General features: G+C 43.2%; 41 protein-coding genes, 1 tRNA gene and 2 pseudogenes (1 of these 44 running past the window's edge). 14 read left to right on the top strand and 30 right to left on the bottom strand.

The annotated features are described in order from the left end of the window. The 7 genes and pseudogenes from DW917_RS06310 to DW917_RS06280 all read right to left on the bottom strand — a co-directional run. On the bottom strand, positions 1–670 hold the 5' portion of the coding sequence (locus DW917_RS06310) for an outer membrane beta-barrel protein (RefSeq protein WP_118117184.1). The gene continues 404 nt to the left of window position 1, outside the view; 670 of the gene's 1,074 nt are visible here — the first part of the coding sequence; it begins with the start codon at positions 668–670; its stop codon lies off the left edge, out of view. A gap of 17 nt (positions 671–687) precedes the next feature. Continuing rightward, positions 688–1,413 carry an outer membrane beta-barrel protein gene (locus DW917_RS06305; protein ID WP_181993661.1) on the bottom strand — a complete coding sequence of 242 codons (726 nt, stop codon included), beginning with the start codon at positions 1,411–1,413 and terminating at the stop codon, positions 688–690. A 15-nt stretch (positions 1,414–1,428) separates the two neighbouring features. Continuing rightward, positions 1,429–1,623, bottom strand: coding sequence for a hypothetical protein (locus tag DW917_RS17060; RefSeq protein WP_147344125.1), 195 nt, complete (start codon positions 1,621–1,623; stop codon positions 1,429–1,431). Between the two features lie 226 nt (positions 1,624–1,849). Continuing rightward, positions 1,850–2,131: pseudogene (locus DW917_RS06300) on the bottom strand (hypothetical protein); the annotation flags it as partial. Between the two features lie 536 nt (positions 2,132–2,667). Continuing rightward, positions 2,668–3,378, bottom strand: a complete 711-nt coding sequence (pyrH, locus tag DW917_RS06290; RefSeq protein WP_118117182.1) for a UMP kinase — start codon at positions 3,376–3,378, stop codon at positions 2,668–2,670. 58 nt (positions 3,379–3,436) lie between these two features. Further along, positions 3,437–4,171, bottom strand: a complete 735-nt coding sequence (locus tag DW917_RS06285) for a biotin--[acetyl-CoA-carboxylase] ligase (RefSeq protein WP_022110065.1) — start codon at positions 4,169–4,171, stop codon at positions 3,437–3,439. Between the two features lie 67 nt (positions 4,172–4,238). Beyond that, positions 4,239–4,613: a YraN family protein gene (locus tag DW917_RS06280; RefSeq protein WP_022110064.1), complete on the bottom strand. Its 375-nt coding sequence runs from the start codon at positions 4,611–4,613 to the stop codon at positions 4,239–4,241. A gap of 276 nt (positions 4,614–4,889) precedes the next feature. Here DW917_RS06280 and DW917_RS06275 point away from each other — a divergent pair, with 276 nt between their 5' ends. Continuing rightward, positions 4,890–5,336 (top strand): nucleoside deaminase, encoded by a 447-nt coding sequence (locus tag DW917_RS06275; RefSeq protein WP_022110063.1) that lies wholly within the window; start codon positions 4,890–4,892, stop codon positions 5,334–5,336. Positions 5,337–5,547: 211 nt separating this feature from the next. Here DW917_RS06275 and DW917_RS06270 read toward each other — a convergent pair whose 3' ends face one another. Both DW917_RS06270 and rsmI read right to left on the bottom strand, forming a co-directional pair. Continuing rightward, on the bottom strand, positions 5,548–6,399 hold the full coding sequence (locus tag DW917_RS06270) for a hypothetical protein (protein ID WP_118117181.1): 852 nt from the start codon (positions 6,397–6,399) through the stop codon (positions 5,548–5,550). Between the two features lie 13 nt (positions 6,400–6,412). Beyond that, the gene (gene rsmI / locus DW917_RS06265) at positions 6,413–7,153 is read right to left on the bottom strand and encodes a 16S rRNA (cytidine(1402)-2'-O)-methyltransferase (protein ID WP_022110061.1); all 741 of its coding nucleotides are present in this window, start codon (positions 7,151–7,153) and stop codon (positions 6,413–6,415) included. 94 nt (positions 7,154–7,247) lie between these two features. On the opposite strand from rsmI, the gene DW917_RS06260 reads away from it, so the two are divergent. The 3 genes from DW917_RS06260 to DW917_RS06250 all read left to right on the top strand — a co-directional run bounded on the left by DW917_RS06260 (position 7,248) and on the right by DW917_RS06250 (position 9,209). After that, positions 7,248–7,829 (top strand): thymidine kinase, encoded by a 582-nt coding sequence (locus tag DW917_RS06260; RefSeq protein WP_118117180.1) that lies wholly within the window; start codon positions 7,248–7,250, stop codon positions 7,827–7,829. 47 nt (positions 7,830–7,876) lie between these two features. Then, a complete protein-coding gene (locus tag DW917_RS06255; RefSeq protein ID WP_118117179.1) occupies positions 7,877–9,019 on the top strand; it encodes an AI-2E family transporter in 1,143 nt (380 codons plus the stop codon). Between the two features lie 117 nt (positions 9,020–9,136). Beyond that, positions 9,137–9,209, top strand: a tRNA-Lys gene (locus tag DW917_RS06250). Positions 9,210–9,282: 73 nt separating this feature from the next. On the opposite strand, the gene DW917_RS06245 is transcribed toward DW917_RS06250, so the two are convergent. Continuing rightward, entirely contained in the window at positions 9,283–10,224 is a 942-nt protein-coding gene (locus DW917_RS06245; RefSeq protein WP_118117178.1) for a DNA/RNA non-specific endonuclease, read from the bottom strand. Between the two features lie 70 nt (positions 10,225–10,294). Continuing rightward, a complete protein-coding gene (locus tag DW917_RS06240) occupies positions 10,295–10,843 on the bottom strand; it encodes a UpxY family transcription antiterminator (RefSeq protein WP_118117177.1) in 549 nt (182 codons plus the stop codon). 259 nt (positions 10,844–11,102) lie between these two features. On the opposite strand from DW917_RS06240, the gene DW917_RS06235 reads away from it, so the two are divergent. Beyond that, positions 11,103–11,756, top strand: a complete 654-nt coding sequence (locus tag DW917_RS06235; protein ID WP_118117176.1) for a DUF4840 domain-containing protein — start codon at positions 11,103–11,105, stop codon at positions 11,754–11,756. Between the two features lie 210 nt (positions 11,757–11,966). Here the strand turns inward: DW917_RS06235 and DW917_RS18130 are convergent. Together DW917_RS18130 and DW917_RS18125 are read right to left on the bottom strand one after the other, a co-directional pair. Beyond that, a pseudogene (locus tag DW917_RS18130) lies at positions 11,967–12,215 on the bottom strand (MFS transporter); the annotation flags it as partial. Further along, positions 12,124–12,417, bottom strand: coding sequence for an MFS transporter (locus tag DW917_RS18125; RefSeq protein ID WP_370453519.1), 294 nt, complete (start codon positions 12,415–12,417; stop codon positions 12,124–12,126). The gene DW917_RS18125 and the pseudogene DW917_RS18130, both read right to left, overlap by 92 nt. 352 nt (positions 12,418–12,769) lie before the next feature. Here DW917_RS18125 and DW917_RS06225 point away from each other — a divergent pair, with 352 nt between their 5' ends. The 4 genes from DW917_RS06225 to DW917_RS06210 all read left to right on the top strand — a co-directional run bounded on the left by DW917_RS06225 (position 12,770) and on the right by DW917_RS06210 (position 17,215). After that, positions 12,770–13,726, top strand: a complete 957-nt coding sequence (locus tag DW917_RS06225; RefSeq protein ID WP_118117175.1) for a methylenetetrahydrofolate reductase — start codon at positions 12,770–12,772, stop codon at positions 13,724–13,726. 165 nt (positions 13,727–13,891) lie between these two features. Continuing rightward, a complete protein-coding gene (locus DW917_RS06220; RefSeq protein WP_118117174.1) occupies positions 13,892–15,049 on the top strand; it encodes a DNA polymerase III subunit delta in 1,158 nt (385 codons plus the stop codon). 143 nt (positions 15,050–15,192) lie between these two features. Beyond that, positions 15,193–16,671, top strand: coding sequence for a regulatory iron-sulfur-containing complex subunit RicT (gene ricT / locus DW917_RS06215; protein ID WP_199545495.1), 1,479 nt, complete (start codon positions 15,193–15,195; stop codon positions 16,669–16,671). 52 nt (positions 16,672–16,723) lie between these two features. Beyond that, positions 16,724–17,215: a gliding motility lipoprotein GldH gene (locus DW917_RS06210; RefSeq protein WP_022110052.1), complete on the top strand. Its 492-nt coding sequence runs from the start codon at positions 16,724–16,726 to the stop codon at positions 17,213–17,215. A 190-nt stretch (positions 17,216–17,405) separates the two neighbouring features. Here DW917_RS06210 and rodA read toward each other — a convergent pair whose 3' ends face one another. The 6 genes from rodA to DW917_RS06180 all read right to left on the bottom strand — a co-directional run bounded on the left by rodA (position 17,406) and on the right by DW917_RS06180 (position 24,175). Further along, positions 17,406–18,878 carry a rod shape-determining protein RodA gene (rodA, locus tag DW917_RS06205; protein ID WP_022110051.1) on the bottom strand — a complete coding sequence of 491 codons (1,473 nt, stop codon included), beginning with the start codon at positions 18,876–18,878 and terminating at the stop codon, positions 17,406–17,408. After that, positions 18,859–20,709: a penicillin-binding protein 2 gene (gene mrdA / locus DW917_RS06200; RefSeq protein WP_022110050.1), complete on the bottom strand. Its 1,851-nt coding sequence runs from the start codon at positions 20,707–20,709 to the stop codon at positions 18,859–18,861. The genes rodA and mrdA overlap by 20 nt, the downstream gene beginning before the upstream one ends. 72 nt (positions 20,710–20,781) lie before the next feature. Beyond that, positions 20,782–21,279 (bottom strand): rod shape-determining protein MreD, encoded by a 498-nt coding sequence (gene mreD / locus DW917_RS06195; protein WP_118117172.1) that lies wholly within the window; start codon positions 21,277–21,279, stop codon positions 20,782–20,784. Between the two features lie 79 nt (positions 21,280–21,358). After that, positions 21,359–22,216, bottom strand: coding sequence for a rod shape-determining protein MreC (gene mreC, locus DW917_RS06190; protein WP_118117171.1), 858 nt, complete (start codon positions 22,214–22,216; stop codon positions 21,359–21,361). A 249-nt stretch (positions 22,217–22,465) separates the two neighbouring features. Then, positions 22,466–23,488 (bottom strand): rod shape-determining protein, encoded by a 1,023-nt coding sequence (locus DW917_RS06185; RefSeq protein WP_006847875.1) that lies wholly within the window; start codon positions 23,486–23,488, stop codon positions 22,466–22,468. A 93-nt stretch (positions 23,489–23,581) separates the two neighbouring features. Continuing rightward, entirely contained in the window at positions 23,582–24,175 is a 594-nt protein-coding gene (locus DW917_RS06180; RefSeq protein WP_118117170.1) for an IMP cyclohydrolase, read from the bottom strand. Positions 24,176–24,945: 770 nt separating this feature from the next. Between DW917_RS06180 and clpB the strand changes: the two genes are divergently transcribed. Continuing rightward, positions 24,946–27,462, top strand: a complete 2,517-nt coding sequence (gene clpB, locus DW917_RS06175; RefSeq protein WP_118117169.1) for an ATP-dependent chaperone ClpB — start codon at positions 24,946–24,948, stop codon at positions 27,460–27,462. Between the two features lie 140 nt (positions 27,463–27,602). Here the strand turns inward: clpB and DW917_RS06170 are convergent, their stop codons facing one another. Further along, entirely contained in the window at positions 27,603–29,597 is a 1,995-nt protein-coding gene (locus tag DW917_RS06170) for a glycoside hydrolase family 97 protein (protein WP_118117168.1), read from the bottom strand. A 908-nt stretch (positions 29,598–30,505) separates the two neighbouring features. On the opposite strand from DW917_RS06170, the gene hflX reads away from it, so the two are divergent. The 3 genes from hflX to DW917_RS06155 all read left to right on the top strand — a co-directional run bounded on the left by hflX (position 30,506) and on the right by DW917_RS06155 (position 35,437). Beyond that, the gene (gene hflX / locus DW917_RS06165; protein ID WP_022110044.1) at positions 30,506–31,753 is read left to right on the top strand and encodes a GTPase HflX; all 1,248 of its coding nucleotides are present in this window, start codon (positions 30,506–30,508) and stop codon (positions 31,751–31,753) included. 51 nt (positions 31,754–31,804) lie between these two features. Continuing rightward, positions 31,805–33,661 (top strand): DUF4954 family protein, encoded by a 1,857-nt coding sequence (locus DW917_RS06160; protein ID WP_118117167.1) that lies wholly within the window; start codon positions 31,805–31,807, stop codon positions 33,659–33,661. Positions 33,662–33,778: 117 nt separating this feature from the next. Beyond that, positions 33,779–35,437 (top strand): fumarate hydratase, encoded by a 1,659-nt coding sequence (locus DW917_RS06155; RefSeq protein ID WP_118117166.1) that lies wholly within the window; start codon positions 33,779–33,781, stop codon positions 35,435–35,437. A gap of 126 nt (positions 35,438–35,563) precedes the next feature. Here the strand turns inward: DW917_RS06155 and DW917_RS06150 are convergent, their stop codons facing one another. From DW917_RS06150 to DW917_RS06110, 9 genes are all read right to left on the bottom strand, one after another. Next, positions 35,564–37,678 carry an HD-GYP domain-containing protein gene (locus tag DW917_RS06150; RefSeq protein WP_147344124.1) on the bottom strand — a complete coding sequence of 705 codons (2,115 nt, stop codon included), beginning with the start codon at positions 37,676–37,678 and terminating at the stop codon, positions 35,564–35,566. A gap of 169 nt (positions 37,679–37,847) precedes the next feature. Continuing rightward, the gene (locus DW917_RS06145; RefSeq protein ID WP_118117164.1) at positions 37,848–38,738 is read right to left on the bottom strand and encodes a carbohydrate kinase; all 891 of its coding nucleotides are present in this window, start codon (positions 38,736–38,738) and stop codon (positions 37,848–37,850) included. 259 nt (positions 38,739–38,997) lie between these two features. Continuing rightward, on the bottom strand, positions 38,998–40,152 hold the full coding sequence (locus DW917_RS06140) for an MFS transporter (protein WP_118117163.1): 1,155 nt from the start codon (positions 40,150–40,152) through the stop codon (positions 38,998–39,000). A gap of 162 nt (positions 40,153–40,314) precedes the next feature. After that, complete coding sequence (locus DW917_RS06135; RefSeq protein ID WP_118117162.1) at positions 40,315–42,033, bottom strand: DUF4980 domain-containing protein; 1,719 nt, start codon at positions 42,031–42,033, stop codon at positions 40,315–40,317. A 173-nt stretch (positions 42,034–42,206) separates the two neighbouring features. Beyond that, positions 42,207–43,943, bottom strand: a complete 1,737-nt coding sequence (locus DW917_RS06130) for a RagB/SusD family nutrient uptake outer membrane protein (RefSeq protein ID WP_118117161.1) — start codon at positions 43,941–43,943, stop codon at positions 42,207–42,209. A gap of 30 nt (positions 43,944–43,973) precedes the next feature. Then, complete coding sequence (locus DW917_RS06125) at positions 43,974–47,087, bottom strand: TonB-dependent receptor (protein WP_118117160.1); 3,114 nt, start codon at positions 47,085–47,087, stop codon at positions 43,974–43,976. A gap of 178 nt (positions 47,088–47,265) precedes the next feature. Then, entirely contained in the window at positions 47,266–48,768 is a 1,503-nt protein-coding gene (locus tag DW917_RS06120; RefSeq protein ID WP_118117159.1) for a substrate-binding domain-containing protein, read from the bottom strand. Positions 48,769–48,922: 154 nt separating this feature from the next. Beyond that, positions 48,923–50,824 carry a GH32 C-terminal domain-containing protein gene (locus tag DW917_RS06115; RefSeq protein ID WP_118117158.1) on the bottom strand — a complete coding sequence of 634 codons (1,902 nt, stop codon included), beginning with the start codon at positions 50,822–50,824 and terminating at the stop codon, positions 48,923–48,925. 168 nt (positions 50,825–50,992) lie between these two features. Continuing rightward, on the bottom strand, positions 50,993–53,260 hold the full coding sequence (locus DW917_RS06110) for a TonB-dependent receptor (protein WP_370453518.1): 2,268 nt from the start codon (positions 53,258–53,260) through the stop codon (positions 50,993–50,995). Positions 53,261–53,558: 298 nt separating this feature from the next. On the opposite strand from DW917_RS06110, the gene dinB reads away from it, so the two are divergent. Continuing rightward, the gene (gene dinB, locus DW917_RS06105; RefSeq protein ID WP_118117156.1) at positions 53,559–54,677 is read left to right on the top strand and encodes a DNA polymerase IV; all 1,119 of its coding nucleotides are present in this window, start codon (positions 53,559–53,561) and stop codon (positions 54,675–54,677) included. Positions 54,678–54,682: 5 nt separating this feature from the next. Here the strand turns inward: dinB and DW917_RS06100 are convergent, their stop codons facing one another. Further along, entirely contained in the window at positions 54,683–57,487 is a 2,805-nt protein-coding gene (locus tag DW917_RS06100) for a substrate-binding domain-containing protein (protein ID WP_233524647.1), read from the bottom strand. Positions 57,488–57,671: the final 184 nt, after the last annotated feature.

Genomic DNA, 57,671 nt, shown 5'->3' with positions numbered 1-57,671 from the left:
TCTCGGTTATATTTTCAGGTTTCTTGTACTCCGTCAGCTTGCTGGAGAGACGAGTATAATCAATGCTCAACTCTGCACCTAACCTGCGATATTGCCATGTGCCAAAGACTCCAATACGAGGATTTACACCACCACGTTCATTCATTGTGAAAGTAGGACGTATATCATAGTTCTCAATAATACTGCTTAATCCTGAAATGCTGGAATAACCAACTCCTGCCCTAAGTCCAATCCGAAAAAGATGATGGTGAGGAAAAGAGTAAGTCCTCATAGATGGAGTTTCTTTCGGATTCTCCTGTACGATAGAGGGCTGACTATTCATAGAGCTGTCAAGAACAGATTCACCTGTTTTCTGATTAGTAGGTTCATTGTCAGGTTCTTTCTTCTCGTGTTTCATACTGGCTGTTTTATCGTTTACAGATGAATTCCCCAGCTTATTATATACACAATCTGAACGTCCCGAATCCTTCTGCACATTTGTCTTGTCTAAAGAAAAAGAGACTGGTGGTGTAGCAGACTGTGATGGAGCCTTGTCTGCTGTCTTTTGTTCTATACTCTGCTCAGACTCTGGCTCGTCATTAACACAGCGTTCTATACCCAAAAGAGCAGCTATGCCAAGAAAGATTCCTGCCAGAATATAACGTTTTTTTCTGTTGCTCTTGTCCTTCATAGATAAACTCATAAGGGTTAAAGTTTAAAAAGATAGCTGATACTAAGCTCTATGTTCTGTCCATGGGTTGAATGTTCTGCCCAGTTATAGTCATTACGCTCTGTCTTGATGGTAGAGTTCAATCCGTGAAAGTAACGTAAATCTAAAGCCCAGTGGTTGCCAATTTCATAGCCGAAGCCACCACCAACGGCAATATCTGGCTGCCCCGTCAGTTTCTCCTTCATCAAACGTTCCGTCTCAGCTACAGTAGCAAAATGATAGTTTGCAAACTTATTGTCTTCTTGATTACTCTCGTAAGATATGCCCTTGCCATTAAGATTGGCTCCCGCACGCCCTCCAATTGAGATATTGAAGCCTTTGCGCCAAGGATAAATCTTCAGCAGAGCAGATACACCAATGTAATTATAACGAGGTGTAACCTTATAGTTTAACTCCTTATCATCATTATAGACAAGCTGTGATGCCTTCTGCCAATAGCTAAATCCACCTTCAACACCAATGATGGAACCATCAACATGATACTGGGCAAATACACTAACTGTTGGAGTAAACTGCCACTTGTCTTTGAAATTGTAATTGGAATAATAGTCTTCAGGAACAAGGATTTTATCCATTCCTGTGTTGACAGACATTCCACAACCTAAACGGACACCTAACCGGATAGGTGAAACCTGCGCTGACAAGTTTCCTCCAGAAAGGAATAATACTGAAAATATAGCTGTATTCAAGACTGTCTTCATCATATTCATACACTGTGATTACATATTGTTAAAATGAGGTAAAAATACAAAAAAAGAAAGAAAACTATTCCGTAAATCATCATATGCATGGGCATTTTTGGCAAAAGCAAATGTACTGATGAAAAGTATCAAGATTACCTTCCAGCGTAAAGTCGTCGTTGCAACACGCTCCCAGTGTCCAATAGGATTTCTGTGCATAATACTTTTTTTCATATTTTTATTACTGTTATTAAATGTCAACTACACACTCGAAGAGTGTTGTTATGTTTGTTTACTTGGAAAAATATCAAATAGTAATTTTACCAGTGGCAATCCATTACTCACTTTAAATGCGTAGAATGATTATACCACTATATCTGTATGGTATATCCAACACTGTATTTATGCAATGCGAATAGTCCAGCGTATTTCCATTTATATCACATAGGAATAATTGAACTTCAACTCCCACGTCACTGGAAATCACAGGATTCATATACCTCGCCCCATCGTAATACAATCCCGTCTCCTCATCGAATTCCTTACCATTGAACTTCGGATACTGTATCCAGCCTTCAGGAACGCTGTGTTCACCCAGATCTGTAATGATGCTGTTGTAACCAATACCTGTATTATCTGGATCTGCAGTTGCACCCTTCATCGTCGGCACTCCCGGCGGTGTGCCGAGCTGCTTGTAAAACTCCTCACGCTGCTTTTCTATCTGCATCATGCGGGCGGCATGCAGTATCCTATTGACAGCAGAAACATCGGGGCACTTTTAGGGTTAATCGAAACTTGTATTTGGCTTTACATGTCTCGATCAAACTCATTAATACTTTTACTGCCAGAAGATTACTTAGAGCCTTGCCGAAGTATGCTTTGCCCTGTGTAGTCCTGTCTGCTATACGAAGTAGGATCATTCTTCCTTGTTTCATATTTGGGAGCAAAGATAATGATTTTTAAGTAAACTGCAAAAAAACAGATCATTTTTATATAAATCTTTGTGCAAAATGTACAAAAAGCAAATATATTCTGCATTTTCTTACATAAAGCGGTTAATTTAGTACTTTATTGTGGGGTTGGCTATATAACCTTTTGCTAATGCCAATTGCCGGTTGGATAGATATACAGCCAAGCATTAAAAATGAATGAAGAAACGCTTCGTTAGAGAGCATATATATGTGCTCACTTTGAGGAATTGCTTTCACATCGGAGGGTGCGTCATGGAATTATGACACACCCTCATTTTCATACAAGGAAAAGAATGGAATAAAGGAATTAATTGTGTACTAAGGTACCAATCTCCTCACCATCCATTACCTTTTTCAAGTTACCTACGACATCCATATTGAATACATAGATAGGGAGATTATTCTCCTTGCACATCGTTGTTGCAGTAAGGTCCATTACCTTCAATCCCTTCGTATAAATCTCATCGTAAGTAATATCAGAGAACTTAGTAGCAGTAGGATCCTTCTCTGGATCTGCAGTATATATACCATCTACACGTGTACCTTTCAGCATCACGTCTGCCTCTATTTCAATACCACGCAGAGAAGAACCGGTATCAGTAGTAAAGTAAGGGCTACCAGTACCAGCAGAGAAGATACAAATATAACCCTCCTCCATAGCCTCAATAGCCTTCCACTTGGTATAGAACTCACCGATTGGTTCCATACGGATAGCCGTAAGCACTTTGTTCTTTACGCCCAAAGCTCCAAGCGCACTACTCAAGGCAAGAGAGTTGATGACCGTAGCACACATACCCATCTGGTCACCTTTGACACGGTCGAAACCCTTTTGGCTTCCACTCAATCCACGGAAGATATTACCACCACCAATGACGATACCTATCTGAACTCCCATTTCATGTACTTCCTTGATTTGTTTTGCATAATCACTAAGACGCTCCGGATCAATACCGAAACTCTGTTTACCCATCAAGCTTTCACCGCTCAATTTCAAAAGGATTCTTTTAAACTTAGCCATGTTTTATATGAATTAAAATTAATAATTTACGTTTTTTCCTACTATTCTTAGAGTTGCTTTATTCCCTGACAATACTGATTTCGCCAAAAGCATACGAACGGATTCTTCCCTGTCTATCATGCAAAATCAAATGGCCATCATCCTCAACCTCAACCAAGGCGCCTTCAAATTCACCATCTGCATCCCGATAAGGATGGAAGCCCTTTCTGCGATACAGAGACAAATGATAGATTCCCGACACGTCCATATAGTCTGCACGGCGCAGCAATTCATAATACTTTTCGAATCCATCAAGGATTTTCTTCAAGACTTCATCACGATCCACCTCATGTCCAAGAATCTGAGCTAAGGAAACCGGATTAGGAGCATCACTATGAAAGACAAGCTGATTGACATTTAATCCTATGCCAAAAACACAACTCTTGATGCCCTTGGAGTCGATTGTATTTTCTATCAGCGTACCACTGATTTTCTGATCGTTCCAATAGACATCATTAGGCCATTTCAATGTGATGTTCTCCACATAAGAATCCAATGCATCCTTGACAGCAAGAGCACCAGCCATAGACAAGACAAACTGGCGACGCACAGGAATCCAATGAGGATACACCTTGATACTGAAAAGCAGGTTTTTCCCTTTTTCACTTTCCCAGGTATGCGTACCCTGTCCTTTACCAGCCGCCTGATAGTCAGCAACAGCGACAATCATTTCTTCATCACCCTCCTCACGATAATTTTTAAGATACCGATTGGTAGAGTCAATCTCTTCTAATCTTATAATTTTTGTTTTCATTTCACCTTATATTAATAATAGTGGCATTTAGCTTTCAAGAGAGACAAAATAGTATAACCCATATTACTTATAGGAGTAAGGGGTTGAAAGCATCCTCTATCCAGTCAATACTCTCAACATGAGGACGCATACCGATAACAGAAATAATATCAAAGCGAATCTCGCAATCAATCATATTCTGTTTTACGTATGCATTAGCAGCAATAGCAATATTACGCATTTTGGTAGTATTGACGGCTTCCTCTGGTTGCAGATATACATCATTCCGGCGGGTTTTTACTTCTACAAAGACGAGTAATTTGCCATCTTCTTTCAAGGCGATGATATCCAAGTCTCGCTTCCCTACTCTCCAATCCCGCTCAAGAATAGTAAATCCCTTCCGTTGCAGGAAACGGGCAGCTTCATCTTCACCCCACTTACCCAATTCATTATGTTCTGCCATATCTATACCAATTCGTCATTTCATTCTTTTATATGCTGCATGAGCCATGAAGCATAATTTATTTGCAAAAATAACACTTTTCCTTTTAACGTCAAACTTTTTATTGCTTTTTTTTAAGAACAAAACGGTTTCTTTCAAAAAAGGTTTTATATTATTTTGTTTTATCTCGCTTTTCCATTAATTTTGCACCCAAAACAGCAGGGAAATCTTTGTTTAAAAAAAGAAAGCCTGTAAGAAATCAGATAAAAACAGACAGGAAATCACAAAAAAGACAATATGGAAGAACAAAAGAAAAAAGACGAGGAATACATGAAGAAAGCAATACTCGAAGCACAAAAAGCCTTCGAGGAGGATGAGATTCCGGTAGGAGCCATCATCGTATGCAGAGACAGAATCATATCCCGTGCCCATAATCTGACAGAAATGCTTTGCGATGTAACAGCACATGCAGAAATGCAAGCTATTACATCAGGAGCCAATATGCTTGGCGGTAAATATCTGAAAGACTGTACGCTCTACGTTACGGTAGAACCTTGCGTAATGTGCGCAGGAGCTATCGGATGGGCTCAAATATCCAGAGTCGTCTATGGCGCAGCTGATGAGAAAAGAGGTTACTCCAAATTTGCTCCCAACGCTCTGCATCCCAAAACGACAGTCACTTCAGGTGTATTGGAAGAAGAATGCAGATTGCTCATGCAGGATTTTTTCGGAAGAAAAAGATAAAGAGTCGGTACAAGAAGCTGGACAAGAAGAATTCAACTGAAGAGATTCGTCTGAAAGATTTTCGATAAAAAGAACTCGAAAGAATAAAAAGAACTCGAAAGAATAAAAGAATTCGGCATAAATATGGAAAACAATAACGCTTCCCACATTTATGCCGAGATTTTATGAATAACACGAAGGAATCAAAACTCCTTCATTTTCTGTATAATCCTTATTTAACAAGCACAACCAGATACTTGCTGGTGCTCCAGAAAATATGTGGATTAGTAATGCGCAATGTGTACTGCTTATTGGCATCACGTACCAGTGTATAACTGCTTGATGGATGAGCTGTCATCAATTTAGCAGACTTAGAGTAGAGCCTGATTTCTGTAGTATTACGGATATCAATCTTGGTGAAGTAATTCTTATTGAAATTACCATTCATCACCTTGCCGTTCTCTAAGATACGCTGACCCTTCAATTCCTTCTTTGTACCAAATACATACCAAGCTGTATTCAGCTGCTTGTCCTGTGCATTGATAGTCTCAGTCTTCTTCTGACTTTCATTCTTCAAGTTGCTGACATTGGTATTCAAATTATTGACAGACTCATCGAGTTCCATGATATGAATATCCTTCTTGTCCAATTCCTCACGGAGAGCCTGAAGCTGCTTCTCCTTCTCTACCAACTGAGCCTGAAGACCCTCGATAGTCTTCTTCAACTGAGTAGCGTTCAAAGAACTGCCTTCCAATTTCTTCTGAAGTTTTGCAATCAGCTCTTTGTTCTTTTTCATTTGAGCAGCGATGAACTGTATATCTTCTTTCATCTTCTGCTTACTGCTTGTACCCTCTCCGTTCTTAGCCAAAGCAACACGTCCCTCAGCCTCGCTAATCTGGCGAAGACCTTCCTGAACCTCATTGAAGGTACCCATCATGTCATTAATCTCACTATCTCTTTGAGCAATTACCTCATTGAGCGAATCTGCAAGATGCACATTAGCCGATTCCGGACTGTTTTTTCCATCCTTACAACCAGTTACTAACAAGGCCGCGCAGCAGACGATAAAAAATAATTTTTTCATAATCTTTCTCCTTTTAATTTTGATACTTATTCATTTTACGTTCTTCACGTCGCTTTTCTTTCATTTCTTCCTTAAGTTGCTTAGGATCCTTACCGGCAAGCACAATTACGAACTCGCCTCTTGGCTCCACTTCCTCAAAATGAGCAATCACTTCTGCCAAAGTACCTCTGACACTTTCTTCGTGTATCTTTGAGATTTCACGGCAGCAACTTACTTGTCTGTCTTCACCAAATACCTCAGCAAACTGCTGCAAGGTCTTCACCACACGATAAGGCGATTCATAGAAAATCATCGTGCGAGTTTCATTTTGTAAAGACTCCAGATAAGTCTGTCTCCCCTTCTTTTGGGGAATAAAGCCCTCGAAACAGAATCTGTCACAAGGTAAACCAGATGAGACAATGGCAGGAATGCAGGCCGTAGGACCAGGCAAAGTCTGAACGGTTATCCCCGCTTTAGCAGCCTCACGTGCCAAATAAAAGCCGGGATCGCTGATTCCAGGAGTACCAGCATCCGAGATGAGAGCTATGGTCTCCCCCGCCTTCAAGCGTTCTACAACAGAAGCCGAAGTGCCATGTTCATTAAACTTATGATGCGCCATCAATCTGTTTTTGATGTCGAAATGCTTCAGTAGGACGCTCGATGTTCGAGTGTCCTCGGCGAGAATCAAATCAGCTTCTTTCAAGACTCTGATAGCTCGCATTGTCATGTCCTCCATATTGCCAACAGGAGTCGGTACGATATATAATATGCCCATACGGGGTACAAATGTAGTTAAATAATCTTTCTAAGCAAAAAAAAAACGATTTTCTTTGCATTTTTTAAAACCTTATTGCTAATTTTGCCACGAAATGACAGAAAATCTACTTGGGGAGACACACCGTCCCGGCAGAATTGAAGTGGTGTGCGGATCTATGTTCTCTGGCAAAACAGAAGAATTAATCCGAAGAATGAAGCGAGCAAAGTTCGCCAAGCAGAAGGTGGAAATCTTCAAACCTTCCATCGATACGCGCTACTCAGATGAAGAAGTTGTGAGCCATGACCAGAACTCTATCCGGTCAACTCCAATTGAATCCTCTGGGTCTTTGCTCTTATTGGCTTCAGACATCGATGTGGTCGGTATTGATGAAGCCCAGTTTTTTGACAAAGGGCTCGTTGAAGTTTGCAACGAACTGGCTAACCGTGGCATCAGAGTCATCGTTGCCGGATTGGATATGGACTTCAAGGGAGTTCCTTTCGGCCCGATTCCTGCCTTGTGTGCCATCGCAGACGAGGTTACCAAAGTGCATGCCATCTGCGTGAAGTGTGGCGCCTTGGCTTACGTAAGCCATCGTCTGGTGAACAATGAGCGAAGAGTTCTGCTCGGCGAAAAAGACGAATATGAGCCTTTGTGTCGAGAATGTTACCAGAAAGCACTGAAAGGAGAAGATTAAAATTCTCCAAGGAATCATGCCTAACTCTACATTATTATATAATACTTATGGCAAAGGAAATCACATTTGACAAATTTATCCGTTGGACAGGCATTGTGCTCATAATAGGAGCTGTGCTCTTTGTTACCAACTATTTAAGTAGCGTACTCTTACCATTCTTCATCGCTTGGTTTTTCGCTTACTTACTTTATCCTGTAGTCAAGTTCATAGAAAACAAGTTGCACGTTAAGGTGAGAGCTTTGTCTATCATCATAGCCATGCTGCTTGCCATTGGTGTCATCGGTGGAGTTATCTGGATGATTATCCCTCCTATGATTGACCAGTTTGACAAACTGGGCGATGTGCTGACTAAGTGGCTGCACCAGACCACCCATACCAACAACCTCACTGCGCTCATCAAGGACTGGATACAGGAGAATCAGGGGCAAATAGAGAAATTCATGAAGAGCAAGGATTTTTCCGATGCCATCAAGAGTGCCATGCCTAAGGTTTTCTCCGTAGTAGGACAAACAGCAAATATCATTCTGAGCATCATCGCTTCGATGATTACATTATTATATATGTTCTTTATCCTGCTCGATTATGAAACCCTTACCGCCAATTGGATACGAATCTTCCCTAAAAAGAGCCGTCCTTTCTGGCAAGAACTGATGAAGGATGTAGAACGCGAAATGAATAACTATATTCGTGGTCAGGGAATGGTGGCATTATGCATGGGCATCATGTTCTGTATCGGATTTACGATTATCGGTTTTCCAATGGCTATAGGTTTGGGCATCCTGATTGGAATCATGGACTTAGTACCATACCTCCATACCTTTGCACTCATCCCTACTGCTTTCCTTGCCATGCTCAAGGCGGCAGATACGGGCCAGAACTTCTGGTTGGTCTTCGGATTAGCCTTCCTGGTATTCTGTGTAGTACAGATTATAACCGACATGGTGGTGACACCTAAGATTATGGGTAAGGCAATGGGACTGAATCCTGCCATTTTGCTCTTGAGTCTTTCTGTATGGGGTGCTTTATTAGGATTCATTGGCTTGATCGTAGCCCTTCCTCTTACCACACTTCTCATCGCCTATTGGCAGAGATATGTGACCAGAGAGAAGCCTCATTATGAAAACTACCAGGCTCCGGAAGAAGCCGCCAATGAACTGAAAACGCCTTCCAAAGTGCCTTCTGAGGAATAAAAAGTAAAGAAAAACGAGAAAAATGCGAGTTTTTTACAAAAAATCTGCTTTTTATTTGGTGGATTCAAAAAAAAGCTATACCTTTGCACTCGCTTTTGAAACATAAAGTTGGAGATTGACTCGCTAGCTCAGCTGGTAGAGCACAACACTTTTAATGTTGGGGTCATGGGTTCGAGCCCCATGCGAGTCACAATCCTAAAAAAGACTTCCAATATTTTGGAAGTCTTTTTTTATCATCATTCTATTTTTCTGATACAGACTTATTACCATTCATTTATATCCGCTTTGGCTTCCACCTTATTCTCTATATTATCAGGCAATTTAGAGAAGAAATCGTAGCCAGTAATTCGCTCTACTTCATCGATAGAATTGACAAAGTCTGTCTTTTTCCTTCCTTTTTGAGACTGGTTTCTACAGATAAAGCCAATAGCTTGAGGATAATCCCCCATACGTAGGACTACCTTAAAGAAAGCCTCAGGAACAACGACTTTATTCTTTCCTATTTTGCGATGCTGCTGATTCAAATAAATAGGACCACATACCACATAGACCTTTCCGTATTTTACAGCCCACGAACGGCATTGCTGCTCAATACTATTCCACATACCACGATTCAACCCATTATCCTGTGGACACATATTGGTAATCAAGAAACAATCTTCCATAGCTTTCTCACTCCATTTATTATCAGCAGCAGGACACATGTGACCTCTATCATACCCGCTATTATAATAATCAGACAGATAGCCCTTGGGATCAGGCATATCTTCATCATCCTGAAAAGCCATACGCTGTACTTTACCAGAAGCATGCTCTGCAGAGATTGTCCAAGCTACCCAATTAGGATTTTTCATCTCATGATTGTAAGAAACGGTATAGGAATAGCGCTTTCTGATGGTTTCCGACAAGGTGCCCCTCGTATAAACAGGAATTTCCAAACCATCATAATTACCTTCTGCTACAGAAGTTCCACTTGTTTTCGAGGAAGACTGGTTTGCTTCAGAAGCCACCTGATTTATTTCAGAAACCGCCTTGTCTATCTCAGAAGCAGTCTTGTCTATTTCAGAAACCGTCTTGCCTGCTTTAGAAACAATCTTATCAAACAAGACTTTCTGGTTTGACTTGCTCTCTCCACAACTCACAGCAATAGAGAATGCAAAGAGCAATACAAGAGATTTCAACACAAACTTATTTAACTTTTTCATACTGATTATTTTAGTTTACCTAATTATTAAAAATATCATTTACCGAAAAACCACAAGTCCCCAACTACTTTTATTTTCCTTTTTCTATGATTTTCAATGCATAAGCAGGAATATACGTTGTGCAGACAGCAAGTCCTTCTACCACACATACCACACACTTGTCCTTGAAGGGTCTGGCATAATAACCACGTACCCCGGCAAATCGTCCGGAAATAATCTCTACATAATCGTTCTTTTCAAGATTATCAGAATAACGTCCATCTACAAAACGGCTGAACTGATCATTGCAAACCCTGATAAAATCTTCCATCTGCTTGTCTGGAATGATAATGGGACGAGTATGATGAACGGAATCCATGCGAAGCATGACTGGTATTCCCAAAGCTTCGAGTGCAGACTTTGCTTCCAACATATTTTCATAAGAAGTCTTGACAAAGACCATATTTCCCATGACAGGAACATCCATGAGTATCTCTTTTCCATGAATTACCCTCACAACTTTATGCATAGGCACAAAACACTCTGTCCCTCTGCTGTCGAAATAATCTCTCACCTTCAATTCTCTCCGGCAATTGGGGCGAAGATACAACCAATATTTTTGTGTTGCGCTATAATCCATGTTTACTCAATTCTTATATCTATAAGCTTAGGTTTACACTACCACATTATTACACATGCAAAGGTACATAATGTTTTCTAATTAAGCAAGAAAATAGACAGAAAAATATTATTAACATTAATTAACCGCTATCTAATGCAAGATTCTTGTTTTTGGGGGTTTATAACAATGGAAAGAATAAAAAAGAATCATATATTCCCAACCAAATTCTTTATCAAAAAAGTAGGAAAATAGTATAATAACAATTAAACATAAGAAAATGAAAAAAATTACATTGCTATCTTTAGTTGCTGTATTGTTCACAGCACTAACTTTCACTTCATGTAATACAGGTGATGATAACGGCTACAGCTATCTTACAAAGGAGCAGCAAGATGCTTACCAAACGAAAATGGCTGGTTCTTATTCTAATCTGGTACTCTTATTCGATCACAAGAATGATGCTAACGTAAAGAATCAGGCAGATTCTGTAGAGACATCATGCTATTTCAGTATGCGTAATGATAGTACATTTACCATCAGCAACTTCCCTATCAAGAAACTTGCCGAGCACATCTCTAATCCTGAATTGAAGGAAGCCATCAGCAAGGTAGAAGACAAGACCGTGGCAGGAAAGTACATGGTTTTACCAAACAGTCCGACAAACCAAGCATATTTTTATGCTTGTCCAAGTCCTATCAACCTCAATCTTACATACGGTTCAGATGCTAAAGAACATAAGGTTGTATTGATTTTCTCTGCCCACCCATACTATGCAGGCAGTTGTGGTTGGTCAACTAGAAAAATCTATTTCCCATTCATTCTCTCCTACATCTTTGTAGATGGCGCACAGACCAACTACATTAAGAATTCTATAAATTCACAGCCAATTGTAAGTTTTGCTTGTCGCAATAAAGTGACATCAAAACAATAAAAATATTATCAAGAAAAGAATTAAACTATCAAATATATGCATAGTTAATACTCTCTTATATAAAATATAAAAACGTAAAGAGGCGCAACCATCGTGAAGATGCTTGCGCCTCGTCTTTTTACTGATCATAAATGTTTTAAAGCCATCTTTACATTAAAACACTTTACTTTAATGCATTGTTTCCTCTAAAGTATTGTTTCCTTTATAGCATTATTCCTTTCTCCAGAGTTTACTCATATCCTCCAGGCTCTTTCCCTTTGTCTCTGGCACAAGTTTCCACACAAAGAGGGCTGCACAAATACAGATGGCTCCATAAAGACCATAGGTAAACCAATGACCGAAATCATCTCCTTCCACCAAATGCATATTAAACAGCGGAACGAAGGTTGAGCTGACAATAAAGTTGAAGATCCACTGGAAGGCAACTGCGATGGCAACAGCAGCGCCACGAATGGTATTGTCCTAAATTACTGGCGAAGAGACCAGAAAGAGCACTACCGATGATACAACCGATCAATGCACTTGATGATGTAAATCCGTGCATGAAATCCGTGTATTCGAAATCACTTGCGCCCTTGAAGAAAGCTTGCAATCCTTTTTCGGCACCCGAAATTACTGCGGTATCATAACCGAAGAGCAAGCCACCCAATACGGCGACCATCACAATTGAGATAAGATAGGCTTTAGAGCCATTTTGATTCTGTTCCATATTTTTTAGGTTTAAATTGTATCTGTTTTAGAATAGTTTGTAAATACTATATTTAGTACGCTATTTTTCCACAAATATTACATGATTCTTAAAAATATTACGTCCATCTTTCATTTTTCCCCATATTTTTTCATTTTTGCTCCTTATTTTTTCGTTTTGCTCCTTATTTTTTCGTCTTTCAGCCTATTTTTTTGTATTTTTGCAAACAAATAGGGCTATACGCTTTGTCATCCGCAAAAGTAAGGTCCTCAGAGTCTATTCAACATTCAAATTACACCCTACATTACAAAAAGAAATAAAGAAGATGAACATAACAGAATTTCTGAATAACGGGGCCCAAGAGAAAGGTTTTTCATTTGAGGTTCTTCCTCCATTGAAGGGAAATGGTACGGCAGCACTCTTCCGCACCATCGATGCCCTGAAGGAATTTAACCCTCGATTTATAAATATCACCACGCACCACAGCGAGTTTGTCTATAAGGAGTTGGACAACGGCTTGCTTACCCGCCAGCGTGTGCGTCGCCGCCCAGGTACAGTTGCGATTGCAGGTGCCATCCAAAACAAATACGACATTCCGGTTATTCCTCATGTCATTTGTAGTGGAGCCAGCAAGGAAGATATCGAGTATGAACTGCTCGACCTCCAGTTCTTAGGCATTTCAAATCTCCTCGTACTGCGTGGAGACAAGGCGAAGGATGACCGCCAGTTTACACCGACCGCAAATGGTCACATGCATGCTACAGACCTCTTGAAGCAAGTCAACCAATTCAATGATGGCTTCTTCATGGATGGTACTCCTATCAAACACCCGGGAGAAAAATTCTGCTGTGGCGTAGCTTGCTATCCGGAGAAGCATGAGGAAGCTCCAAATCTAGAGATGGACATGCAGCACCTCCTGGAGAAACAACAATTGGGCGCAGCCTATGCTGTAACCCAACTCTTCTACGACAATCAGAAATTCTATGATTTCGTGGAAAAGGCAAGAAAAATGGGTATCACCATACCTATCATTCCTGCCATCAAGCCTTTCGCAAAACTGTCACAACTTACCGTTGTACCTAAGACTTTCCATTGCGACATTCCAGAGGAACTGGCACAGGAAGTCTTGAAGTGTAAGACTGATGAAGACGCAAAAGAACTTGGTATTGAATGGACAACTGCTCAAGTGAAAGACCTCTTCGAGCACGGTTACAATAATGTTCATTTCTTCACCGTCTCCGCTGTGGAGAGTGTTAAACAAATCGCAAAGACTCTGTTTTAAGCGAGAGATTTCAAAAAACGCTAAAGACGTTTTAGAAACATGAACTAAATAATAAAATTCTTTATATAAAAGGAATTGGTAAAAAAAGAAGTTGGTTTAAACGTTTTAAATAGAAAAGATATAAAATAAGAAAACGGAGTTTACTCCTACAAAAAATACTATAATATGAAGTTTAGCGAAGTAATAGGTCAGAAAGAAGTATGGGCACGACTGATGCAGATGGCAGAGGAAGAACGTATTCCTCATGCCATCATGTTCTGCGGTCCTAAAGGCTGCGGCAAGATGGCTGTAGCTTTGGCTTTCGCCAGCTATCTGATGGGAGAAAAAATGGAAGAGAATGCTTCTACTCCTACAGACGCTGAACGCCGTACCAGTGCCATGCTCAAGAAATGGGAACATCCAGACCTCCATTTCACCTTCCCTACCATCAAAACATCTGATATGGGAAGTGAACACAAGCCTATCAGCGACGACTTCATTACCCAATGGCGAGAATTGCTTGCCGAAGGTCCTTACTTCCAGATCGACCAATGGATGAGGAAAATGGGGAAAAATGATGCAGACTTCAACAAGCAGGCTATCATTACTGTAGAAGAGACTGACGAAATCTCCCGCAAGCTCAATTTCAAGTCGGTACTCGGAGGCAATAAGGTAAGCCTCATCTGGCTTCCTGAGCGCATGAATATTACGAGTGCCAACAAGATATTGAAACTTCTGGAAGAACCGCCTGCCAAGACCTACTTCATCATGGTGAGTGAAGAACCGGAATTGCTCCTCGAAACCATCAGAAGCCGTACTCAAAGAATCGATTTCAAGAAGATTTCTGATGAAGAGATGGAAGAAGCACTCATCAGCAGAAGAGGATTAGAGCAAGAGAATGCCCATCGCATCGCACGCATCGCACATGGCAACTGGAATGCGGCGATCGAAGAACTCAATGCCGGCAATGAGAACAGGCAGCATCTGGACATGTTTATCATGCTCATGCGACTTGCCTACATGCGCAATATCCACGACCTCAAAAAATGGAGCGAAGTAGTAGCTACTTTCGGACGAGAAAAACAGAAACGTATGCTTGATTATTTCACGCACATGCTCAGAGAAAGTTTCATGTACAATTTCCGGCAGGAAGAACTGATTTACATGACGCAAGAGGAAGAGAATTTCGCCAAGAATTTCGCCCGTTTCATCAACGAGGCTAATATCATCGATATATTCAACCTCTTCGATGAATGCAAAAGGGATATTGGGCAAAATGCCAATGCCAAAATAGTCTTTTTCGATCTGGCTCTCAAAATCATCGTATTGCTCATCAGAAAATAATGGTTGAAGAATGCGGAATCAAGAGTCAGTAAAGACGATTATCAGATAAGAAATATTCATTGTACATAGAGAATTTGTACAATACAACATATACATCATACAATATACACTATTAAAATCAGATTATTGTGGATTACAAGGATATGAAATTCAGAATGTGGAATGGTTGCGACCGAGGTCTCTGCTGCAAGGCAGTAGGACGCCAAGACCGACAACTGAACACATACGACTGGCTTGCCGATGTGCCTGGCAATGCCGAAAGCACAGACCTTGTGGAAGTGCAGTTTAAGAACACCCGAAAGGCATATTATCACAACGTCAACAACCTCGACCTGAAAAAAGGGGATGTCGTGGCGGTGGAGGCAAGTCCTGGCCATGACATTGGTGTGGTTACTCTTACAGGAAGATTGGTGAAATTGCAAATCAAGAAAGCCAATCTCAAATCTGCAGATGACATCAAGCGCATCTATCGAATTGCCAAACCTGTAGATATCGAGAAGTGCAAGGAAGCCAAGAGCCGTGAGCACGGCACCATGATTCAGAGCCGACAGATTGCGAAAGATCTTGGACTGAAGATGAAGATTGGCGATGTGGAATATCAGGGAGACGGAAACAAAGCTATCTTCTATTATATTGCCGACGAGCGTGTCGATTTCCGACAACTCATCAAGGTTTTGGCAGATACTTTCCATGTGCGCATCGAAATGAAACAAATTGGAGCAAGACAGGAAGCAGGACGCATCGGTGGTACAGGACCTTGCGGACGCGAGCTCTGTTGTGCCACTTGGATGAAAAACTTTGTGAGTGTAAGTACAAACGCAGCCCGCTTCCAGGACATTTCTCTCAACCCTCAGAAATTGGCTGGCATGTGTGCAAAACTCAAATGCTGTCTCAACTATGAGGTAGATAACTATGTGGAAGCAGGCAAGAAAATTCCTGCCAAGGATATTATTCTGCAAACAGCTGACGGAGATTTCTACCAGTTTAAGACAGATATTCTTGCAGGTCTTATCACCTATTCTTCAGATAAGAATATGGCTTCCAACCTCGAAACGATTACAGCAGAACGAGCTCAAGAAATCATAGCAATGAACCGTCAGGGCGAAAAGCCTTTGAGTTTATTGGAAGACGGTAAGGTGAAAGAGAAACCAAAATCTGCAGACTTGCTTGCAGAAGCAGACCTAAGCCGTTTTGACAAGGCAAAGCGAAAGAAAAAGAATAATAAGAATCGCAACAAAGCCGTTAATGGCGAAAATGCTCAGCAGCAAAATGCGCCACAGCAGCAAAATGCCGATATTCCAAATACAGCATCTGCACCTGAGGAACGTGACGGAAATAGAGAGAATCGACGCAATGATAATCGAAACCGCGGTCAGAGACCTCAGAGAAATAATCGCCAGCAGGGAGAGAGACCTCAGAGAAATAATCGCCAGCAGGGAGAGAGACCTCAGAGAAATAATCGCCAGCAGGGAGAAAGACCTCAGAGAGACAATCGCCAGCAGGGAGAAAGACCTCAGAGAGACAATCGCCAGCAGGGGGAAAGACCTCAGAGAGACAATCGCCAGCAGGGGGAAAGACCTCAGGGAGACAGAAACAACAACCCAAGTGGCAATCAAGAATAACATAAAGTAAGGAATGATAATATAAAAAAGGTAAGAAAGGTAATATAAGATAATGAAGAAACTATTCTATACCTTATTAATAATAGGTACATTCACTGCTTTAAACTTTTTCTCATCCTGCAAGGATTCAATGGTTTACGATTCGTATTCTCATACTCCTATTGCCGGATGGGAAAAAAACGACACCTTGTCGTTTGATATTCCACCATTGGCAGCATCGGGGTACTATCAGGAACATTTAGGACTTCGCATCACAGGTGCTTATCCTTTTATGGGACTGACCCTCATCGTAGAACAGAGCATCTACCCCGACAGCCACAACAGGAAAGAAAAAACAGTGAAGATAGATACTATCCAATGCAAGCTCATCGACAAAAACGGAGCTACGACAGGACAAGGAATCAGTTATTATCAATATAACTTCCCCATCAACGTTTATCAATTGAACAAAAACGACTCTATCCACGTCACCATCCGCCATGACATGAAACGAGAGATTCTGCCAGGCATCAGTGATATTGGATTAAAAGTCGTGAAACATTAAAGAGAAATCCCCCTTGAAAGTTCTCAACATCACAGAGGAACTTCAAGGGGGACTTCTCTTTTACGATTTTTTCACGAAGATTTCGCAGATTACACAGATTTTATCTAATACTTCGCATTCTTACCAAGTTTAATCTCTGCTTCTTTCCAAGCTTATCTCTGCTTTCTTTCCAGTTTAATCTCTACATATTTTAGTTTCTTATCAGATTTCGTCCTGCATCAATCCTTAGGAAAATGAAAAGCAGGATGGTGAAACCCCAAAGCGAACTACCGCCATAACTGAAGAATGGCAAAGGAATACCAATGACAGGAGTGAGACCCAGCACCATGCCCACATTGATAAACAGATGAAAGAGGAACACACTCAGAACACAATAACCATAGACTCGTCCAAACTTGAAGGGTTGCCGCTCTGCCAGATGAATCAACCTCAATATCAATGCCAGGAAGAGCAGAAGCACACAGGCCGAGCCGAGGAATCCTTCCTCCTCTCCTACCGTACAGAAGATAAAGTCAGTATCCTGCTCTGGCACGAACTTCAGCTTGGTCTGCGTTCCGTTCAGGAATCCCTTACCTTGCAAGCCACCAGATCCGATAGCAATCTCACTCTGATGAACATTGTAACCTGCACCAGCCAAGTCTTCATCCAAGCCTAAAAGTACATTGATACGTACACGCTGGTGAGGTTCCATCACATTGTTGAGCACATAATCGGCTGAGTAGAAGAAAGCTATAGAACCCAAGGCGAAGGCAGCTATGAAATAATAACTGCGCAATCGGGTTGCCAATGCCTGATAAACGATATAGCCAATCATGGCTGCACACAAACCGAGTTGAACCCAAACGATGTCGAAAGGAATCACATAGGTGGAGAAGAGCAGGAAGATGAGCGTAATGCCGACAGTATATGCAAGAATCGTATAACAATGTTTCTTATTACCCGTATAGGAACTGACCATACCTGCCGTAAATATCTGCACCAGCAAAAGCACCACAAACTTACCGATGGAAGTATAGGAGTCCCACATCATCACATTCTCATACTTGATGCCTACTACGAAATAGACCACCATGGCCACAGCCGTAAAGAGGATGCTTCCGGGCATTCCCTCGCGATAGAGCATGAGGAAAAAGGCTGAATAGACCAATGCTGAACCCGTCTCTCTCTGTCCTACAATGCACACCATTGGGAGCAGGATAATACCCACTGCAGCCATGAAATGCTTGATGTTGTGGATATTAAAACCATAACTCGACATAAACTTAGCTACGGCGAGTGCCGTGGCAAACTTACCAAACTCGGCGGGCTGGAGTCGGAGCGGACCTAACACAAGCCAGGAATGCGAACCCTTGATGCTATGCGGATTGAATATCGTGGCAAAAAGCAACAATATCAAGACGGCATAAATCACATACGAGAAGGTATCGTAAAACCTGTCGTCGAGCATCAGGAGTACAAAGCCTAATGCGATCGAAGTACCTATCCAGATAATCTGCATGCCCGAACGAGTACCCAGACTGAAAATATCATTGTCACCATAAGTGTAGCTGGCACCACAGACACTGATCCATCCGAATGAAAGCAGTGCAAGATAAATACCTATCGTCCACCAGTCGATGGAACGAAGCACACTTGGTTGTCTATTATCTGCTACTTGAGCCATAAGCGATTCTTCTATTTTGCATTGCCGTCGCCTGACTTTCAGAAGCTGGCGACAATTTACCTTTCAAATATTGTTCCATCATCAATCCGCCGATAGGCACACCATAATCAGCGCCCCATCCACCATTCTCTACATATACGGCAATGGCAATCTTTGGATTGTTCATTGGTGCGAAGCCCATGAATACAGAGTGGTCATGACCACGGTTCTGCGCAGTACCCGTCTTACCACAAGGTTCAAAGTCGTATCGGGCAAGCATCTTACAGGTTCCTCTCAAAGCTGAACTTCTCATACCTGCCACTACGTAATCATAAGCCCTTCGAGTAGCCATCGTCTGATGGCGTCGGGTATAAAGTGTATCGAGCGGTTCGCCCTTTACCTTACGTACTACATGAGGCACGTAGTAATAACCACGGTTGGCTATCGTTGCACCCAGGTTGGCTATTTGCAGAGGGGTCAGGTTGACCTCACCCTGTCCGATGGAGATACTGATAATGGTCAATCCGTTCCATGAGCCTTTATAAGCCTTGTCATAATAGGCAGCATTAGGAATAAGACCTCGCTTTTCACCAGGCAAGTCAATGCCCAACTTATATCCGAATCCCATACTCTTCATATAGTCGCGCCAGGTGTCCATAGCGGTCTGTACGGAATGGTACTTACGCTTATTACCCATCATATAGTAAAGTCCCCAACAGAAATAACCGTTACAAGAAGTACTGATAGCATCCACCAGAGCGATAGGCGATGGATGGCCGTGACAACCTACGTGGAGCCCCCTGTAAGAGAAACCTCTATGGCAAGGGAAAGCCGTACCTGGCGTGATAATTCCCTCAGAAAGGAAAGTAAGCGCCTGCGTAGTCTTGAAGGTAGAACCCGGAGGATACTGACCCATGATACTACGGTTGAGGAGTGGTTTCCACGGATTGTGAGACAGCCACTTGTGCATCTTTCCACGCTGTTTGCCCACCAGACGACGAGGGTCGTAAGTAGGAGAAGAAACCATAGCCAGCACCTCTCCCGTGCGCGGATCAATAGCTACGATACTACCGATTTTACCCTGCATGAGTCGCTCACCCAACGCCTGTAATTTTACATCAATACCGAGCGTCAGATCCTTACCTGCGATAGGTTTCTGGTCGAACTTTCCGTTCTGATAACTGCCTTGTATTCTACCTCGGGCATCACGAAGCATGATTTTCACACCCTTCTGTCCGCGCAATTCTTTTTCATAATGCTTTTCCAGACCGAGTTTACCGATGTAGTCACCTGGCTGATAATAGCTATCATCCTCTATATCGCTTTCCGAAACCTCTCCCACATCACCCAGCACATGGGCTGCATAAGGATAAGTATATTCTCGGATGCTTCGTTTCTGCACATAGAAGCCAGGAAAACGGAACATCTTTTCCTGGAACACGCTAAAATCCTTATCGCTCAACTGAGTCATGAAGAGCTGTTGCGTATATCTGGAATATCCAGGATTCTTACTTCTGTCCTTGATATCTTCCATACGCTTGATGAAAAATTCCTTGGTAATACCTAAGGCATTACAGAAGTCCATTGTGTCGAGACGATTCTTCTCTTCGTTCATCACTACCATGATGTCATAGGAAGGCTGGTTGTAAACCATCAGCTTGCCATTGCGGTCGTAGATGGCACCTCTCGAAGGATATTCTATCTGCTTGAGGAAGGCATTACTATCGGCATTTTTCTTATAGTCGTCGCTCATAATCTGGAGCGTAAAGAGACGAATCAGATAGGTGACCACTATTACTATGGCCACACCACCTATCACAAATCTACGCTTTTCGAGATTATAATCTATCATATTTCCTATCCTTATTGATTGTCCTGAAATTCAGGAGATTCAAGATTTGCACAGTGAACCCCTGAAGTCCTTCTATTTTTTAATACTTTCCAATGCCATAACCAGCAAGTAAGTGAGCAGGGTACTGCCCCCAATACACTTGAGCCACTGGATCCAATTGAAGAAATTGAAGGTCTCCAATGTGAAGAATACCAAGCAATAGAGCAGAATCATGATGAAAACATACCAGAAAAAGGAAGAAACACCAATGCTGCGGATGGTTGGTTCCAGATCGTCAGCACTGTCTCTCGGTATGAAAATTTCGAAGAGATAAGGCTGAACCAGTCCCATGAGCGTCATAGAAGCAGCTGCCACACCTGGGGTATTGGCAAAGACATCAACACAGAGTCCGAGGGAAAAACTCCAGAGAAGAGCCGACCATCTGGACTGGTTTCTGCGAAAATGCAGCACCAGGATGATGTAGATCAATGGTGTGGCACAATCGAAGAGATGAATATGATTGAGCACCAGTCCTTGTACCAACAAGAGTACTACAAACAGCACAAATCGTCTTACTTGTTCTATACTCATTAGTTAAAATTAGAAATTTAAATATTTGAATAACCATTTCCATTTTGCCTCATTCCATGCATCAGGAATACAGGCTATTTTAATCCGGTTTGATGGAATCCTGAGCCGCTCTCATCAGTTCGAGACGCTCACGCATAGGCGCATCATCGATGACACAGACGTCACGCAGCTTGGCAAAATCAGTAGAGAGTTTCAACTGTACCCGATACGAAAGACCATCCGCGGAATTGAATACGTGCAGCACCTTTCCTACCAACACACCTGGAGGGAAGACAGCAGAGTAGCCACTCGTCACTACATAATCGCCCAACTTGAAATGAGCATGACGAGGAACATCCTCCATATAAGCATATTCAGAAGGACCACCTTTCCAACGAAGATAACCAAAATAACCTCTGTTTTTGATGGTGCAACTGATGTTAGACTTTATATTGAGTACAGGAATCAGCACGCTATAATGTTCTGCTACCAGATACACGATGCCAACCACACCCGTACCGCAAACCACACCCATATCCTTGCGTACACCATCAGCCCTACCCTTGTCGATAGTCATCAGGTTGCCCGGCTTATCTATGCTATTGGCAACCACCTTGGCAGGAATCAGATGATATGACTGCAACAGACTCATCTGGCTACGCTGCGCAAAGGTACTGTCCTTGGTAGCATCAGTCAATTTCTCGGAGAGCTGCTGCACCTGCTGTTCCAGGTAAGCATTGCGTTGGGTCAGTTCCTGATTTACCTTGGTGAGTGAGAAAAAGGTTTCCACATTGGAATCCCATTCGTAGAGTTTGCCCGTCACGGCATTAGCCGATGAGAACCATACGCTACCCTGGTAACTGTTGTACTGAAACAGGAGCACAAAACTCACCACCTCAAGAATCACAAAGACAAACCAATGGTTATATTTTGCCAAAAACTCTAAAAGGTTGTGCATACTTTTAGTAAATTAACATGTAAATGAAAAAAACATGTAGAATATCAACATGCAGGAGAAAAGCTATCATAAGACTCACCCATGATGAGTCAACCCATCCTGATTTAATTCATTTTACGCCTTAATCCGCTCAATGTATTAAACCATTATGACTTAAAAAGAGATGATCTCCTCCTCGAGCGAGGAGGATTCCATCTCTTTATCTATCTTTTCACCTTATATATTATTATCTCTCTTTGATGAAACTATTTATCGCATCAAGAAAGAGAAACGATCTACATTTTTCAATGCAATACCAGCACCCTTAGCTACACTGTGCAATGGGTCTTCTGCGATGTGGAATGGGATATTGATCTTATCCTGGAGTCGCTTGTCGAGACCACGGAGCAAAGCACCACCACCAGAGAGCCAGATACCATTCTTTACGATATCAGCATAAAGCTCAGGAGGAGTATTTTCGAGTGCAGAAAGCACAGCATTCTCAATCTTCGCTACAGTCTTATCCAAACAGTGAGCAATTTCCTGATAACATACAGGAACCTCCATTGGAAGGGCTGTAATACGGTTAGGACCATGAACGATGAAATCCTCAGGAGCCTCATCACCAAGATCTGTCAAGGCAGAACCTACATGAATCTTGATACGCTCAGCCATACGCTCAGAAACCTTCACATTGTGCTGGCGGCTCATATATTCCTGGATATCAGCAGTAAGATCATCACCTGCAGTACGGATAGAATTGTTGGAAACAATACCACCCAGAGAAATCACTGCAATCTCGGTAGAACCACCACCTATATCAACTATCATATTGCCTTCAGGTGCCTCTACATCGATACCGATACCGATAGCTGCAGCCATTGGCTCAAAAATCAAGTAAACATCACGGCCATCTGCATGTTCTGCAGAATCGCGCACTGCACGAAGTTCCACCTCAGTAGAACCAGAAGGAACTCCGATAACCATACGGAGTGATGGGGAGAACAGACGACTACCCGTGTGAACCATCTTGATGAGTCCACGCATCATCTGCTCGCAAGCGGTAAAGTCGGCAATAACACCATCGCGCAAAGGACGGATTGTACGGATGTTGTCATGAGTCTTCTCGTACATCATCTTAGCCTTCTCTCCCACCGCAATCATCTTGTCGGTACGACGGTCAAGTGCCACAACAGAAGGTTCGTCCACTACAATCTTATCATCACTGATAATGATGGTATTGGCGGTACCTAAGTCCATTGCGATTTCCTGAATAAATGAAAAAAATCCCATTTTCTAATGTAAAATCTATTATTTTAAGCTTAAAATCTATCTTTTGCAGCCATCTTCTCGCCTCACAATATGAGAGCAAGAAGAGAAGCTTTTTTACTTAGCAAACCAAGCGTGGATTGCAGTATCATAGTGAGAACTTACACCAAAGGCACGCTCTGCGAACATCTTGCGGTCTTCGATATCAGTCTCTGCACCCTTCTGCTTGAGAATATCAAGAAGCACACTGTACTCAGCCTTGCTTGGAACGATGACTACATCCTTGAAGTTCTTTGCACCTGCACGGATCAAAGAAATACCACCGATATCAATCTTCTCGATAATATCAGCATCGCTGGCACCACTTGCTACAGTCTGCTCGAATGGATACAAATCTACGATAACGAGGTCGATGCTTGGAATTTCAAATTCCTTCATCTGCTCCTGGTCACCCTCATTGTCGCGGCGAGCCAAGATTCCTCCAAATATTTTTGGGTGAAGAGTTTTCACACGACCACCAAGGATTGATGGATATGTGGTTACATCCTCTACTTTCTGACATTCATAACCCAAAGATTCGATAAATTTCTGAGTACCACCAGTGCTCAAGAATTTAACACCCTCTTCGTTCAACTTGGCGAGCAACTCATCCAAGCCATCTTTGTGGAAGACAGACACCAACGCTGTCTTGATTTTCTTTGTTTCAGCCATTAATTATCTATTTTGAATTCGACTTCTTTCTAATTATAAAACGCTGCAAAATTACAAAAAATAATCGAAACTACCAAATTTCAAGGCGAGTTATAGGAATATTTTAGGTATATTTGCGATAAATCAAGTCTGATTGCTAATAATATTACCAGTTTTGGTTAACATTGCGAGCACAAGCTGATGCCGTCCATAGTTTCTCATTCACACCATTTCTATCCGATAATCCTCTGCAATTCAAGAAGTTATACTTTACCTTACATATACTTTCTCTCATCAACGGATGCTAATATTACAATTCCGGTCATGGTCATTTTCGGTCAAAATGAAAGAGAAAGTATAATTAACTATTTATCACTAAAAAAGTACAAGCTTTTAATGAATCCCGAAAATAAAAATGACCGATAATGACCATGACCGGTCATTCACCCTTCCTTTCCAAAAAGCAAAAAGCCTATTTTCTATGACAGGTAGAATGAAGCGCCTATTAAGACCAAGATTAGGCGTCTATTAAAACCCAAGTTGGTCGTCTATAAAAGTCCTGAAGTTATTCTCTTTTAAAAGACTCAAAGTTCGCTCTCTAAACCGACAATTTGACATATAAAACATCCCAAAAACCATCTAAAACCGCCCTATTCATGTCAAAATGTCAGAAAATCACATATCGGCACACTATTCGCTCTTTTGGCAAGAGAAAGCTGAATAATAATTCATAAAATCAGAATTCACTAAAAGAAAATAATAATCCCTATAAATAAGAAAGGAGAATAAATATGACATTCGACAAATTTACAATCAAGGCGCAAGAAGCGGTGCAAGCCGCTGTGAACATCGCGCAGCGTAATGGTCAGCAGACCATCGAACCGGTGCATCTTCTCAGTGGTATCATCGAGAAAGCACCTGATGTAACCAACTATATCTTCCAGAAGTTAGGCATGAACGGCAATCAGATTGCCATGCTCTTACAACAGGAGATGCAGCATCTGCCTCGTGTGCAGGGTGCCGGGCAGCCATATCTCTCGGGCGACACCAATCAGATTCTTATCAATGCTGAAGACATCGCCAAGAAGATGGGCGACGAATTCGTCAGCGTGGAACCAATCCTCCTTGCCATCCTCAAAGGTAATTCTACTGCAGCACGCATCTTGAAGGATGCAGGTGCCAACGAGAAGGATTTGACAGCTGCTATCCAGGCCCTCAGACAAGGACAGAACGTTAAGAGTCAAAGTGCTGACGAGAACTATCAGAGTCTCGAAAAATACGCCAAGAATCTGGTTGAACAGGCCAGAAGCGGCAAACTCGACCCAGTAATCGGTCGTGACGAAGAGATTCGCCGGGTACTTCAGATTCTCTCTCGTAGAACCAAGAACAACCCTATCCTTATCGGTGAACCAGGTACTGGTAAAACCGCTATCGTAGAGGGACTTGCAGAGCGTATCGTACGTGGCGATGTGCCTGAGAACCTGAAGAACAAGCAGCTCTATTCGCTTGATATGGGTGCACTGGTGGCTGGTGCAAAATACAAGGGTGAATTTGAGGAACGACTCAAGAGCGTCATCAAGGAGGTAACCAATGCCAACGGACAGATTATCCTCTTCATCGATGAGATTCATACCCTGGTAGGTGCTGGCGGTGGCGAGGGTGCCATGGATGCTGCCAACATTCTGAAACCTGCCTTGGCTCGTGGTGAATTGAGAGCCATCGGTGCTACTACCCTCAACGAGTACCAGAAGTACTTCGAAAAGGATAAGGCACTAGAGCGTCGATTCCAGACCGTCATGGTCAACGAACCTGACGAGGTAGATGCCATCAGTATCCTCCGTGGTATTAAGGAACGTTATGAGAACCATCATAAGGTACGTATTCAGGATGATGCCTGCATTGCAGCCGTCAAGTTGTCTGAAAGATACATCTCCGACAGATTTCTTCCGGACAAGGCCATCGACCTGATGGATGAAGCCGCAGCTAAACTCCGTATGGAGCGCGACTCCGTGCCAGAGGAACTGGATGAAATCACCCGTCACTTGAAGCAGCTGGAGATTGAACGTGAGGCTATTAAGCGTGAAAACGACCAGCCTAAGATTCAGCAACTCGACAAGGAGATTGCAGAGTTGAAGGATAAGGAGCATGACTTCCGTGCTAAATGGGAAGGCGAGAAAGCACTCGTCAACAAGATTCAGCAGGACAAGCAGGAGATGGAGAATCTCAAGTTTGAGGCTGAACGCATGGAGCGTGAAGGCAATTACGAGCGCGTAGCTGAAATCAGATACTCTAAGCTGGTAGCTCTCGAAGACGACATCAAGAAGATTCAGGAGCAACTGAAGAGTACTCAGGGCGGTGAGGCGATGATCCGCGAGGAGGTTACTGCCGACGATATTGCAGAGGTAGTAAGCCGCTGGACGGGAATTCCAGTAAGCCGTATGATGCAGAGCGAGCGCGAAAAACTGCTCCATCTGGAAGAAGAACTCCACAAGAGAGTCATCGGACAAGACGAGGCTATCACAGCAGTAAGTGATGCTGTACGCCGTTCTCGTGCTGGATTGCAGGATCCTAAGCGTCCTATCGCCAGCTTTATCTTCCTCGGAACTACCGGTGTTGGTAAAACCGAGTTGGCCAAGGCGCTTGCCGAATACCTGTTCAATGATGAGTCGATGATGACCCGAATTGATATGAGTGAGTATCAGGAAAAGTTCAGTGTTACCCGTTTGATTGGAGCGCCTCCGGGGTATGTAGGATACGATGAGGGTGGTCAGTTAACCGAGGCTGTTCGTCGCAAACCATACAGTGTAGTTCTCTTCGATGAGATAGAGAAGGCTCACCCTGACGTCTTCAACACCTTACTTCAGGTATTGGACGATGGCCGTTTGACCGACAATAAGGGTCGTGTGGTAAACTTCAAGAACACCATCATCATCATGACTTCCAATGCAAGCCGTGAGATGTTGAAGAAGACCTTCCGTCCTGAGTTCCTGAACCGTATCGACGACATCATCACCTTCAAGCCTCTCACCCAGGAGCAGATAGCCAAAGTGGTTGAACTCCAGATGAATAGAGTCAAGAAGATGTTGGAGCCTCAAGGCTTTGAACTCTGCTGGACTCCTGCCGCCATCAGTTATCTTGCTGAGGTAGGTTACGATCCAGAGTTTGGTGCCCGCCCTGTAAAGCGTGCTATTCAGGATTACGTATTGAACGACTTGAGTAAGAAGATTCTTTCCGAAGAAGTAAGTCGTGAGAAGCCAATCACTATCGATTACACCAAGGAAGGCGGATTGGTATTCGAGAACAAGTAATACAAAATTGAAGAAAAGTAATTCAATAGGTTAAAGATAGAAAGAAAACAAGAAAAAAGGTTCCTTCGGGGAGTAACATCCTTCGAAGGAACCTTTTTTTATGCTTTAAAGCAAACCATTTGGTTTCATCAAACAGTAAGTTATTCGATGATGATTCCGCCATTAGGCTGGATTACCACCTTAGCCTTACCATCCTTACCTACCTTCAAAGTCTTCTTGACAGAAGTGAAGAACTTCTCGCCCTTTTTCTTAGGCTGGTCGGTGAGATAAGTCACGGTCTTACCTGCAAACATCGGCAAATTCAGGGTCAGAGCAAGTGGTTTATCCGTTGCATTCAGACCACCAACAAACCATCTGCCTGCACTGGCTGCAGCTGTACCTGTATTGGCAGCAGAAGCTTTACGAGCCACTACTGCATACTGGGTAGGATAACCAGCAATAAACTTCACGTCGTCCCAAGCCGTAGGCACAGCCTTCAGCCAATCCAATTCCCACTGAGGCACATCCTGCAGATTGTTAGGATAGAGACAGACACAGTTTACGCTGCTCTGATTGGTAATCGCAGTAGCCATCTCGAAAATATCGCTTGTATAGCGCTGATGACGACTCTTATTATCCTTGGAGAAATACTTGTTCATCATTACACCACCCCAGTCGAAACTACCTACAGCATTACGGGAGAAAGGATGCATTGTCATTTCGAAAGCCTCCTTCTTTGCATGATAATCAGTAAAGTAAACATTCTCTGAAGCCAAGGCAGCCTCACTGGAAACATAGTTAGGATACATACGTTCCCAACCGCGAGGCATGGTGCAACCATGGAAGATAACCTCCAAACCATAGTCATTGGCATCGCTGAGGATATCCTCATAAAGTTTCATCGTCTCCTGCTTGTCGCCACCGAAGAAGTCCACCTTGATGCCCACTACTCCGATTTTCTTCATCCATGCCATCTCCTTCTTGCGGGCGATGGAATTGTTCATAATCTGACGAGGAGTCTGTGGAGCATCATTCTCGAAACCGTTGGAATTGTACCAGAGCATCAGGCTTACCTTCTTGCTCTTGGCATACTTACTCAACTCTTCAATGCGCTTTCTGCCTATCTGCTTGTCCCACCAGGCATCCACCAAAATGGCTTCATAACCCTGAGCAGCAGCCACATCAATCATCTTCACCTGATCATCATAATTGACAGAGTTATCCTGCCAGATCAGCCAGCTCCAAGTATAGCGGGAAGGCTTATAATTCTGAGAAGCCTCATAGAGAGGTTCTACCACATCATAAGGAATGGTAGTTTCCACGATAGGAGCCAGTGATGCACCTACGGTGATGGTACGCCAAGGAGTCTCACCTGGCAAAGGAATGCCAGCAAACTCAGAACCCACACCATTATTCTCACCCTTCTGAGGGAAGGCAACCGTATAACCCTTACCAGGTTCATAATCAGAGAGACGGCTGCCAGGATAAGCGCTGGAAACACCCGTTTCACTCACCAGTACCCATCCATCTTCACCGACCTTGAAAAGACAAGGGAATGTATAGCCCACACCAAACTGAGATTTCACGTTCATCTGGGCATTAGGTGTGTACTCCTCCTCATAAGAAGGTTTGGTACGCTCCCATCCTGTCATCGGCGTAATCTGAGGACAGAGGAAGGTGGTGGTCTTTTCAGGGAAATTAAAACCGCTCACCTCATTATATATAATAACCGACTTCGGATTGTCTTTCTTTGGACGGATTATCTCATACTTATAAGCAACATCATTGTCAGAAACATGAAGACGAAGCGTCATGGAATCCTTCTTTGCATTGAGGAATCCGATAGTAGCCTCATACACATCTTTCTCTACATGAGATTTCTTCGTATGGTCCATAACATAGGTCAGATGCTTAGGTGCGCCCTTCAGAGCTCCCATGGTAAGTCCTTGAGAGAAATCTCCATAATTTGCTACCAGACCGAGAGCCGAAGCTGCCAACATCTGCTTTCCATTCAAATCCACCGTGTAGGAAGCCTTGCCTCCCTCACACTTCACATTCATTACCAACTTGCCATTTGGCGAAGTCACTGTGTAATTGTTGGCTTGCGCACAAACAGCGCCAAGCAACAAAATACTACTTAGAATACTTTTTTGCATTTTGTTATTCTACTATTTAGGTTGATACATTTTCATTTTTAATTATTATTGAATAAGAAACACATGATCTTCATAACGCATTTTCGAATGACTAAGCATCATATATAATATTATGACGACGCATGACATATAACATGTAACTTTCCTCAGCGCCAGCTAATAAAGTGCTATTCCTACATTCGCTTGCAAAGATAAGCATTAAAAAGGAGAACAAGGTGCATTTTTCATTCAAAAAACGTTCATATTTGTCACAAACGGCTATTTTCTACTAATTTCACCACGATTAGAAGCGCATTTTAAACATATTTGTGTAACTACCAGGGCTTAAAACGAAAAAAGCCCCGACATCACGCCGGGACTATTTCAAAGTTTTTTAAATGTTTCAGCAGTTTTGCACTTTATGTAGTTATGATTTTATTTTTGAAAATCAGTTTTGTTTTACGTGTGCAAAATTAATAAAATTATTGATGTAAATCAAAGAAAATCTACTTTTTTATTCAAAAAACCACGCAAACGTTTGCGAATTTTCGGCAGCATTTTGCGGTATTTGTGTGAAATGTGTATCAAATACAAGCTGTGCAATTGCGGTATTTCGATAATTCCAATTCCTTCAAAAGGCTTGGATTCATTCTTTCTGAAGGAACAACTAACGCATCCAGAAGGAGCAACTAACGACTCCATGAAGAAACAACTAACGACATTCTGAAGGAACAACTAACGACTCCATGAAGAAACAACAAATGACAATTACAATAAAAAACTATAAATAATTCCTCTATCTTTATTCAAGTAGATATTTTTTTGTTACCTTTGCACATTATATATAATACGCGTGCGCACGAGGACGATGCTTATATCTTGCGCACGAGAGTGAAACCAAATAAAATATATTCTACAGTAGAACATAAATGAAAGAATTTGTAATTTCAGAAGTCAAGGCAGAAACCGCAGTGCTCGTAGGTCTGGTAACCAAGACACAGGACGAAGCCAAGACAAAAGAATACCTCGACGAGTTGGAATTCCTCGCCGATACTGCTGGTGCGGTCACCGTGAAGAGATTCACGCAGAAGGTGATTTCACCTAACCAGACCACATACGTGGGAAAAGGTAAGTTGGAGGAAATCAAACAATACATCAAGGAAGAGGAAGAAGAAGATAGAGAAATCGGTATGGTCATCTTTGATGATGAACTTTCTGCCAAGCAGATACGCAACATCGAACAAGAGTTGCAAGTGAAGATTCTCGACCGTACCTCACTCATCCTCGACATCTTTGCCATGCGCGCACAGACCGCAGCGGCAAAGACTCAGGTAGAATTGGCACAATATCGCTATATGCTTCCACGACTGCAACGTCTTTGGACTCACCTTGAGCGTCAGGGAGGCGGTTCTGGTTCTGGCGGCGGTAAGGGTTCTGTAGGTTTGCGTGGTCCGGGTGAAACCCAGCTGGAGATGGACCGCCGTATCATCCTCGGCAGAATGAGCCTGCTGAAAGAACGACTGGCAGAAATCGACAAGCAGAAGACAACCCAGAGAAAAAACCGCGGACGTCTCATCCGTGTAGCACTCGTAGGTTACACCAACGTGGGAAAGAGTACCATCATGAACCTCCTCTCCAAGAGTGAAGTCTTCGCAGAAAACAAACTCTTCGCCACACTCGACACTACCGTGCGCAAGGTTGTGGTAGAAAATCTTCCGTTCCTCCTCGCCGACACCGTTGGATTCATCCGCAAGTTGCCTACCGACCTGGTAGATTCCTTCAAGAGTACACTGGATGAGACTCGCGAGGCCGACCTGCTGTTGCACGTAGTAGATATTTCGCACCCTGATTTCGAAGAACAGATACAGGTGGTAGAGAAGACGCTGGAGGAATTGGGATGTTCAGACAAGCCATCAATGATTATCTTCAACAAGATAGACAACTATACCTGGGTAGAGAAAGAGGAAGATGACCTGACACCTATGGAGAAGGAAAACATTCCACTGGAAGACCTGAAGAAGACATGGATGGCGAAACTCCACGATGACTGCCTTTTCATCTCGGCAAAGAACAAAGACAACATCGATGAGTTCCGCGAGGTACTCTATAAGAAAGTAAGAGAGCTCCACGTACAGAAGTATCCATACAATGACTTCCTGTACCAGGATTACGAATAAATAATACCTGGAGTTTTCCCGAAAAGATAACTCCACAAAAACGTATCAACAATGAATGACTACAGACCTCTAACCTCAGAAGAAATCGAGGTGCTCAAGAGTAATGACTGTTGGGCAGAAGACTGGACCTCCGTGAATGTATCGGAGAACTTCAAGCCCAACTTTATGCATCGCGTGATGCTCTATGGTGAAGTAAACATCGGCGGATTCGACAAGAATGTAGAAGTAAGCCAAGGCTTTGTGAAGCATTCCGGCATCAACAATGCCACCCTGAGAAATGTAACCATCGGAGATGATTGCCTCATTGAAAACGTGGGCAATTTCATCAACAACTACACTATCGGTGATGATTGCTACATTTCCAATATTTCAACCATGGAGACCACAGAGGGAGCTACCTATGGCGAAGGAAACCTGGTAAGCGTACTCAATGAGGTGGGCGAAGGAAATGTCATTCTTTTCAGCGACCTGAACAGTCAGTTGGCTGCATTCATGGTGAAGCATTTCTCCGACAAGGAACTGAAGGAGAAGATACGCCTGCTCATCAAGAGCGATATAGACACCAAGATGCCAGAACGCGGACAGATAGGAAACAACGTGAAGATTATCAACACTAAGGAGATAACCAACTGCGTGATCAATGACTTCTGCGAGGTAAACGGTGCTTCCCGACTCAGCGACTGCACCCTGTTGGGCTCCATCCATGGTAATGTGTACATCGGTACTGGCGTAATAGCAGAAAACAGTATCATCGCTGAAGGTTCGAGCGTTATCAACAGTGTGAAGATACAAGACTGCTTCATCGGTGAAACTTGCCAGTTGAGCAATGGTTTCACGGCCTCAGCTTCCGTATTCTTCGCCAACAGCTATATGAGTAATGGCGAGGCATGTGCCGCCTTCTGTGGTCCATTCACAGCCTCTCACCACAAGAGCAGTCTCCTCATCGGAGGTATGTTCTCGTTCTATAATGCAGGTTCGGCCACCAATTTCTCCAACCATGCCTACAAGATGGGACCTATGCACTGGGGAATCCTGGAACGCGGTTCGAAGACAGCCAGCGGCGCTTACCTGCTGATGCCTGCCACGTTAGGAACCTACTCTGTATGTTTCGGCAAACTGATGCACCATCCCGATACCCGCAATCTGCCATTCGCCTATCTGATAGCCGATGGCGACAAGATGTTCCTCATACCAGGCAGAAACATCACAACCGTAGGTCTGTATCGAGACATCAAGAAATGGCCAAAGCGAGATCTCCGTGCTCCAGAAAACCGCAAGAGTATCGTCAATTTCGACTGGCTTTCCCCATTCTCTGTGGGAGAAGTTCTCAAAGGCAAGAAAATCCTCGAAAATCTGCGTGAGGTAACGGGCGATAATGTTTCGCAATACCTCTATCATGAGTACATCATACCAGCCACCTCGCTTCACAAGGGCATCAAGTATTACGACATTGCTCTTCGCATCTACATGGGTGCCGTACTGAAGAGAGTTCTCAAGCGCGACCCGAGCATCACCCCACCAAGCACACAGATTGGTTTGGGCGACTGGGACGACCTGTCGGGGCTCCTCCTTCCTGTATCAGAGGAAGAGAGAATCATCAACGACCTGAAAGATGGAAACATCGAGACCATCCAGGAACTCATCGAGCGATTCGAAAATATCGATGCCAACTACCGCGAGTACCAGTGGACATGGACTTACAAAATGATCTGCGATTACTACGGCATTAGCGAGATTACGCTCGAAGATGCCAACCGCATTCACGAGGACTACATCAAAGCCCGCCGTTCATGGATTGCCGAAATCAAGAAGGATGCAGAGAAAGAATTTGCCATGGGAGATGTGGAAGAAGAAGTATTCCGCAATTTCGTGGATAGTCTTGACCAGGAAATAGATTACGAGAATTAAAGAGACTGATGATGGATTACTCAACGTGTCTGTCAGATAGTTTCAGCTATTAAATTTGAATGTTTCTACAGTAAAAAAGAATATTTCAACAGTTTTAAATTATAACAAAAAAACATTATGGCAAAAGCTCCAGATTTTAAGTACGCTCCAATGTTTCAGCTTGGAGAGGACAAGACAGAGTACCGCCTTATCTCTAAAGAAGGCGTAAGCACAGCAGAGTTTGAGGGTAAGACAATCCTCAAGGTTTCTAAAGAAGCTTTGACTTTGCTGGCACAGCAGGGTTTCCACGACGTAGAGTTCATGCTCCGTCGTGAGCACAATGCTCAGGTAGCTAAGATTTTGACCGACCCAGAGGCTTCTGAGAACGACAAGTACGTAGCTCTCCAGTTCCTCCGCAACGCAGAGACTGCCGTAAAGGGCATTCTCCCATTCTGTCAGGATACAGGTACTGCCATCATCCATGGTGAGAAAGGCCAGCGCGTATGGACTGACTTTGAGGATGAAGAGGCTTTGAGCCTTGGTGTCTATAACACATACACACAAGACAACCTCCGCTATTCACAGAATGCTCCTCTCAATATGTATGATGAGGTGAACACCCGCTGCAACCTCCCTGCCCAGATTGACATCGAGGCAACAGAAGGTGATGAGTACCGTTTCGTGATGGTAGCTAAGGGTGGTGGCTCTGCCAACAAGACTTACTTCTACCCTATGACCAAGGCTACTATCCAGAATGAGGGTACATTGCTCCCATTCCTCGTAGAGAAGATGAAGAGTCTGGGTACTGCAGCATGCCCTCCTTACCACATCGCATTCGTAATCGGTGGTACTTCTGCTGAGAAGAACCTCCTTACCGTGAAGTTGGCTTCTATCAAATACTACGATGAGTTGCCTACTACAGGCGATGAGACAGGTCGTGCTTTCCGTGATATTGACTTGGAAAACAAACTCCTCGAAGAGGCACACAAGATTGGCTTGGGTGCACAGTTCGGCGGTAAGTATCTCGCTCACGATATCCGCGTGATCCGTTTGCCACGTCATGGTGCAAGCTGCCCTATCGGTATGGGTGTAAGCTGCTCTGCCGACCGTAACATCAAGGCTAAGATCAACAAGGACGGTATCTGGTTGGAGAAGATGGATGAGAACCCAACAGAGTTGATTCCTGAAGAGCTTCGCAAGCCAGGCGAGGGTGCAAAGGGTATTGAAATCGACCTCGACAAGGGTATTGATTCAGTTCGCGCTGAGTTGAGCAAGTATCCTGTAAGCACCCGTGTTAACTTGAAGGGTACCATCATCGTGGCTCGCGACATTGCTCATGCTAAGCTCAAGGCTCGTCTGGACGCTGGCGAGGAAATGCCAGAGTACTTCAAGAACCACCCTATTCTCTATGCTGGTCCTGCCAAGACTCCAGAGGGCTATCCATGTGGCTCTATGGGACCTACCACAGCCAACCGTATGGACCCATACGTAGATGAGTTCCAGGATCATGGTGCAAGTTTGGTAATGATTGCCAAGGGTAACCGTGGCGACATCGTAACAGAGGCTTGCAAGAAGCACGGAGGTTTCTACCTTGGTACTATCGGCGGCGTGGCTGCAGTTCTCTCCCAGAGTTCTATCAAGAGCATTGAGTGCGTAGAGTACCCTGAGCTCGGCATGGAGGCTATCTGGAAGATTACCGTAGAGGACTTCCCTGCATTCATCCTCGTAGATGACAAGGGCAATGACTTCTTCAAGCAGTTGAAGCCTTGGACACCTTGCAAGGAGTGTCAGAAGTAAAAACATATAAATCCAATAAATCCCTCTTGACTTTCTCATGATTTAGAGAAATCCAAGAGGGATTTTTATTTTCTGCGATTCAAGACTTTTTCATTTTTAGAGAAACTGTACAGACAATCAGAAAAGTCATATCTGAAAGAAGCGTGAATAGATACGGTAATAAATTTCTATCCATCCATTCTCCACCAGATGATGCAGTTTCTTTGCCAACTTAGGATATGCATCTATCAAAGCAACAAGATCAGGATTATACTTTGTTCCCGCTCCTGCCCTCAACTCCGGCATGACGACCTCGAATGTCTTACTAATACGATAATTCCGCCCCACGCACTCTGTAGCTGCCTGCAAGCAATCACTGAGCGTCACTATATCTATTAGGAAACGAATCGGCGATTTCGTATTATCAAAATCAGCAGGATATCCGCCCTTACCATTATACCATTTATGATGTCCCACCGTCGTATCATGAAAATTCTCCCAACCAGGAACAGCATTCAGAAATATATCTCCCAGACGAGGATGCAATCGGATAATGGAAAATTCATCATCTGTCAATGGCAGATACTCATTGTTGACTACCGACACGATGGCATTCTTTCCAATATCATGAATCATTCCTGCTTCGTATATAAAGGAACGCAGAGTTCTTTTATGTTTCAGCACTTCCGTAGTAGTCTTATATCCGAACACTCCTTGAAGGAGTTCTGGCTTATGTTTCAACACCCCATTCAGCAACACCTTAGCTATTTTAGCCACGTGCATAGAATGGGCATAGGTAGTTACCTGAGTAGAAACATTCAAACCACTCATAAACCGGATCATTTGCTTATAACTGAGATATTTCACCAACCGCCTATGTGTCGATAAACGGAACAACTCACGAACGAAATCCGTATTTCCCTGAAAATCTTTCCGTTTTCCAAAAGCCGTCACCATATCTTGGGACATTTTCCATATCGTCTTTTTCTTCTGCGAAACAGGAACATCGGCTTCATCATTAATAATCAGAAAAATATATAGAGGCCTCAGGTAATCACGGATTATTCTGTCATTCATTGGGGAATCTCTATATTTGAGCCACTTCTCATGATAATGATTTTTGCATCTTAACCACGCTTCCCGAGAAGATATCTGCCTTGCCTTCATCTGCAAAAATACAGTACGGATAAATGACAAATTACTCAACTCTGCTTTTTGGAGATTTCTGTCAATCACCGCCCGTGTCAAAGAATCACGAACATAGCTGTCTATAATAGTAGGAGTATAATAATAAACATTGCACAGAAAAGCCTCATCTTTTACTTGCTGCAATTCCAACAAGTCTCTCTTCTGTTCCGGAACGACGATCTCATCCAAGTCTTCCCTTTTCAGGAAATCATCCAGTCTCCTATAATGTTCCTCGAAATCCTGGATTGTTTCCAACCCAAAGGCAAGCCAGATGGTATTAGACATATACTCCAAGGCACCAGCCAAAGCGAAGTCATAATGGGGATAGCGCTTGGCATCTTCAGACAGAATCGCTTTGCCTGCCTGATAAGCCTTTCTCAGATATTTGACATCTCCTCCCAAGTTCCACATCTGCTCATAACCATAGAGACGCCAGAGATTGAATACGTTCGTATATTTTACGCTATCAGGCAGATAAGCACCACCTTTTTCAAGAATGCGACTCATCCTGACCAACAGAAAAGGATCGTATAGTTTTTTGCGAACATACCTTTGCTCTATGGAATGACAAAAATCAAGATAGATTTCTTCTGGAATGGAATCCCCATGCTTGGTAAGAAATTCCTTGATTCCCCGCATGATTTCCTGATTGGCAGCAAAGATCTGATGATTCTTGATGGCACGACGACGGAAATAATTAACCCATTTATCGTGCTCTTTGATCAGAAAGATACTGTCATTATAATGGTTATATGTCAGGCGGTTTTGGGCAAGAATATCAAAACAAAGTTTAAAGTCTATTGTGTCGAGGTCATCATCCAGTTCTTCAGCAGAATTATCAGCCGATTCTTCAAGAGGAACAGTGGATGGACTTCCGGCCAAGGCATTGGCCTCCAGCATTTCATCTGGAATACTTTGCTTATGAGAAATCAGTTTACCTGGAGTGATTCCTTGCACACTGGTATAGAATGAAGAAACAAACAGGATAAAGAAAAGGAAAAGCAGTTGGAATGAGAGATGACCAGATACTCTCTTGCCACCATCGTTCAATATATTATAAAAAAATGCTCTCAAAACTTATACAATATGATTTTAATGTGGCAAAGATACAATCTTTTTTTAATTAAAACAAATATTGCAAAGAATATTTCAAAAAAAGCCACAATTCATAATAAAATGAATTGCAGCTTTTTTACATTAACTAAATATCAACTATAATCGATGAAACAAAACTAATTTTCTATTATTTTGTATATTCTTCAGGGATGGTTGGCATCGCACCATTCTGAGTACATACATAAGCACTTACCTTAACAGCAAGTTCATGAGCCTCAATAATACTCTTGCCTTTCAGAATGCCGGCACAGAAAGTACCTGTAAAACTATCGCCGGCACCCACGGTATCAGCCACCTCTACCTTTGGAGTTTCCTGGAAGGACTTCACACCAGGAGCAAAGACATAACTGCCATTTACACCGCAGGTCAACACAAGCATATCGAGATTGTACTTGCCGAGAATCAACCAGCACTTGTTCTCAATATCCAAACCTGGATAACCGAAAAGACGACCGATAGTAATCAACTCCTCGTCGTTAATCTTCAATACATTGCAGCGTTTCAAGCTCTCGGTAATCACTTCTGGAGTATAGAAATTCTGACGAAGATTGATGTCGAAAATCTTCAGACAATCGTTTGGAGTATAATCAAGGAACTTATAGATTGTTTTGCGGCTTACCTCGCTGCGCTGAGCTAAGGAACCCCAGCAAACAGCACCTGCATTGGCAGCAATCTCCTTGATGTCATCAGTAAATGGGATATTATCCCAAGCCACACCCTGCTTGATATCGTAAGTAGGAACACCTTCTTTATCGAGCTGCACCTGAACAGTTCCTGTAGGATAATCAACCTCAGGTATCACATATTTCAACTTTTTCTCATCAAGAATGCGAAGAGCTGTATCGCCCAAGACATCCTTACCCACAGCACTCACAGCCACAGAATGCAGGCCATGCTGACCTGCGTGGTAAGCGAAATTGGCAGGAGCGCCACCAAGTTGAGAACCAGAAGGGAGAACATCAAAAAGAATCTCACCCAAACCTACACAATATTTTTTATCTAAATTCTTTGTTTCCATAATTACACCTTATTATATATAGTATAAATTCTATATATGCTAAAAACGATAGTGAATAATAATTATTGTATTTATCTGATTTGTATTTACAATGAATCAGTATTGTATCTCTAACTAAGAAAAGAAGTTTTTCTCCTTAGAAGAAAGTTGTGTTCAACGTCGTTGAATACACGTTCAACGTCTTTGAATGTCGGTTCAACGTCTTTGAACGCACGTTCAACGACGCTGAACGAAACTTTCTATAGGGATGGAAGAACATTTATGCCAGCCTACGGATATAACTGAAGAGATAAACAACTCCCACAGCCATGACAGCCACAGCACCAACCTGACCGAAGGAATCGCTGGCAAAGCCCATGAACAATGGGAAGATGGTACCGCCAAAGAGTCCCATAATCATCAATCCACTCACCTCATTCTTCTTCTCCGGCAAAGCAAGCAGTGCCTGAGAGAAAATCATAGAGAACACATTAGAGTTACCATATCCTACCAAGGCAATGGCAATATAAAGCATTGTCTTATTATCACCAATAAACATAAATACCATACTCAAAGCCATCATTACAACACTGATGATAAAGAAAGTACGGGTCTTCATCATACGAAGGAAAGCTGTACCTGTGAAACAGCCAATGGTACGGAAGATGAAATAAAGTGAAGTGGCGAAAGCTGCATCGTTCAGGCTCCATCCCAGTCGCTCCATCAGAATTTTTGGAGCAGTTGTATTGGTACCCACGTCGATACCCACATGGCACATAATACCGATGAAAGATAACAACACGATAGGTTTGCCGAGCAACTTGAAGCAATCGCTAAAACCTGATGCACTACCACTATCTTTCTCTTCTTCAATAGGAGTACCTGCCAAGAAGAAAGTAGCTGCGATTCCTATAATCATATAGATAGGGAAGAGAATTCGCCAACCTAAGCCGAAGGTTGGAATGCTTGCAACTGCGCCCCACATGGCAATATAAGGTGCCAGGAAGGAAGCGATAGCCTTGACAAACTGACCAAAGGTCAAAGTGGAAGCCAGATTCTGACCAGATGTCACCACTGATACCAGAGGATTCAAGGATGTCTGCATCAAGGCATTTCCTATACCCAACAAAGAGAATGAAACGAGCATCACTCCGAAACTCTCACCGAAGATAGGCAAGAGAAGAGAAATGACGGTAACGAGCAAAGACAGGAGTACAGTCTTCTTTCTACCTATCTTATTCATCAGGATTCCAGTAGGAACCGAAAATATGAGAAACCAAAAGAAAACCAAAGATGGGAACAGATTAGCTGTCGAATCATTGAGATTCAGGTCTTCTTTTACATAGTTGGAGGCTATGCCTACCAGATCTACGAATCCCATGGCGAAGAAACATAGCATCACCGGGATGATTGATAATTTTGAAGATTTATTCATAATTGTTAGCGTTGTGTTTCTTATTTTCTGCTGCAAAGGTAGCGAAAAACGATACTATATATCATAAAATATCGTTCATCGGCTACCATTTATGTTGCATTGTTACATCAGTAACACTCTTAGAAACAATTATCTTATAGATTCAGTTCTTAGCAGATGAGGTTACTTGATGTCGTAAATCTGATACTTACCCTTTCCCTTTACAGTAACCTTGTTGTAAGACTTGCTTGGGAACACGAGATTGGTCATTGCCATCTTGCCGTCAGCATCCAGAGCCTCGATGCTGCTCTTGTCAATGAAGATGCGCAGCTGGCTGATCTTGCCGTAGGTTGGAGCCTTGGTTGTTGCAGCAAAGTCCTTGCTGAAATCCATCTTACCGCTCTTGGTTCTATCCATTGAGAAAGTCTCTGCCTTGGCATCGTAGCTCATCACTACCTTCTCACCCTTGTCGTTGCTCAAAGTGATAGTAGCATTTCCCTTCAGGTTCACTACCATCTCGCAGGATTCTGAGAGTTTCTTGCCAGCCTTCTTGCTTCTTGCCGCTGTCATCTCTGGAGATGGAATCACGCTGCAATAAGTTTCACCCTTATACTCGAAGAGACCTAAGTCGCGAGGAATAGAGTTGCCTGAACGGTACTGCTGGGTAGGAACCTGGTTAGCATACTGCCAGTTGCTCATCCAGGCGATAGCCACACGGCGACCTTCTGGTGCGTTATCAAAAGTAACTGTAGCATAATGATCCTTTCCGTAATCCATCCACTTGGTTACCTCCGGCTTGCTCTCGCAAGTAAACTTGTGTCCGTCGAAATCGCCGATGAAATACTGGGTAGCAGAACCGCCGAATGGACCACCAGGATTGATGTTGCAGATGAGCATCCACTTCTCCTTATCGGTGCCACGAACCTTCAACTTCATCAAGTCTGGGCATTCCCAAACACCACCATGGTTGCCATACTTCTCACCGAAAGAGCTTTCAAGTTTCCAATCCTTCAAATTATCAGAAGTATAGATTTCCATATGCTGACCGGCAGCCAGAATCATATTCCACTTCTTGATGTCCTCGTTCCAGAACATGTGTGGATCACGGAAGTCTGGCACATTGCTGGTGAGAATAGGGTTGCCGGCATACTTGGTAAAGGTCTTGCCGTTATCTGTACTGTAAGCCATGCTCTGGGTCTGGTTTTCAGCAGCAGAAGTATAAAGTGCAACCACAGCATCCTTTCCGAAACCCGAGGTATTGTTCTTGTCAACCACAGCAGAACCACTAAAGATAGTACCTACAACATCAGGCTGGATTGGAGTACCCTGGAACTTCCAGTGAACCAAGTCGGTGGAAGTAGAATGTCCCCAGGTCATATTCTCCCACTGTGATCCATAAGGATTATACTGGAAATAGAGATTCCATACGCCATCCTTATAGAACATACCGTTAGGGTCGTTCATCCAACCGTATGCTGGAGTATGGTGATAATCCGGACGATACTGCTCGCGATTCTTCATATCGAAAGCATCAGAGAACTTCATCTCCTTCCAGCAAGTGAGGGCATTCAGTCCTTCCTTGCTATAATCGCCATTGACATGGATATCGAGAGCCAGGCCTTTCAAGCCGGCAAACTCATCCATATAGAGAGGTACGAAATAATCTACGTGGTCTTTAGCCAACTTCACATTGAGGGCTTTCACCTGCTTGTTGTTGGCAATCACCTTAATATTGGCTATCTCTGCATTTTCCTGCACAGGGAGCAAGAGACACTTCTGGTTCTGACTCTCCTGGCTGATGCGATAGAGACAGTGATTATTACTCAAGAAGGAAGCCTCCTGGGCATAACTGGCGGTGAAACCGCAAAGAGCGACAAGCGCTGAAATAAAAATCTTCTTCATTGTCAAATTATTATTTGAGTCCACTTAAAAAAGACATTTTTGATAATTTCTTCAAATGTAATCATCAGATAATCAAATGGCATTTTGTAGAATAAATAACCAAAAATGACTTTTTTAAGTGGACTCAGTTGTTAAAAAATAATATCTAATTATTTAAAATTGCTGATGAGCCATTACTCGTATCCCTTGTTCTGCTTGTAAAGACCAGGAATGTAATACAGCTGGTTATATGGAACTGGATAGAACTCGTTCTTGCCCGACGTGAACTTGGCATCCTTCAAGTATTGTGCGTATGTTTGCTCTCCATACTGATCTTTCTTCTCAGATTCGAAATACTTGTTCAGTGTCTCAGAAGCAATGCCCCAGCGGCGCAAGTCGAAGAAGCGGCCGTTCTCCATAGCCATTTCAAGACGACGCTCCCAGCGAAGGCACTTTCTTGCCGTCTCCTTATCCTGGAAATAAGACTCCGGATAGAGGGCTATATCACATTGATCCTTAGCATATTCAATATGCTTATCCACAGAATTCTTGGCTCTCTGACGGATATCGTTGATGATGGCACGAGCCTCAGGCAGACGGCCCAACTCTATCAAAGCCTCAGCACGCATCAACATGATGTCGCTATAACGGAGCACATAGTCGTTCATGGCAAACGCCTGCCAAGAGCCATTGTAAGTTTCACCCTTTGAACGCTGTGGTACTTCCTTCAGAGAGGTATAGTAACCGTAAACGTTTGGTGTACGAGAGTTGGCCGTAGTCATCGTGTGTTCTGACTCATATTTATATGGGAAGGTAGGCATTCCTACAGTATGGAACAAACGTGGATCCCATTTCTGACTATTAGGCTCACCGTTTACAGGATAATCACAAGTCTTGTTGTAGTCATCAAACTCAGGAAGTCCGTTCTTGGTCTTGAAGGCATTCACCAGGTTCTGTGAAGGTTTGTGGAAATCCCATCCGCAAGACCAAATACCCCAACAGCCATTCAGCATATTAGACCAGTTGGCACGTCCGAAGGTAGTATGATCCTCGCTATAGTCGGAAGTCTGGACTGCAAAAACTGACTCCTTGTTGTTCTTATAGTCTGGCAGGAAGATGTCGCCGAAGTCTGCCATGTAACCATAGTCTGAATTCTTCACCACATCAGTATAGTCGATAACCTTCTGCATATACTCCTTATTAATATGGTCAACACCATCGGTTGCCTCATAGCCATCACCCCAGGCAATGGTAAGATAACACTTAGCCAGATAACCTGCGGCTGCAATCTTGTTGACACGACCGCCATCCTTCTGCTTAGCAGGAAGTACATCGTATGCAGTCTGGAAGTCGGCTATCACCTTTTGCCACAATTCCTCGTAAGTAAACTGAGTGTTTGATGTGCTCTCTGTTGTTTTATCCTCATAAACCTTCTCGTCTATCCAAGGAATCTGACGATACATGGTAAGTAACTTGAAATAGAAATGAGCACGGAGAAAGCGAACCTCAGCCTCACGCTGCTTGGTGACCTCAGCACCCAGTGTGCGCTCACCATTCTGTTGCAAAGAAACCAAGGCACGGTTGCAACGGGAAACGGCACAATAGAGACGATACCATAACTCATCGAGTTCGCCCTTAGTAGAGGTTAAGGTACTCCAAATCTCCACATCGTGATAACCGGTATCACCGGTACCACCGCCACCCTTCAAGCAATCGTCTGAAGAAAGGTCACCATATGGCCAAAGGTTGAATGGGTAAGAATACCAACAGTCGCCCAACATCGCATAGGCACTGTTTACCATCTTGTCTGGCTCGCTGAAAGCCTTGTCTTCATCAACCACAGCTGTTGGGGTGTAATCCAGGAAATCATCACAACTGGTGAATGTTCCTATCAGTGCTGCTGCAAGCACCATTGTATATAACTTTTTCATCTTGGAATTCTCTTTAAAATATGAAACATTTTAGAAACCTACTTGAAGTCCGAATGATACGGATGTTGAAAGTGGATAGTTCCAGTTTGGATTCTCTGGGTCTGAACAGGTCAGGCTATTGCTCTTGATGGTCAAAAGATTCTGACCTGAGAGATAGACACGGGCACTGGTCATCTTCAACTTAGAGAGGATGCTGCTTGGGATAGTGTAACCCACCTGCAAGGTGCGCAACTTCATGTAAGAACCATTCTCAACGAAGTAAGTGGAAGCACGACCCTCATCAGCTGTATTCATGGTGCTCAGACGTGGGATAGAAGAACCGGTATTGTTGGTATTCCAAGCATCAAGCAAACGGGTTCCCTTGTTAGAACCACTATCAGTAATAGCCCAGAAGTCGGTCTGGAACTTTTGGTTGTTATACACATCCTGGTCATAGACACCCTGCCAGAACATACTGAAATCAAAGCCCTTGTAGTTGAGAGCAATATTCAAACCATAAGAGAAGGCTGGCACAGGGTCGAAAATCCAAGTCTGATCATCTGAAGTAATTCCAGGTTTACCATCTAAGTCCTTGTATTTCAATCCACCGACACGTGCGTTTGGCTGTCCAGACTTATCTACTTCTTCCTGATTCTGGAAAATACCATCGGCTACATAACCTACGATAGAACCATATGACTTGCCACTCTGCACCAGGTTTTCCTTAGATGTGTGAGCATAAGCACCTGTTGTTGATGCTGGCAAATAAGTAACCTTGTTGCGGAAGAAATCCAGATTACCGTTCACGTCGATGCCAAGTCCATTAGCCAAGGTCTTGCGATAGCCCACGGTGAACTCCATACCCCAGTTGCGGAGCGAAGGACCATTCTGCCATGAATTTCCACCTTCACCTGTTGCACCCAGATAAGCAGGATTAATCAACATATCCTTTACATTCTTAATATAGGCATCCACTGTACCATAGAGGGTATTGCCAAATAGGGTGTAATCCAAACCTACGTTATACTGGGTAGCAGCCTCCCATTTCAAGTTAGGGTTAGCCAACTGTGTGGCACGATAACCAGAAGGGAAGGTACCTGAACCTTGCAGGAAGAGGTCGTATGCAGTAGAGGTTACACGGTCTAATCCGTAATCCACTACATAAAGACCAAACTGTGCATTGTTGTCGATAGCCTGGTTACCCGTCTGACCCCAAGAGAGTCGCAACTTGGCATCATCCAACCAATCCTTCTTCAGGAGATTAGAGAATCTGAAGCCGAGTGATGCAGCAGGGAAAGTACCCCAGCGATGAGCCTTACCAAATCGGGATGAACCATCATGACGGATAGTGAAGGAAGCCAAGAGGAGATCATCCCAGTTGTAGTTCACCTTTCCAAAGAAAGAAGCCAGGCGATACCCTACCTTCGCACCCGAGTTACGCATCGTTCCAGTTGCAGCATTTGGCCACATATAATCTTTATCTTCCAGCGCATAGCCTTCTGAATAGGCAGAGAAATCGATAACCGACTGCTTGGAAAATTCCATACCACCGAGTACATCGATGTTGTGCTTGCCTATCTGGGTAACGTACTGGGCTGTGTTAGACCATGTCCAGTTAGTCTCATTGTTATTCGAGAGCGTTGTCTTGGCGATGTCATTGTTGACAATATCGGAATGATAAGTATTCGTCATCGCATTGATAAACGATGTCTTGAAATCCAAACCGAAGTTAGAGCGCAGGGTCAATCCCTTGACAGGCTTCAATTCTACGAAAGCATTACCGAAGATGCGCCAGTAGTCGAGGTGGTTGTTGCGGTTCTGATATTGCTCACGACAAGGGTTTTGACGGTCGGCCATACTACCCACAGGACCTGCGAAGGTCTTGCCATCTTCTTCGTAAACAGGAACGATGGAAGGCATCTTCAAGGCATTCTCCATCGGATGGCAATCAACCTGAGAGGTATAAGTCAATGTTACATTTTCACCTACGGTTACGATCTTGTTTAAATTCCAAGAGGTGTTCAAACGAGCTGAGATATTCTCGAAGTCGGTATATTTCAAGACTCCCTCATTGTTCTTGTATCCCAAGGAGAACATAGCGCTATGCTTGTCATTGGCATGAGATACAGAGAGGTCGTAGTTCTGCGAGAAACCTGTACGAGAGATTTCATCAAGCCAGTCTGTATCCGAGAATCGCATGGTCTTCTTGGCATTGATGTAGCCATCATATCGACCATTGATAGTATAGTTCTGATACTGGTTGGTAGCAGGATTCCAAACGGTGATTGGAGTTCCAGAGGCTGCATTCAAGTTGATGCCGTAGTTGGCAGCATAAGCCACAGGATCGAGTCCATCGTTCAGGGCTGCCTGAGCCATCGCAGTAGCATACTGGCTGGAGTTCATCAGCTTCATCTTCGACTGGTTAGAATAGAACTGTGCAGTCAGGTTGGCAGAGAAGTCAACAGCAATCTTGCTACCCTTCTTACCTTTCTTTGTGGTGATGATGATGACACCATTCGATGCACGTGAACCATAGATAGAAGCCGAAGCGGCATCCTTCAAAACCTGCATACTCTCTATATCATTTGTATTGAGGGTATTCAATGCCATAGTGGTAGGCACACCGTCTATGATATAAAGAGGGTCCTGAGAAGAGTTGAAAGAACCGATACCACGAATACGCACGGTTCCAGAACCAATAGGAGAACCATCGGTAGTAACAGTCATACCAGGAACACGACCCTGCAAAGCACGCATCGGGTCAGTCTCGGAATTTGTCTTTAGATTTTTGGTTGAAACAACAGCCACGGAACCGGTCAAATCGGCCTTTCGCTGAGTGGTATAACCTGTTACAACTACTTCCTGCAAGTCGTTGGCATCTTCCTGAAGTGTTACCTCCATATTATCTGAAGCCTTTACTTCTTGCGTCTTATATCCAATATAAGATATAATAAGTGTGGAACCAGGAGCACATTCGACATGGAAGTTACCATCAAAGTCGGTAACAGTACCAGTCTTTGTTCCTTTCACCATGACAGATGCACCAATGACGGTTTCACCTGTGGCATCTTTGACGATACCATTTACATTAACCTGCTGTGCACTTGCAATAGTACAAACAGTACAGAGCGCAGAGCTCATCAGTAATTTTGAAAGATTGTTCATGTTTATTTAACGTTTTAAGTTTCAAAATTGTTATTGTTTGATTTCTGCTGCAAAATTAGGCAAAGGGCAGAGATATAAATAGAAAAAATCGTTCCTGTAACAGTAATTGTGTTACATGAAACGATTTTCGAATCTTTCGTCAAGATTTTAAAGTACTTATTTTAAAGGAGTTAGAAAACTATTCCTTATTAGATGCCTGTTCATTTCTAAAATCGGTAGGAAGAACACCAAACTGCTTCTTGAAGCATGATGAAAAATAGCCAGGAACTGCAAAGCCTACTTCTGCCGAAACTTCAGAGATTGTCTTGTCTGTTTGCTGCAAGAGGGTATAGGCTCTTTGCAGTCTCATCTCTTTCAGGAGCTCGGCAGGCGTTTTTCCTGTCATAGCCTTCACCTTGCGATAGAGCTGCACCTTGCTCAACTGCATCTGGGCTCCCAAATCATCCATCTTCATATCAGCATTGCCCATATTCTCAAGAATCTTCTTCTTGAAACGGTCCATGAAGTAACGATCACTCTCATCCAGGTGATTCAATTCAGTAGCCCAGCCCTCCTTGTTCTCGATGAATCCACGAGCCACGGCTTTCTGTTTCTGCAGCTTCTTTCTATATACCTTATATATATAGTAGATGACAAAGAGCAGAACCAATACGATGACGATGGCAACAATAATCATCCATTTCTGAATACGGGAAACCTCTGAATAAGAATCAAGGCTGTCAGAAATCTGATCCAGAATCTTCATCTTGGCTTCCAAATCCTGATATTGTAGGGCGATGGCATCGCAGTTTTCCTGGGTAGCAAGAAATGATTTCATCACATTATCCTTCTTATAGGGTTTACCCTGAAGGATATTCATCGCCAATTCCATAATCTTTTCGCCCTGGGTAGGATAGACATAAGAAGCTGCAAACTGTCCTCTCTTCACTCTATCCACTCCTTCCCATTCTCCAGGCAATCCATCAATGCCTACTATCAGCATCTGCTTATCAATGCCTCGTCTCTCTGCTTCCAGAAAGGCTCCTATGGCACCTAAGTCGCTATGTCCGAACACGCCATCCGCATGTCCGCCCTTATCCAGATATTGCTTCATTAACTCCTGGGCACGCTCCATCTTCCAGTTGCTTTCTAGGGTAACCACCTTGATTCCCGGATAATTCTTCATCACCTCGTGGAAACCACGATGGCGCTCAATGACAGGGGAAGCATCCTTCAAGCCCGTAATCTCAACAACGGTACCTTTTCCATCCAGTTTACTGGCAAGAAAGCGGGCTACTTCCCTACCCGCTTCTACATTATCGCCACCGATGGAAGCTGTATAATGTGGTGTCTTTACCTTTCTGTCGAAGAGGATAACCGGGATATGCGCACGATAAGCTCGCTCGATGGCAGGTGTTACATCATTCACGTTATCAGGAGCCACCACGATTAAATCTACCTTCCTGGCTATCATACTGTCTATCTGGCGAGCCTGGCGTTGCCCGTCATTCTCTGCAGTAGTAAACAGCAAATCCACATTCTTATATTGATACTGCGCCAGTCGCATCTCATTATTCACCTTCTCGCGCCAAACTCCGCTGCAACATTGCGACACACCAATCACCATCTTCTTCTGGGTGCAAGAACCTAAAAGAAGAATCAGACAAAATAGTATAGTTAAGTTTTTATAAAGTCTTTTCATCAATAGTTGTATTTATTATGAGCGCAAAAATACTAATTCTTTTTGAAACGACCATCGTTTTATCAGAAAAAAGAGCCACAACCCGAACATATCCAAGTTGTGACTCAATACTATTAACACTAATATCAACTATTTATTATATCATATTTATATTTTACAAACCAAGTTTGTAAACCTTCACATTTTTGAACTCAGCATTGCCATCCTTGGAGTAGAGCTTCACATTCTCGTATGGAGCTACAGGGAACACGAGGTTGGTCATGGCGATACGGCCGCCATCTACGAAGAGTTCTACAGATGACTTATCTACGAAGATATCTACATGATAGGTCTTCTTGCCATCCTCGCAAAGGCTCAATGGAGCCCAGGTAGCGAGAGCGAAATCATTCTTGTAGTTGATGGAATTGGCTATGCGGGCAGGCTCCTTGCCTTCTGCAGCACGCTGCTTATCCCAAGCCAACTCGATATCATGAGGAACCGCCTGCTTGCCGAAATCGGTCAAACCACTCTCGGTTCTATCCATCACAACCTTTCCCTGCTTCATATCGAAATAAATCATAGTGCGCTCACGCTTGTTGTTTGAAATCTCAATACCAGCAATGCCGTTGGCATTAGGAGTTACATCAGCCTCAATTTCGAAAGCACCATTCATATTGGCTGCAACACCAGCAAGCATCTTTTCGTCGGAAACAGAAGCATCTGCCACATTCTTGGTGTCCTTACGCAATGCATAAACCTCTGGAGCTACATCTTCTGAAACATAATACTTGCCGTTCTTTTCGTAGAGTTTCAACTCACGTGGCAATCCGTTGGCACCACGATTCTGCTTGAACGGAGTAAGGTTGGCATACTGCCAGTTGCTCATCCAGGTGATACCCAATACTCGGTCGCCTGTGTTTGAGAAGGTAACGGTGGCATAATGATCCTTACCCCAATCGAGCCACTTCACATCGTGGGCATCAGGACAGGTGAAGTTCTTGCCGTCGAAATCGCCTACGAAATACTCGGTAGCACTGCCACCAAACCAGCAGCCTGGGTTGATATTCATTGTCATCACCCACTTCATCTTCTTCTTATCACCATTTACAGGTAACTGGAAGAAGTCTGGGCACTCATACTGGCATGGCTGCTGACCCAATCCCTTACCAAAGGCACTCACGTAAGTCCATTTCTTGAGATTCTTTGACTTGTAGAAGCGGGTCTCTTTATCAGCAGAAACAATCATATACCAGCATTTTCCCTTCTCATACCAGAACACCTTAGGGTCACGGAAGTCCTTCAAACCGTCGAATGGAGTCAACACTGGGTTGCCCTCGTACTTGGTAAAGGTACGACCATTGTCGTTACTATAGGCGATGCACTGCACCTCATCATGGTTTACACTACTGTTGTTGGTATAGATGGCGATGATGGCATTCTTGCCGAAACCTGCCGTATTCTTCTTATCCACAACCGAACTACCAGAGAAGATATGACCTACAGGGTCGCGGGCGATGGCTGGATCGAGGTGTTCCCAATGAACGAGGTCCTTGCTTACGGCATGTCCCCAGTGCATATTGCCCCACTTGCTTCCGTATGGGTTATACTGGAAATAGAGATGATACTCTCCATCCTTATATACCATACCGTTAGGGTCGTTCATCCAACCATAGAGCGGAGTGAAGTGATAAGATGGACGATAGTAATCGGTGTTGGTAGTATCGAATGTATTGCTGAGCTTGAGCAAGCTGAGAGCCAAGGCATCCTTCTTCAAACCGAGAATCTTGACGGTAGCGGTCTTACCCTTGCCCAAGGCAAATGGCACGAAGTAATCAGAACCATTCTGAGCCAGGCGAACGTCCATCCAGGTATCATCCTTAGAACCTGTATCGAGCAAAACCTGGGCCTCATCCTTCTCTTCCTGGATAGGGAGAAGAAGATACTTGGTAGGATTCTCCACCTTGATGATAGTAGTATCACCCTTTTGTTCGATATTCATCTTCTGTGCAAAAGCAGAAGTTGTAGCTGATGCCATCAGCATGAGGCAGGCAGCCTTCATCATATTGTTCGTTTTCATTGTTTAATTATTGTTTAGTTCGACTTATGATTGATAGATTTGCACTATAAATGCAAAGTTGTTATTCTAAAAACGTTGTATTTTTCTTATACTATCGACAGCCCTATACCTTAATTATATATATATATATAGGAGCTGCCGATGGTGTTAATTGAAGATTTAGAGCGATTAAAACTTCAAAGAAGCTGTAAACTCTATTGTGAATGGACGGAGATAACTACCCGTCATAATCTGATTTTTGATTCCCTTGGCCTCATCCTTGGTAATCAGCTCGGCACCTGCGATACTACCCTTGGCACCAGTCTGGTTGAGGAAGTTGACTACGGTGCAGCCGAGAGCCAGACGCTTGGTTGCCTGCCAGTTCAAACCTCCGAAAGTCTCCCAGTGACCATTGAAGTAATATGCCTCGTTGATGTTGGCGTAGGTCTTGCTGAAGTAACGGAAGCTGGTCCAGAGCTTGATGTCCTTGGTAATCATGTAGCTTGGATCCAACTCAATGAGAATCTGAGGAATCTCTGCTACGATATTGCCTGTGGCGTTGATTTTGCCAACATAGCCATCGTTGAAGGTGATGCTGGTTTCATACTTCTTGTAGGTAGGCTTCTGATATGTGAAGAGGAAGTGGAAATCAAATCCCTTGAATGGATGAGCCACAGCGTCGGTTGTCCATCCCCATGTCTGGATATCGTAAGCCAAAGGAGCTGCCTTAATCTCACTGCCATGCTGCAAGTTCAGAGTTGAATTGTTGTTGGTCTTGGAAATGTAAGAGAACAACGAAGTCAAACTCAACCAAGAGTTATTGTAGTAGATACCAGCACGACCCAATGGTACTGAGATCTTGTCCGTATTTGGCAATGTTGCTGGAGCAAAAGCCTCGAACTTAGGATGCTGCACGATGTAAGTGAAATCACCAGTGAAGCCGAAGTTATCGGTCAACTTATAAGTTGCTGCTACAGAGAAATCGTAGTTCAACCAACTGTAACTCAAGTCTGCAGGAGCAATCTTGGTTCCGTCAGCAGCCGTAGCACCGAGATGGTAATCAGCAAAACGACCTACAAAATCACCCTGCGCATTCTTCACTGCAGCGTTTTCACCCTTCAGCTTCTGCCACTCCAAACGTGCACCATAGTAGAGGTTCAACTTATTGGTCACGTCCCAATCGTGAGTGAAGTAAAGAGCCAGTTTGTTTTCGCTTCCCTTGTAATACTCAGAGGCATTCTTGTTGAAATCGTAGAAATAGCTGTTACGCTGGTTAGCATCCCAGACACGCAACGCATAACTGCCATCCGCAGGAACACTCTGGTCATACATGGTTGTATTTGAGCAATAATCGATATGGTAGAACCACTCATTCACGCCGATGCGGAAGGTGGAAGTTCTGAATTTCTTGCTGAGTTCGGTGGTGAAAAGAGCCTCATCAATCTTACCGGCATTGAGACAGGACATACGGGTCTGCACATACTGACCATCGTAAGCCTTAGTCTGTCCGTCGATGTCGCGATACATATAATTATATACGCCCTTGTTAGCCTCGTTCTTCAAATCGATGATAGACATTGGTGACTGGTAAACCATCGCACCACGTGAGTGATCGTACTTCAAGGTAGCCTTCCAGTTCAAACCGTTGTCAAAACGGTAGTTGTTCATCAGAGTTACCTCGCTTGTCTTGTTCAGACAGGCATCATAGAGAGAAGTCTGCTTCAACTCACCAGTACGCATATCACGATAGGTCATATCATTATCTACAGGAAGATAAGAGGTGGTTCCGAGCTTGAAGTTGCCATACTCCTTCACGCTTCCATCACCTACATAAATGAATGGAGCACTCTGGGTAGCATAGTTATATACGTTGTGGCTGTTGGCATACTTATACATAGCAGTAAACTCACCACGGTTGCCGTTATACTTCTTTGTAAGGAGCGCCTTGTAAATCTGAGTACGATCCTGATAAGGAGTTGACTTAATCTTGAAGGTTCCTGGGTCGAAATCCTGATACATATTAAAGCTGTAGTACCAGTCGCTTCCCAAATCACCATTCATATTCAAAGAGAATTCCTGCAATCCGAAGTGATTGCTCTTATAATTCAAAGTACCATTGAAACCTTTCTGTCCCTTCTGGGTGAAAGAATTCACAGCATAACCGATATTACCTGTAGTGATAGCTGTTTCAGCAATCTTGAGCAAACCCTGATGGCTCAAACTTGCATCACCACGCCAAATCGTATTTACAGAATGAGGATTGGTTGCATAAGTAACAGGCAAACCATTTTCCAACACATTGACATCGGCTGATGGAAGACCAATCTGAATCTCACGAGGACCATTCGCACTGGCTGCATTCAACATCACATTACGATTACCTTCCTCCTTAGAGTTGGTATTGTCGTCTTGTGCTAAAACTGAAGAGACATGAAGTAATGAAAGCGCAAGCACCATGGCTGCTGACTTTCTCATAGAATAGGTATTCATAACCTTAATGTTTTAATTGTTAGCGTTATTGTTTTGATTTCTGCTGCAAAATTATATAAAGGTCTAAACACATACTTAAAATATACTTTCATCTGATATAACTTTCCGTTCATTGCAACAAAATTAATAGCCAATGAACGTTTTTTATCAGCAAAAGAAGCACCTGAAGCATCTAATAAGCAAAATTTTCTAAAAGATTTGTTTCAAAAAAGAATAAAACAGTATCTTTGCATCAGATTGAGATAAGTCGGATTACAACAAGACGATGGAAGAACGCAAGATCATACATATCGACATGGATGCCTTCTTTGCGGCTGTAGAGCAAAGAGACAATCCGGAACTTCGGGGCAAACCGGTAGCGGTTGGCTTCGACGGTCCACGTGGTGTGGTTTCTACAGCCAGCTATGAGGCAAGGAAGTATGGCGTTCACTCGGCGCAATCCATCGCTCAAGCCAAGCAGCGCTGCCCTAATCTCATCATCGTGCCCTGCCGGCATGATTATTACGCTAAAATATCCCATCAGATACATCAGATATTCCAGGAATATACCAATCTCATCGAACCCATCTCCATAGATGAAGCCTTTCTTGATGTAACACAGAATAAGAAAGGGATAGAACTGGCGGTGGATATCGCCAAAGAAATCAAAACCCGTATCAAGGAAGCAACCGGACTCACCGCCTCGGCTGGCATCAGCTACTGCAAGTTTCTCGCCAAAGTGGCTTCTGATTACCGTAAACCTGATGGTATCTGCACCATCCATCCAGACAAAGCGCTCGATTTCATCGCCCAGCTACCCGTAGAGGATTTCTGGGGCGTGGGCAAGAAAACCTTGCAAAAGATGCACTTCATGGGTATCTTCAACGGAGCTGACCTACGGAAAGTATCCGAGGAACATCTGGTTGAAGTGTTCGGAAAAGCCGGTCATATCTTCTATGACTTTGCCCGTGGGATAGACAACAGACCTGTTATCACAAGCAGAGTGAGGAAGTCTGTGGGATGCGAACAGACTTTTCTGGAAGATATCTATAAAAAAACGGCAGTCATCATAGAACTCTATCATTCAGTACTTGAACTCCAGGAGCGGATTTCCAAGAGTGGGTTTGAGGGTAGGACATTAACTTTAAAGGTGAAGTTTTCCGACTTCACCCAGATTACCCGCAGCATTTCACAAGAGAAAATCCTGAAGGAAAAAGAAGAAATACTCCCACTTGCCAAGCGATTGCTCCAACAAGTGGATTACTCCGCCAGCCGCCCTATCCGCCTTCTCGGCTTGTCTGTAAGCAATGCTACTTCAGAAGAAGCAAAGAAAGAGGACAGGGAAAACAGTAGCCAAGGACCAGAATACCGGGAACTGGAACTGGAGTTTGAAGATTGGGAATAAAGACTTTAGTTATTCCCTACTTCTCCTGGCAACATACCATATTCTTCCTTAAAGCACTTCGTAAAGTAAGAAGGTGCAGAAAAACCGACTTCATAGGCAACCTCTGAAACACTCATACTACGGCTTTCAAGTAGTCGTTTAGCCTTGGCAAGACGAGCCTTGCGAAGCAAATCTACTACAGAAGAACCCGTCATCGCTTTCACCTTGCGATAGAGCTGCACACGACTCAAGCCGATTTCTTTACCAATATCCTCTACGCCAAACTCACTGTCAGAAAGATTCTTCTGGATAATAGCATGAAGTTGATTGAGGAACTGCTTGTCTCTATCTTCCAACTGGTTCATAGCTACTTCCTGTTCTGCTGTTTGAGAAGTCTGATTGAAAATATTCTCAAAATGACTCTTCAGCAATCTTCGCTGCTTGAGAAGGTTTTCTATACGGGACAAAAGAACCTTGCCATGGAATGGTTTGGTAATGTAAGAATCAGCACCATACTCATAACTTTGGGCACGATGCTCATCCAAATTTTTAGCAGTGAGCACAATGACAGGAATATGAGAAGTGATGGTCTGGGTTTTCAACTGCCTTGTAAATTCCAAACCATTCATCACAGGCATCATGACATCACAGATTACCAAATCAGGAACTTCCTTCCGGGCGATTTCCAACCCTTCCTTACCATCGGAAGCCTCAAAGATATAAAACTTATCCTGCAAAAGCGTGCGAATATATTGACGAATGTCATTATTATCATCAATCACCAATAAAGAAGGTTTATTTCCTTGCTCATCCAATAACTTCTGGAGTTTTCCATTTTGTTTATTTCCATCGTCGATATACTGCAGATCAGACTCATTAATCGTCATTTTACCTACTGATAATGAAGTACTTTCAGAGTTATCCACAATTTCCTCATCATTGTGGATAACCTGTGCATCACCTATCTGTTTACAAGGAATAACTACTATAAAATTGCTACCCTGATCCGTTTTGCTCTCCACCCAAGCCTTGCCATGATGTAACTCCACAAACGACTTGACAAGGGCCAATCCGATACCCGTTCCACTGGCAGCACCTTTGGCCTGAAAGAAACGTTCAAACACCTTTTCAGCTTCTTCATGAGAAATTCCCATACCCGTATCACGCACATCGATACGGAAGAAATCCTTATAAGAATTGATGGTCTCGGCAGATAAACCTTTAACCTGATGAGGATCAACCGTTTTTAAAGATACAAATATATCGCCTCCAGCAGGAGTATATTTCAAGGCATTGCTTAAGAGATTGAATACTACACGAGCCATTTTCTCTTTATCAGCCACAATTTCTCCCTGCCTCTTAAATTCTTCAACATCCAGATGAAGCGTGATATGCTTGCGTTCAGCTGCCAGCAGGAAATCACTTGTCCAAAGCGTCAACGCCTTTACAAGGTCAAAACGATAAAGTTCCAAATCCATCTTTCCATTCTGAATCTTGCGGAAATCAAGAATACTTCCTACTAACTGCTGAAGTGCCAAGGCATTACGCTGTACCATCTTCAGCAAATCTCTTGCTTTCCCCTTGATACTATTATCCTCCAAAAGCATCTCTACCGGATCTGCTATCAAAGTAAGCGGCGTGCGAAGTTCATGACTGATGTTGGTAAAGAATACCAAGCGGGAATTAGTTAATTCCATAACTTCATCATTCAAGCGCTTTAGCTCATCATTTTTCTGTCCCAATTCGCCATTAACCCTTTTCAGTTCATCGTTCGTATTTGCCAGTTTTTCGTTCAACTTTACTTTAACAACATAACCTCTGAATATCAGCGCTGCACCAGCAATACAGATAAAAAGAAACAGACATAAGCCTATCAGCATGACTTGCTGAGAATTATAGTCAGCAAGATACTGATCAACTTGTTTGTGCAAAGTTTTCAGATTCCGTGCCTGCCGCTCAGCATCTCTTGCTTCCATCAAAGTAAGCTCAGCATTGGCCTTGGTAATAATGGAAGTACTCAGATAATTATCCTTCTTGTAGGGTTGATGATTTAATATCCTCATAGCCAAGGCAATAACCTCATCGCCCTTAGTAGGATAAAGATAGGATGCATCAAACACTCCATCACGCACGAGTTCCAGACCCCCACCCTCGGTTGCCATACCATCCACACCGGTATATTTATAATTGCGGTTTACGCCCATCTGCTTAGCAGCCACGTATGCACCCCAAGCCAAGCGGTCGTTATGAGCAAAGACGAAATCAAAATCCTGCGTCTTTTTCAGTATTTTCTTCATTGCACGAATACCGCTTTCCTCCTTCCAATCTCCACCAGCAGAAGCTACTACTTGAACATCCGGATAGGATTTAAGCGCATCCATAAAACCACGATGACGCTCCAAAGCAGGGGAAGACCCTTCAAGTCCGCGAATCTCAACAACACGTCCCTTACCCTGCAATTGCTGAGCTATATATTTGCCCATAGAGTTACCTATCTTATAATTGTCACAACCTATGAAAGCTGTATATTTATCAGTATTGGACATACGGTCATACAAAATCACAGGGATTCCCTTGTCATAGGCACGCTCAACAGCCTTGGAAATGGCACTCATCTGATTAGGAGAAATAATCAGCAAATCTACACCTTCATCTACAAACTGGTTGACCTGCTTGTTCTGCAACACATTATCATCATTCGAAGAAGCAAGTTTCACAATAATAGAATCATTGAGGTATTCTCCCATCTTCAACTCATCATTGAGTTTATCGCGCCAGATATCCTCAGAGCATTGGGATACTCCGACGACATATTTCTTTGGATGCTTCACGCAGCCAACAGTAAGTAAACAGCCAACAAATCCAATTAATACAATTATTATAAAATGGAATAGTCTGGTATTATAACACTTCATAAACTTAGAAAATTTAAATAACCATATTGCAGTTTATCCCTCAAAAGGCATTTTTACTAATACCTAAATTCCGCAGCATTTTAGTTTAACTTATTTTATA

The organism is Prevotella sp. AM42-24, from assembly GCF_003461825.1.
GTDB lineage: Bacteria > Bacteroidota > Bacteroidia > Bacteroidales > Bacteroidaceae > Prevotella > Prevotella hominis.
Note: the sequence above shows the minus strand (reverse complement) of the source record. Positions and strands in the feature narration are given on the sequence as shown.

Coding starts and splice junctions, on each gene's coding strand:
- DW917_RS06305 (WP_181993661.1), bottom strand. CDS start 1,413: ATGATGAAGACAGTCTTGAATACAGCTATATTTTCAGTATTATTCCTT.
- DW917_RS17060 (WP_147344125.1), bottom strand. CDS start 1,623: ATGAAAAAAAGTATTATGCACAGAAATCCTATTGGACACTGGGAGCGT.
- pyrH (WP_118117182.1), bottom strand. CDS start 3,378: ATGGCTAAGTTTAAAAGAATCCTTTTGAAATTGAGCGGTGAAAGCTTG.
- DW917_RS06285 (WP_022110065.1), bottom strand. CDS start 4,171: ATGAAAACAAAAATTATAAGATTAGAAGAGATTGACTCTACCAATCGG.
- DW917_RS06280 (WP_022110064.1), bottom strand. CDS start 4,613: ATGGCAGAACATAATGAATTGGGTAAGTGGGGTGAAGATGAAGCTGCC.
- DW917_RS06275 (WP_022110063.1), top strand. CDS start 4,890: ATGGAAGAACAAAAGAAAAAAGACGAGGAATACATGAAGAAAGCAATA.
- DW917_RS06270 (WP_118117181.1), bottom strand. CDS start 6,399: ATGAAAAAATTATTTTTTATCGTCTGCTGCGCGGCCTTGTTAGTAACT.
- rsmI (WP_022110061.1), bottom strand. CDS start 7,153: ATGGGCATATTATATATCGTACCGACTCCTGTTGGCAATATGGAGGAC.
- DW917_RS06260 (WP_118117180.1), top strand. CDS start 7,248: ATGACAGAAAATCTACTTGGGGAGACACACCGTCCCGGCAGAATTGAA.
- DW917_RS06255 (WP_118117179.1), top strand. CDS start 7,877: ATGGCAAAGGAAATCACATTTGACAAATTTATCCGTTGGACAGGCATT.
- DW917_RS06245 (WP_118117178.1), bottom strand. CDS start 10,224: ATGAAAAAGTTAAATAAGTTTGTGTTGAAATCTCTTGTATTGCTCTTT.
- DW917_RS06240 (WP_118117177.1), bottom strand. CDS start 10,843: ATGGATTATAGCGCAACACAAAAATATTGGTTGTATCTTCGCCCCAAT.
- DW917_RS06235 (WP_118117176.1), top strand. CDS start 11,103: ATGAAAAAAATTACATTGCTATCTTTAGTTGCTGTATTGTTCACAGCA.
- DW917_RS18125 (WP_370453519.1), bottom strand. CDS start 12,417: ATGGTCGCCGTATTGGGTGGCTTGCTCTTCGGTTATGATACCGCAGTA.
- DW917_RS06225 (WP_118117175.1), top strand. CDS start 12,770: ATGAACATAACAGAATTTCTGAATAACGGGGCCCAAGAGAAAGGTTTT.
- DW917_RS06220 (WP_118117174.1), top strand. CDS start 13,892: ATGAAGTTTAGCGAAGTAATAGGTCAGAAAGAAGTATGGGCACGACTG.
- ricT (WP_199545495.1), top strand. CDS start 15,193: ATGAAATTCAGAATGTGGAATGGTTGCGACCGAGGTCTCTGCTGCAAG.
- DW917_RS06210 (WP_022110052.1), top strand. CDS start 16,724: ATGAAGAAACTATTCTATACCTTATTAATAATAGGTACATTCACTGCT.
- rodA (WP_022110051.1), bottom strand. CDS start 18,878: ATGGCTCAAGTAGCAGATAATAGACAACCAAGTGTGCTTCGTTCCATC.
- mrdA (WP_022110050.1), bottom strand. CDS start 20,709: ATGATAGATTATAATCTCGAAAAGCGTAGATTTGTGATAGGTGGTGTG.
- mreD (WP_118117172.1), bottom strand. CDS start 21,279: ATGAGTATAGAACAAGTAAGACGATTTGTGCTGTTTGTAGTACTCTTG.
- mreC (WP_118117171.1), bottom strand. CDS start 22,216: ATGCACAACCTTTTAGAGTTTTTGGCAAAATATAACCATTGGTTTGTC.
- DW917_RS06185 (WP_006847875.1), bottom strand. CDS start 23,488: ATGGGATTTTTTTCATTTATTCAGGAAATCGCAATGGACTTAGGTACC.
- DW917_RS06180 (WP_118117170.1), bottom strand. CDS start 24,175: ATGGCTGAAACAAAGAAAATCAAGACAGCGTTGGTGTCTGTCTTCCAC.
- clpB (WP_118117169.1), top strand. CDS start 24,946: ATGACATTCGACAAATTTACAATCAAGGCGCAAGAAGCGGTGCAAGCC.
- DW917_RS06170 (WP_118117168.1), bottom strand. CDS start 29,597: ATGCAAAAAAGTATTCTAAGTAGTATTTTGTTGCTTGGCGCTGTTTGT.
- hflX (WP_022110044.1), top strand. CDS start 30,506: ATGAAAGAATTTGTAATTTCAGAAGTCAAGGCAGAAACCGCAGTGCTC.
- DW917_RS06160 (WP_118117167.1), top strand. CDS start 31,805: ATGAATGACTACAGACCTCTAACCTCAGAAGAAATCGAGGTGCTCAAG.
- DW917_RS06155 (WP_118117166.1), top strand. CDS start 33,779: ATGGCAAAAGCTCCAGATTTTAAGTACGCTCCAATGTTTCAGCTTGGA.
- DW917_RS06145 (WP_118117164.1), bottom strand. CDS start 38,738: ATGGAAACAAAGAATTTAGATAAAAAATATTGTGTAGGTTTGGGTGAG.
- DW917_RS06140 (WP_118117163.1), bottom strand. CDS start 40,152: ATGAATAAATCTTCAAAATTATCAATCATCCCGGTGATGCTATGTTTC.
- DW917_RS06135 (WP_118117162.1), bottom strand. CDS start 42,033: ATGAAGAAGATTTTTATTTCAGCGCTTGTCGCTCTTTGCGGTTTCACC.
- DW917_RS06130 (WP_118117161.1), bottom strand. CDS start 43,943: ATGAAAAAGTTATATACAATGGTGCTTGCAGCAGCACTGATAGGAACA.
- DW917_RS06125 (WP_118117160.1), bottom strand. CDS start 47,087: ATGAACAATCTTTCAAAATTACTGATGAGCTCTGCGCTCTGTACTGTT.
- DW917_RS06120 (WP_118117159.1), bottom strand. CDS start 48,768: ATGAAAAGACTTTATAAAAACTTAACTATACTATTTTGTCTGATTCTT.
- DW917_RS06115 (WP_118117158.1), bottom strand. CDS start 50,824: ATGAAAACGAACAATATGATGAAGGCTGCCTGCCTCATGCTGATGGCA.
- DW917_RS06110 (WP_370453518.1), bottom strand. CDS start 53,260: ATGGTGCTTGCGCTTTCATTACTTCATGTCTCTTCAGTTTTAGCACAA.
- dinB (WP_118117156.1), top strand. CDS start 53,559: ATGGAAGAACGCAAGATCATACATATCGACATGGATGCCTTCTTTGCG.